Source organism: Nocardioides sp. NPDC006273 (assembly GCF_040613495.1).
Classification (GTDB): domain Bacteria; phylum Actinomycetota; class Actinomycetes; order Propionibacteriales; family Nocardioidaceae; genus Nocardioides.
The window spans coordinates 1-55004 of sequence record NZ_JBEXSD010000011.1; the positions used below are offsets into that span (position 1 = coordinate 1).

The window sequence follows — 55004 nt, forward strand, 5'->3', positions numbered from 1 at the left end:
GATCCAGAGAACGACTCCGGTGGCGGCGTGCTCGTCGGGCAGGATGACGTAGCGGGCGAGGGCTTCGCGGACCTCGTTGAGCAGCAGCTCTCCGGTTCGCGCCAGCCTCTCTAGGCTCCTTGCCATGGGTACCACAGCACTAGGGACGTACCTCCGCGCACGCCGTGCCCAGGTGACCCCCGAGCATGCCGGCCTCCCGACCTATGGCGCACGCCGGGTCCCCGGACTCCGCCGGGAGGAGGTCGCCACCTCAGCCGGGATGAGCGTCGACTACTACATCCGCCTCGAGCAGGGCCGAGAGCGCAACCCCTCAGCCCAGGTGCTCGACGCGCTGAGCCAGGTGCTCCAGCTCGACGCCGATGCCCGCGCCCACCTCTACCACCTGGCCGGCCTCACCCCGGCCACGACGCGGATCGCCGTTCCCGAGCGTGTGGACCCGCAACTCCTGCGGCTCATGGACATGTGGCCCGACAACCCAGCACTCGTGCTCGGCCGGGCCTACGACGTGCTCGCCGGGAACAGCGTCGCCCACGCACTCTTCGACGGATTCGACCTGGGACCGAACCTGATGCTGAAGATGTTCCAGGACCCCGCGGCCCGGTCCCTGTACCTGGACTGGGAATGGGTGGCCGGCCACACCGTCGCTGGATTCCGGGCCTTGCAGGGCCGCTGGCCCCAGGACCCCCGCCTCAGCGCGATCGTCGACGAGCTGACGGCTACGAGCCCGGAGTTCGTCGCGATGTGGGAGCGGCACGAGGCCCGTCCCAAGCGCCTCACGACCAAGCGTTTCCACCACCCCTCGGTCGGCGACCTGACCCTGCAGCTCCAGGCCTTCGACGTCCGATCGGCCCCCGGCCAGGAGTTGGTCGTCTACCATGCCGAGCCCGGCACGAGTGATGCACAGGCACTGGCCCTGATCGGCACCCTCGCCGCGACGCGGAAGGCGGAGCAGGCGCGGCCGTAGTCCGGGTGGGCGCGCGGTCCCCAACGATGCCGTTCCGCCTTCAGGCAGGGCCACCTTCACCGCTGTGGTCGGCGAGCTGGTCGACGTCGACCTCCTCCTGACGCGAGATCTGCTCCGTCACGAGCTCCTGCTGCTCCTCGGTGAGGGTCACCCCGGCCTCGTTCAGCGCCTTGGCGAGCTCCTCCCGGATCGTTCCGTCGGGCGCTGTCTCCTGCCATGCGGTGACGCGCTCGACCACACTTCGAAGAGCCTGTACGCGGGCATCGTCCTGGTTCGTCTCAGTCATGTGCTCGCGGTACCCGGCCCAACCTGGGTCATGCAGATTCTGTGACCGTCACCCTTCGCGGCGAGAGTCGGGCAGCCACCGCCAGCGTGGCAAGGCCCCACAGGCCCCAGCCTCCATAGACGAGGATTCCCAGTGCGGGCCCCTCCGGAGGCGAGTTGGTGAAGGTGGCGTTGACCCCACTCACCCCGAGCCCGATGAGTGCCAGGGCGCCGGCCGCGGCGGCGTGGTGCGCCCAGCGGGGCGAAGGTCGGTCCCACCACCGTAGGGCGATGACCGTCGCGGCAGAGCCCAGCAGGGCGAGGGCGACCGGGACGACGTACGCCGCGTCCACCTCGTGCCCGACTCCTCGGGGCGCCAACCAGCTGGAGCCCGCGACCCAGGACGTCTTGATGGCCGGATAGGCCAGAGCGGCGAGGACGCCGACCAGCACGACCCACCGCGGCGTATCGAGCGGGAGTCCGTCATCGCCCTGCAGCGGATGCGACAGCCGCCACGTCGCCCAGAGCGTCACCACCGCACCGACGGAGACCACGAGGGCCAACCAGTCGACCGGAAGCGGGATCGCACCCAGCGCCCGCATCACATGGAAGATGCCCGCGATCGCAGACGGCAGGAGGAACACCGTGGCCGCCACTGCGGCCACCCGTCGATGCCTGACCGTGCCCGCGCACACCAGGGCGAGGACAGCGCCGAGCACGGGAGTCCAGATCGGCGCGATGCGGTCGACGTACGCGGACTGGCCGCTCGCCAGCAGCACGAGCCCTGCCACCCCGGTCGCTGCCGCGGACCATGCGGTCAGGCCGCGCGGCCCCGTCGTCTTCAGAACTGGAGAGCTGGTGGTGGTCATGGTCGACCTTCCTTGTGGCGGCGGTGATATGACCAGGTGAGGGCACCCAGGAGCGGCCCCCACAGCGCCAAAGGCAGGTAGGTCAGTCCCACCAGCGCGTGTGCCGTGCCGGTCAGGTGTCCGTCGCCGTCGCTCCACCACCACAGCACCGCGAAGGGGACCCACAGTGCGGTGAGGGCAGCTGCGCCCGCTGCCGCCGAGATGACGACCGCGCGGGGCGGGATCCCCCGACCACCCAGCAGCGGCACCCACCGAGGCACCACCTCGCCCCACGGACGTACGAGACCGAGCGAAAGCAGGGACAGCAGCTCGAGCAGCACGGTCAGCCCGATCAGGTACGCCGATCCGGCCCCTGGAGCGTCGAAGAGCTCCCGCGCCGAGGCCTCGCTGTAGCCGACCGGTAGACCGATCGCCAGGGCGACCCGCCACAGCCCCGACGGCAGCGTGGTCAGCGAGGCGACGTGCGCCGCCCTGATCGCCCAGCGCGGGGGTGGAGCGGCACCATCTGCTCGAAGCTCCGAAGAGACCTGCGCCGGCCGCCCGACCGGGTCGAGCGCACGTGAACGTCCTGCCATGACTTCCCTCTTATTGTCCAAGTGGTCATTAGCGAGCCTAGCCACTTAATGAACGGCTGTACACTAAATTTGTGGAACCCAGGAAACGACGGCGCGATCCCGTCGCCCACCGCGCCGCGATCCTCGCTGCCGCGCGAGCGGCGTTCGCCGAACGCGGCTACGCCAAGGCCACGATCCGGGAGATCGCCCAGCGCGCCGGCGTCACCCACGGCCTGGTGATGCGGCACTTCACCAGCAAGGAAGAGCTCTTCATCGCTGCGGTGCCGGGATCGAGAGATCTCGGCGACGTGCTCTCCGGTCCGCCCGAGACCCTTGCCGACCGGATCGCCGAAGCCTTCGTGCAGCGGATGGAGCAGCCGGAGAGCGACGACCCCTTCCTCGCGGTGATCCGGAGCGCCGCCGCCGGAGAGCCGGCCGCGACGAGGCTCTACGACGCGATGCGGTCGCGCAGCCTGGAGGCCTACCGCTCCGTACTCAGCGGCCCTGACCTCGAGGAACGCGTCGACCTGCTGGGCGCGCATCTCATCGGCGTGACCTTCAGCCGCTACGTGATCAAGAGCGGCCGGCTGGCCGAGATGTCTCCCGAGCGCCTCATCCGACATCTGACCAGGACCCTGCGCGGCATCCTTCAGGAATGACGCCCCGATCACCTTGACGCCCTGGTCTCGGCGAGCTCCGCCTCGAGCTGCGTGATCTTTCCGGCGAGCTCCTCCATCGTGCGCCTCACCACGTCCAGCGGAACCAGCTCCGGGATGTGCTGGCGACAGTTCCAGTCCAGGGCCTCGACCTCGATCAGCATTGCCCGTTCCACCCTGGCCGGGTAGTCAGGAGGGGCGAGCGAGGCGACCAGCGCGGCATCGTCCTCAGGCTCGACCACACGCGCTCGCCCGAAGATCTTCATCCGAGCCCGGAGCCGGTAGTCGATGAGGAAGAGCGAGACCCGCTCGTCGTGGTCCAGGTTGCCCCGAGTGATGTACTGCCGGTTCCCACGGAAATCCGCGAACCCCAGGGTCCGTTCATCGAGCACACGAAGGAATCCGGGCGGACCACCGCGGTGCTGGATATAGGGCCAGCCGGTCTCGCTGACCGACGAGATGAAGAAGCTGTCGCGGGAGTGGATGAAGTCCGCCTCGTCGGCGCCGAGACGATCGGGGCCGTCCCCGAAGGCAGCCATCCGCGCGTAGGCTTCGGCGCTCCCGTGGGCGGCCTGATGACTGGTCACGAGGGGCGTGAACGCCACCTGCGCATAGTGCCCGGTCATGACTGGCGCACCAGGGCAGCCCGGGCCTGCTGGATCCGCGGCAGGACCAGGTAGACGACGATCGGGACGGTGAGGCCGGTCAGCACCAGCGTCCGCACCAGAGACGGGAGCGGCTCGAGCACGCCGCCCAGCACGAGGTCGAGCAGGGCCAACGTCGGGAACACGCCGAGCCAGATCATCAGTGCCTGCTGCATACGCGGGAGCGGTGTGGTCGTCGAGGTCTTCATGGCGTTCCTTTCTTCCGGGGGGACGCGCGCGGCCGTGGCCGGTGACCACGGCCGCGCGCTGAGGGACTACTACTCGGCGTGGCGTACGGCCGGGAAGTCGATCTCGGTGTGCGCGAGACGGTTGAAGATGTTGGTGAAGAAGTTGAGGGCCACGTTGGCCACCACCTCTGCGATCTCCTCGTCCGTCAGCCCGGCGGCACGGGCGGCAGCGAGCTCCGAGTCGTCGACGTCTCCGCGGTTCTTCACGATCGCGGCGGCAAGCTCCAGCGCGGCTGCTGCCGTCGGCTCAGCCGACTTGCCCGCCCTCGCGTCGCCGGCCTCGTCCGCCGACACACCCGCGACATTGGTCGCCAGGTAGGTGTGGGCCGAGAGGCAGTAGTCGCAGCCGTTCTCCTGGGCGACCAGGATCGCGATCCGCTCACGGACCGACGCGGGCAGGACACCCTCGCCAACGGCCGAGTTGAACTGGACCCAGCCCTTCAGCGCGGAGGGGCTGTTGGCCAGGGCCTTGGCCATGTTGGGCGTGACGCCCAGGGCGGCCTGTACGCCGGCCAGCAGGTCCTTGGCGGCGGGCTGTGCGGCGGTCGCGTCGATCAGGGGCAGTCGGTTCATCGTGTTCTTGCCTTTCGGTGGGGCCAGATCTTCAGGCCATGTCTAATGGTTACGCACACTCTAATCATTAGACATGGTTGGGCATTCCCGATTTGGCAAGAAACTTTCCGCCCGGTTCCGACCCCGTGCTGAACACGGGGCGTCGGCGGCTTGGTCAAGGCCCATGCTGCTTCCGGCGCAACGCGCCTCGTCTTGCTCCGGTGGCCAGACGTGACCCTCTTGGTCATCGCCGTGTTGTTCGGCGTCCGCACGGCGGCTTTCGGAGTCGCCTTGGTGTGGCGCGGAGTCCGAGATGATGCTCGGGCGCGGCGCCAGGCTCGGCGGTGGCTACCGGGTGTGCGCTTCGCCAGCGCTGTTCTGATTGCTGCCGTCGCCGTCGCCGGCCTCGTCCTCAGTGACCAGTTCCGTAGCGGCGTACCGGTCGTGGACGACTTCTACGACGCCCCGGCCGGGGTCCCGGCGGAGGCCGGCCGGTTGGTGCGCAGCGAGCCGTACGCCGGTGACCTGCCCGCGGGATTGAAGGCGTATCGGATCCTGTACACCACGACCGCGACCGACGGCTCGCCGGCGATGGCGAGCCGGGGTGCTGGCCGTGCCCGACCAGCCGTCCGGCACCTCCGCTCCCGAGCCGACCCCTCTCGTCGCGTGGGCCCACGGCACGGTCGGCGTCGCCCGAGCATGCACCCCTAGCCTGGGCCGGGACGCGACCAGCACCGTGGGGATGCCAGCGATGAGTGCCTTCGTCGAGCACGGGTGGGCGATGGTGGCGACCGACTACGACAGGATGGGCGCGGATGGCGATTTCCCCTACTCGATCGGGCGCGGCGAGGCGTACTCCGTCCTCGACTCCGTGCGGGCTGCCCGCGAGGCGCCCGGAGTCCAGCTGGCCGAGCAGACCGTCGTCTGGGGGCATTCCCAGGGCGGCCACGCAGCGTTGTGGGCGGGCCAGCTCGCCTCGTCGTACGCCCCCGACGCCGGGGTAGCGGGAACTGCCGCGCTCTCGCCGACGGCCGACCCTCTCGGCCTTGCCGAAGTGGTCACCGCGAACCCGGGGATTCCCGGGGCCAGCCTGGGCGTCGCGTTCGTGGCCGACGCCTACGCGAGGACCTACGACGTCGCCCTCGACACGCTGGTCGCGCCTTCGGCACGGACCATCGTCCGCGAGGCCGCCTCCCGGTGCACCAGCCAAGCAGGCACCCTGTTCACCATCCTCGCCGGCCTCGCGATCGCTAGTGACCAACCCAATCCTGCGCGAGCCGCCCAACAAGGGACCGCTGGCCGACCGACTCTCCGAGAACGTGCCGACCGGGCCGTGGTCAGGATCCCAGCCCCAGCAGGCGGAGCGCGTTGTCCCGGAACAACAGCGGCTTGACGTCGTCCTTGATCCCCAGCTTCTCGAGGTCGGCGAACCAGCGGTCGGGGGTGATCACCGGGAAGTCCGAGCCGAAGAGCACTTTGCTCCGCAGCGGGCCGTTGAGCTGCTTGACCAGCTGCGGCGGAAAGTACTTCGGCGACCAGCCGGACAGATCGATGTGGACGTTGGCCTTGTGGGTGGCTATCGAGATCTGCACGTCGACCCACGGGACAGCGGGGTGCGCCATCACGATCTGCAGGTCCGGGAAGTCGGCGGCGACGTCGTCGAGAAGCAGCGGGTCGGAGTAGCGCAGCCTGATCCCGCGGCCGCCCGGGAGGCCGGCACCGATCCCGGTCTGGCCGGTGTGGAAGAGCGCGACCACGCCGAGCTCCTCCAACGTCGCCCACAGCGGGCGGAACTCGGGGTCGGCCGGCGAGAAGGCCTGCAGGCCGGGATGGAACTTGAAGCCGCGCACGCCGTAGTCCTCGACGAGACGGCGGGCCTGCTTCACGGCGGCCTCGCCCTTGCGGGGGTCGACGGAGCCGAACGGGATCAGCACGTCGGCGTGCTCGGTCGCGCGCTCGGCGATCTCCTCGCTCGACAGCGGCGGATGGTCGAGGCCGGTCGAGGCGTCGACGGTGAAGATCACCGCGGCCATGTCGCGATCGCGGTAGTAGGCGGCGAGGTCGTCGACGGTCGGGGTGCGCGGGTGGTCGCCGCGGAAGTAGGCCGCCGAGGCGTCCATCAGCTCCTGGTCGAGCGAAAAGTGACCGTGATGGTCGGCCTCGACGTGGGTGTGCATGTCGAGGGCTCGGATCGAGCCGGTGTCGATATGGGGCTCGTAGCGGGTCATCGGGTGGTTCCTTCCGGGGTGCCGTACAGCTCACGGACCCGCGACTTCAGCAACTTGCCGGAGGCGTTGTGTGGGATCTCCTCGACGAGGACGACGGCCTTGGGGATCTTGTAGCGGGCCAGCCGTCCGTCGAGGTGGTCGAGCAGGTCGGACTCGGTGAGGGCGGAGCCAGGGCGGCGTACGACGACGGCGCGGCCGACCTCTCCCCAGCGCTCGTCGGGGACGCCGATGACGGCGGCCTCGGCGACGTCGGGATGGGTGTAGAGCGCCTGCTCGACCTCGGCCGGGAAGACGTTCTCGCCGCCGCTGATGAACATGTCCTTCACCCGGTCGACCACATAGAGGAAGCCGTCGTCGTCGACGACGGCGACATCACCCGTACGCAGCCAGGGGCCGTCGAAGGCAGCCCCCGTTGCCGCGTCGTTGCGCCAGTAGCCGGGAGTCACGTTGGGACCGCTGACGTGCACCTCACCGGCCTGGCCGGGAGCCGCCTCCTCGTTGCCGGGCGCCACGACGCGTACGTCGGTGAAGAAGCAGGGGGTGCCAGCCGAGCCGAGCTTGTCGAGGCCGTCGGCGGCGCGCAGCATGGTCGTCCCCGGGGAGGCCTCGGTCAGCCCGTAGCCCTGGATGATGTGCAGGCCGCGGCTCTGCCAGGTGTCCAGGAGCGTGCGCGGGATCGGCGCGCCCCCGCTCAGGGCCGAGCGGAGACTGCCGAGGTCGGCGGTCGCCCAGGTCGGCTCCTGGGCGAGGGCCTGGTACATCGAGGTGACGCCGAAAAGCAGCGTCACCCGCTCCCGCTCGATGGTGGCGATCGCGGCGGCCGGGTCGAAGCGGGCGGCGATGAGGGAGGTCCCGCCCTTGAGGAAGGTCGGCAGCAGCACCTGATTGAGCGCAGCGGTGTGGAACAGCGGGGCGGTGACCAGAGCGATCTCGTCGGAGCGGACGTCGACGTCGACGAGCAGGTTGAAGGCGTTCCAGGCGATGTTTCCGTGCGTCAACATCACGCCCTTGGGGCGGCCGCTGGTGCCGGAGGTGTACTGGATCATGAAGACGTCGTCCAGCCCGACCTCGACGTCGATCCGCCCCTCGGCGGGCGTCGCCAGACCGTCAAGCCCGCGACCGCCGGCAGCGGTGAACCGATGGCTCGGCAACCCGAGGGCCGCGACCACCTCGGAGGAGACCGCCTCGTCGAAGGCGTCGGCGTGGACCAGCAGCGCAGGCGAGGCGTCGGTGAGGATCCAGGCCAGCTCGGGCGGCGCCAGCCGGGTGTTGAGCGGCAGGAAGACCGCCCCCAGCCGGGCGGTGGCGAAGAGGGTCACCGCCAGCTCGACCGAGTTCAGGCCCAGGAAGGCGACCCGGTCCCCCGGGGCCACGCCGCGGGCCCGCAGCCCGTGGGCGACCGCGTCGACGAGGCGGTCGACCTCGGCGTACGTCACCACCGCGTCGTCCTGCACGAACGCCCGCGCGCCAGGGGTCATCCGGGCCCGGCGGGCGGGCCACGATCCGATGCCGCTGTCCAACATGTCGATCCTCGTTCGTCTCGTGGGCTCAGCCGAGCCTGAGGTCGGTCTTGATCTCCAGCAGTCGCCGCAGCGCCTGGTCGCGGCGCCCGACGAGGTCCTCGGCAGAGGTGCCGTCGAGCTCCTCGTCGACCCCGTCGACCAGCTTCTCGACCAGATCTTTGGTCAGGGCAGGGTGACCGAGGTCGTCCCACCATTCGACCATCGGCGGACCGAGATGCTCGAGCACGTGCCCGAGCCCGCCCGGGCCGCCGGAGAGGTGCTGGGTCGCGAAGGGGCCGAGCAGCGACCAGCGCAGCCCGGGGCCGTCGGCGATCGCGGTGTCGATGTCGGCGACCGAGACGATGCCCTGGTCGACGAGGTGGTAGGCCTCGCGCCACAGCGCCGCCTGGAGCCGGTTGGCCACGTGCCCGGGCACCTCGCGGCGGATGTGGATGGGACGCTTGCCCAGGTGGCGCATGGTCTCCAGAGCCGCCTCGACGGCCTCCGCCGACGTCGCCGATCCGCCGACGACCTCGACCAGCGGCACCAGGTGCGGCGGGTTGAACGGGTGCGCCACCAGCACCCGCTCCGGGTGGCGCGTGCAGGCGTCCTGGAACGTGCTCGGCATCAGACCCGAGGAGCTGCTGGTGAGCAGTACGTCGCCCGCGGCGGCCGCGTCGAGCGCGGCGAAGATCTCGCGCTTGACCTCCAGCCGCTCCGGGCCGCTCTCCAGCACCAGGTCGGCGGCCGCGCCGACCTCCTCGACGCCGTCCGCGAACCTCAACGATCCCTCCGGGACCTGCGCACGCAACCGCTCCTCGGCACCCTCGGCCGGGTCCCAGGCGACCACGTCGAGCCCCTGCTCGAGCCCGAGCACCACCCAGCTGACCCCGATCGCGCCGGTGCCGACGACCCCGAGCGTACGAACGTTTTCACCACTCCTCATGCGGTCCTCCTGCTCAGCGTGCCCGAGATCGCCAGCGCGACGAACGGTTCGAGGGACGCCGGGTCGGCGAGCGCGTCCCGGCTGGCGACGTCCTCAGGGCGTACGCCCTGCAGGATGCGCTTGGCGGGCAGCTCGAGCTTCTTGCCGGTGAGGTTGCGCGGCACCGCGGGCACCTCGATCACCTGGTCGGGGATGTGCCGCGGGGAGAGCGCCGACCGCAGCGCCCCGACCAGACGGGCCCGGAGCGGGTCGTCGAGGCGTACACCGGTATCGGTGACCACGAAGAGCAGCAGCTCGCCGTTGCCTCCGTCGGGGTCCTCGAGATGGACGACCAGCGAGTCGGCGACACCGTCCACCTCCTCGGCGACGCGATAGAACTCGGCGGTGCCGAGGCGTACGCCGCCTCGGTTGAGGGTCGCGTCGGAGCGGCCGGCGACGTGGCAGCTGCCGTTGTCGTGGAAGAGGATCCAGTCGCCGTGGCGCCACACACCGGGATAGTGGTTGAAGTAGGCCTCGCGGTAGCGGGTGCCGTCCGCGTCGCCCCAGAAGCCGACCGGCATCGAGGGCATCGGCGAGGTGATGACGAGCTCGCCGAGCACCCCTGTGACCGGGCGGCCGGACTCGTCGTAGGCGTGGGCGTCGACGCCGAGGCAGCGGCCGGAGATCTCGCCGGCGTAGACCGGGAGCAGCGGGTTGTTCTGCACGATGCCGGAGCAGACGTCGGTGCCGCCGCTGCCGACGTTGATCTGCGCCCCCGGGAGCTGGTCCCGGAGCCAGGCGTAGCCCTCGGGCGGGAGCGGCGCTCCGGCCGAGCCGAGGACACGAACCCGCAGGTCGCCGAGGGTGGTGAGGTCGACGTCAGCCTTGCGGCAGGCCATCACGAACCCCGGACTGGCGCCCATCACGGTCGCTCCGGTCGACGCCGCGAGCCGCCACTGCCAGGTGAGGTCGGGGTGCATCGGGTTGCCGTCGACCATCACGATCGAGGAGCGGACCAGGAGCGAGGAGACCAGGGCGTTCCACATCATCCAGGCGGTGGTGGAGAACCAGAGCATCCGGTCCTCAGGCCCCATGTCCCACGAGAGCGCGTGGTTCTTGAGGTGCTCGAGCAGGATGCCGCCGTGGCCGTGGACGATCGCCTTCGGCCGGCCGGTCGTACCGGAGGAGAAGAGCACGACCAGCGGGTGGTCGAAGGGCACCGGCTCGAAGGCGAGCTCGGCCCCCTCCTCCGAGGCGAGCAGGGAGGTCCAGGAGAGCGCGTCCTCGACGCGATGCTGGCCGTATTCGACATCGACCACATGGTGCACCGACGGCAACTCGGCCCGGATCTCGGCCACCTGGGCACGCCGGTCGATGTCCTTGGCGCCGTAGCGGTAACCACCGGCGACCAGCAGCACGACCGGTTCGATCTGGGCGAAGCGGTCGATCACGCTGCGCGGTCCGAACTCGCTGGCGCACGACGCCCAGGTCGCGCCGAGACTCGCGGTGGCCAGATAGGCGACCAGGGCCTCGGGGATGTTGGGGAGGTAACCGGCGACACGGTCGCCGCGGCGTACGCCCAACCTCTGCAGCGCGGCGCGCGCCCGGGCCACCTGGTCGCGCAGGTCGCCGAAGGTCAGCTCGACGTCGTCGCGGGTCTGCGAACGGCCGAGCACGGCGACCCGGTCGAGGCGATGTCCTGAGCTTGTCGAAGGGTCCTCGTCGGTGCCGAGCGCGTGCTCGGCGTAGTTGAGCAGCGCACCCGGGAACCAGCGCGCCCCGGGCATCTCCCGAGAGGCCAGCACGCCGTCGTACGCAGCGTGGCTCCGCACCCCGAAGAACTCCCACACCGCCGACCAGAACCCGTCGAGGTCGGTCACCGACCAGCGCCACAGCTCCTCGTGGGTGGTCATCGCCAGGTCGCGCTCGCGGGCGATCCAGGCCAGGAACTCACCGACCCGGGAGGTGGAGAGCACGTCGGCGGGAGGCGTCCAGACGACATCGCCCTGATCGATCTGTCGGGTCTGCCGGGTCTGCTGGGTCGTGTTCACTGGTCCGTCACCTTCCTGGCCCGTCCGTCGAGAAAGTCCTGCATCCGGCCCTTGGCGTCGTCGGTCCCCTGCGCGATGGCCGCCATCAGCGACTCCATCAGGAAGCCGTCGCGCGGGTTGGCCTCGGCGATGCGCGGCAGCGCCTGCACGACCGCGAAGTTGGTCTGGGGCGCGTTCTGGGCGATCCGACCGGCCAGCTCGAGGGCGGTCTTTCGACCGGTGCCGTCGGCCACCGCGTACTGGCTCAGACCCAGCCCCAGCCCCTCCTGCGCGTCGTAGCGCCGGCCGGTCAGCATCATGTCCGCCATCCGGGAGACCCCGATGAGCCGCGGGACACGCACCGAGGCGCCGCCGCCGACGAAGAGCCCGCGCTGTCCCTCGGGCAGCGCGTAGAAGGTGGATTCCTCGGCGACCCGGATGTGCGCAGCGGCGGCAAGCTCCAGCCCGCCCCCGACGACGGCTCCCTTCAGCGCGGCGACGACCGGCACCGGCCCGAACTCGATCTTCTCGAAGACCCGGTGCCACATCCGCGAGTGGGTGACCCCGCCAAGGGTGTCGCGCCGGGTCATCTCGGACAGGTCGAGCCCGGCGCAGAAGTGGTCGCCGTCCGCGTCGATGACGACGGCACGTACGTCCGGCTCGAGGCCGTCGAAGAACCGCTCGATCCCGAGCACCGCCTCGTCGCTGAGCGCGTTCCGCTTCGCGGGGCGGGCGAGGGTCAGCACCGCGACGTCGTCGACGCGCTCTGCCCGCAGGGCATCGGGAAGGGGGGTTCCGAGCATGATGAACTCCTCATGATTGACAGGAATCCTGATAATCGCAGAAGTAGGCGCCTCCCGCAAGCGAAGCGATGCTTGAATGACCGCATGACCGACGCACCCCTGCTGCTCTACGTCGTCAAGCAGCTCGAGCTCGCCACCCGAGCCCGCCTCGACGCCGTCCTGAAGGAATCAGGGGTCACCGCCCTGCAGTACACCGCCCTCTCGGTGCTCGAGCGCCGCCCCACGATGAGCGCCGCCGACCTGGCCCGAGCCTCGTTCGTACGCGCCCAGTCCGCCGCTGATCTCATCGGTGCACTCGAGCGCCGCGGCCTCATCGAGCGCCGCATCGACCCCGACAACCGGCGCCGCATGCTGATCAGCCTCACCACCGAGGGCCGCGAGTTCCTCGACGCCTACGACCCCCGCGTCGAAGAGCTCGAGGAGCAGATGCTGGCCGAGCTCGGGCCCGAGGACCGACAGGCGTTCCGTACGTTTCTCGACACCGCCCGCCGAGCACTCTCCTAACCACTGACAACCATCGCCCGAACCACTGTTCACATGCCCGATGGTGATGAGCCAGCGCACAACTCGGACTCTTCAGCAGAGGCTCAGCCTGTAGAAGCGACCGGCTCTAGACAGCTGGGAGACCTGAACGTATCTGGAATCGGTGGATGACGTGCGAACGTCTCCTGATCGAACACTGATCCTCTGGACTCCTCCGGCCGCGCCCGTCCGGGGCCCCGTCACGGGAAGGTGACGGTCAGAGTGAGCCCGCCGCCTTGGTTCGCGTGTGCGGTGGCTGGGGCGCGTGAGCACGGGCGATGGAAGCGACGATCGCCAGACCTAGTCCCGATCCTTCGCCTGGGGTGTTCGTCCGTTCGGCGAGGCGGCGGAAGGGTTCGAAGAGATCGGGGACGATGCGGGACAGGGGTGCGACGAAGACGCCGCGGTCGGGGCTCGAGCTCGGTCGGGGCTCGAGCTCGGTCGTGTACTCCATCGTGCTGCCGCTGGGGCCGAGGAAGTAGGTGAAGGCGTTGTTGCCCGTCTCGTAACGGCCAGGGCCCCAGATCTTCTTGATCCCGGCACGCATGACGCGTCCGGTGCCACGCATGTAATCGTCGAGGCCGCGCATCTAGAAGGAGACGTCGCTCAGCAACCGCTCAGATCCGTTGGAGCGCTGCGCGGCACTCATTCAGACTCTTGCGCAGTGCCTCGCGCTGCCGGGCCGTGAGGGCACCAGTCATCATTCGGTCCAGTTCTTCGACGTCTTTCCTTACGACGTCAAGGAGTTCCAGTCCACCGGGAGTCAGGCTGATCAGCAAGCGTTTGCGGTCTGCGGGGTCACGATCACGCCTGACGAGTCGCTTGTCGGTGAGCGTGCGGATCATGTCTGCCATCGACTGCGCGGTGACAAAGGAATGGCGGGCGAGCTGGGCCGCCGATGCCTCTCCGCCGTGCTCGAGGACGCTGAGCGCCGTGTACTGCATGGCCGTGACCCCATATGGCTTGAGCAGGTCGTCCAGATGCGCCCGGACGGCCAGCTCGACCTGTTTGACGGCATAGGTCAACAGCGGAGGCGTCGAGGCGCGTTCGGCGTCACCGTCAGTCATGGCCACCTTTCAAGGTTCTGGTCGTCTGCCCCAAGGTTAACAAGAAACCTGATAAACGCCATTGCCAGGATCCCTGTCAAAGACCTACGCTGACGCCTACCGAAGATGCGACGAACATCACACTCGCAGCGATGACATGGAGGAACCATGGCGCACTCGCCAAAGTGGCTCGCGAGCCTCGCCCTCGTGGCGGCGGTAGGGCTGACCGCATGCACTGGAGGCAGCGACGCATCGAAGAGTCCAGCTGCTTCCAGCAAGGTCGTGGAGACCACCCCTGCAGGCACGCAGAAGGTCGACTCCGTCGTGTGGGGGCTGCCCACCGGGGAGCCGACAACCATCGATCCGATGATCGCAGGTGGTGCCTCTGAGTCGACGGTGTCGGCGAACCTGTGCGAGAGCCTGCTGACCGTCCAGCCCGACTTCACCATCGAGCCGGGGCTGGCCACATCCGCGGAGTGGGCCACCCCGACCACCCTCGAGCTCGATCTACGCGAGGACGTCACCTTCTGGGACGGCACGCCGATGACAACCGAGGACGTGCTCTACAGCCTCAAGCGGACCGCCGACCCCAAAGGGCCGAGCTTCTACAGCGGTGCCTTCCGAGGCGTGAAGTCGATCGAGAAGACCGGGCCGAGCCAGGTGACCATCACCTTCTCGGCTCACGACGCGCAGTTCCGTAACGCGCTCGCCGGGCCAGTGGGTGCCATCGTCCAGGCCGCCTTCACACAGAAGGCGGGCCGGAGCTTCGGTACGTCCGGAGGTGACGTGATGTGCACCGGTCCCTATGAGTTCGTCAGCTGGAAGAGCGGCGACAGCATCAAGATCGCAGCCAACCCGGACTACTGGAACGGCGAGCCGAACGTCGACGCGATCGAGTTCCGGTTCGTCGGGGACACCGCGACCCTCACCACCGCCCTGCGCTCGGGGGAGATCGACGGGGCGTACGACCTCCCGATCTCCGCCGCCGTCGCCTTGAACAAAGCTGGGTCGGGCACGCTATACCGCGGCACCAGCACACAGTCGCTCAGCTTTGGGCCGACCAGCGAGCACGGGCCAGCGGCCGATCCCCGGGTGCGTGAGGCGCTCAGCTTGGCTATCGACCGCGAGGCGCTCATCTCCTCGGTCCTTCGTGGCATGGGAACCGTCCAGCGCACCTTCACGGCCCCGCTCGCCTGGCAGGGCGACGCCGCGGCGGCGATCTACCAGGAGGGATACGACGCGCTACCCGCCGGCAAGCCGGATCTGACGAAGGCGAAGGCGCTCGTCGAGGAGGCCGGCGCGGGCTCGAGAAAGCTCGTGATGGCGATCCCCGCCGGTGGCGGCACCGAGTCCCAGGCGGCGGTGGTCGTCCAGGCGGCGGCCAAGGAGGTCGGCCTCCAGATCGAGCTGAAGACGCTCCAGCCGACCGAGTTCTCCGAGCTCTTCTACAACCCGGCCAAGCGAGCCGAGATCGACTTCGTCTGCACGACGGGCTACCAGGAGGTGCCGGGTTCGCTCTACTACGCCCCGGAGTTCACCCAGCCGACGGGCCTCTTCAACTGGTCGCGCTACTCCGACCCCGAGGTATCGAAGCTCATCGACGACGCGCGGGCGTCGAGCGACCCCGAGGTCATCGCCACGAAGTTCACCGAGGCACAGGCCATCTTCGCGCCCGACAACCTGCAGGTCACCCTCGCCGGCATGGACTCGCTCCTCTACCTGGGTGACGGCTTGAGCGGTGCACCTGCCTCGATCGCCCATCTCAGCTCACCGTGGGCCCTCACCCTGGGCGGGACGAAGTAGCCGTGGCCGGTTGGTCGTTCTTCCTCCTGCGAAAGGCCGGGGTTCTTGTCAGCACCATGCTGGTCTCGAGCGTGGCGATCTTCCTGGCGCTCCACCTCGCCCCCGGCGACCCGGCGACGACCATCGCGGGCGGCACCAAGCCGAACGCGGAGAACCTCACCCGGATCCGGGCCGAGTACCACCTCGACGACCCCCTGTGGAGCCAGTACCTGCAGTGGCTCCACGGTGTCCTCACCGGCGACATGGGGACGTCGATGGTCTACCACACCGACGTCGGGACGCTGCTGACCGAGCGACTGCTCAGCACCGTCCTGCTCGTCGGGTACGGCGGCACGCTGATTCTGGTGTTCGGGATCGGTCTCGGCGTCCTGGCCGGCCTGCGGGGTGGTGTCACCCGCACGGTCGTCAGCATGCTCACCACCGTCGCGATGGGCGCGCCCACGTTCGTCGTGGCGATAGTCCTGATCGCAGTGTTCGCCACGACCGTCGGCTGGTTCCCGATCTACGGCACCGGCTCGGGTCTTCTCGACCGACTGCACCACCTCACGCTGCCCGCGATCGCCCTGAGCATGTCGTATGTCGCCTATGTCGCGACCGTGACGCGTGGGGCCGTCGACGAGGAGAAGTTCTCCGAGCACGTCGAGACGGCCGAGAGCCGCGGGATCCCGCCGGCGCTGGTCAACCGACGCCACGTCCTCCGCAACGCGATCGCGCCGATCCTGACTGTCTCGGGCCTGAGCATCGCCGGTCTCTTCGCCGGCACCGCGGTGGCCGAGCAGGCGTTCGGCGTCAACGGCATCGGATCTTTGCTCGTCGACGCGGCCGCACGCAAGGACCTGGCCGTGGTGCAGGTCATCTCCCTCTTCATGGTCGCCTCGTTCGTCGTCGTGAACACCGTGATCGATTCGGTCAACGCCCTCCTCGACCCGCGGATCGCCCTGGAAGGAGGCTCCGCATGACCATCGACCTCGCTCTCGGCCGACGCCGGATCATGTTTCGTCGACTGGCACGAACGAGTCCGGTCGTCCTGGTTGCGGCTGTCGTGATCGGGTTGGTGGTGCTGGCCGCCGTTCTCGCTCCGGTGCTCGCACCCCACGACCCCCACGCCGTCGACCTCCTCAACCCCTATGCCGGTCCTGGTGCCGACCACCTGCTCGGCACCGATGCGAGCGGTCGCGACCTGCTGAGCCGACTGCTGTACGGCGCCCGGCTCAGCCTCGCCGGTCCCACCGTCGTGATCATGCTGTCAATGACTGTCGGCACGGTCATCGCCTTGGTCGCCGCATGGTGTGGAGGGATGGTCGACGCCGTCATCTCCCGCTGCATCGAGATCCTCTTCGCCTTTCCCGGCCTGGTCCTCGCCGTGGTTTCGGTGGCGGTCTTCGGCGCCGGCTTCTGGGCCCCGGTGATGGCGCTGTCGATCGGCTACGTACCCCTGGTGGCTCGCGTCCTGCGCTCGGTCGCGCTGCGCGAGCGGAACCTGCCCTATGTCGCGGCACTACAGATCCAAGGCGTCACCCCGATCCGGATCGCGCTGCGCCATCTGCTGCCCAACCTGATGCCGATGATCATCGTCCAGGCAGGCATTGGCTTCGCCTACGCGATGCTCGACCTGGCCGCTGTGTCCTACCTCGGGCTCGGGCTCCAGCCGCCGACCTCCGACTGGGGCGTCATGGTCTCCGAGGGCCAGGCTTCGATCATCGAGGGCTTCCCACAACAGTCGCTCTTCGCCGCCCTCGTGGTGCTGGTGACGGTGGTTTCGATGAACGTGCTCTGCGGATGGTTCGCCGAGCGCTACGACGTGACGGGAGCACAGCTATGACCGAGACGGGGGCCATGACGGCACCAGAGATCCCGGAGGCACCCGAGACACCCACGCTGGAGGTCGACGCACTGCACGTGTCGGTCCCGACCGCGCGCGGCGTCCGGGAGATCATCGCGGACGTGAGCCTGACCGTCGGCGCCGGAGAGGCGCTCGGCCTGGTCGGTGAGAGCGGATCGGGGAAGTCGACCACGTTGCGCGCGGTTGTCGGTCTGTTGCCCCGACTGGCAACGCGCAGTGGCCTGGTCAAGGTGCTCGGCACCGACATCGGCGGCCTCGCGCCCGCGGAGCTGCGACGCTTCCGAGGCACTCGGATGGCCGTCGTGTTTCAGGATCCGCGAGCCCACATCAACCCGCTACGTACGGTGGGGGACTTTCTCGTCGAGAACCTCGTCGACGTGCAGCAGCGCACCCGCTCCGAGGCCGAGCGGACGGTGGCGGGGGTCCTGCGCGAGGTGGGGATCGGGGACGCCGAGCGGCGGATGCGCCAGAAGCCGTACGAGCTCTCTGGCGGCCTCCTCCAGCGGGTGATGATCGCGGCGGCGATCGCCACCGAGCCCTCGCTATTGCTGGCCGACGAGCCGACCACGGCTCTCGATGTCACCACTCAGCAAGAAGTGATGGCGATCCTCGACGAGCAGCGCAGAGCCCGTGGCCTCGCGATGCTCTTCATCAGTCACGACCTAGACCTGGCCGATGCCGTCTGTGACCGGATAGCGGTGATGAAGGACGGCCGCATCGTCGAGGTGCTCGGTGCCGACGGCCTGCGCCAGCGGGCGCAACACGACTACACGCGTACCCTCGTCGAGGCCCGCCCACGGCTGCAAACAGCCGTTTCGGCGCGTGCTTCGACTCCAGCTTCGGCGACGTCGGGCGATGGCGACGCCGATGTGCCGGTCCTGTCCGTCCGTGATCTGCGCAAAGTCTACCGGGTGCGTGCAGCCGACGGACGCGGCCATGAGGACCTGGTCGCGGTCGACGACGTGAGCTTCGACCTGCGACCCGGCGGTTCCCTGGCCATCGTCGGCGAGTCCGGCTCCGGTAAGTCCACCACCGCCCGGATGATCGTCGGACTGGCCCAACCCACAGCCGGCGAGATGGCGGTCGCGGGGCAACCCTGGCCGACCGGCCGACTGAGCTCGGCCGAACGTCGCCGTCGCGGTCGGCTGGTGCAGATGGTCTTCCAGGATCCGTACGCCTCCCTGGACCGTCGACAGACCGCCCGGGACTGCCTGCGCGAGGCCCTCGACGTCCAGGGCGTGCTGCCCAAGGCCGATCGCGACCGTCGTGTCGATGAGTTGCTCGCCCACGTCGGACTGACCGCCGAGCAGGGCAGGTCCCGACCGCGGGCCCTGTCCGGAGGCCAGCGGCAGCGAGTCGCGATCGCCCGCGCGCTCGCGGCTGACCCGGCCGTGCTGATCCTGGACGAGGCGGTGGCGGCGTTGGATGTGTCGGTGCAGGCGCAGGTGCTCGAGGTTCTCAACCGGATCCGGCGCGAGCTGAGCGTGGCGCTGCTCTTCATCTCGCACGACCTCCCGGTCGTGCAGCAGATCAGCGACGACGTCCTGGTCATGCACGGCGGTCGAGTCATCGAGAGCGGGTCGGTCGCCACCACTCTCGCGTCGCCGCAGATGGACTACACCCGCGAGCTCATCAGTGCGGTGCCACGCGAGGGCTGGGTCCCGCGGCGCCGGGGCAACCGGACCGACCCAGCTGCTCTCTCATCCGTGGAGGCCCCATGACAACCCATTCTCCTTCCTTCAAGACGCCCGAGCTCGACTTCGCGTTCGAGGCCCGTGTTGACATCGCCCCGTCCGAGCACGTCGGCCATGCCGGCGGCCCGGTGCTCGGCTTCACCCCGATCACCGGTGGCACCGTCCGCGGTCCGCGCCTCAACGGCGAGGTCGTGGACGGGGGCGGCGACTGGGCTGTCGATCGGCCCGGCGTCGCCGTCGATCTCGATGCCCGCTACCTGATCCGGGCCGACGACGGCGCGCTGATCGATGTCGTCAACCGCGGCTTCTGGGTAGCCTCGCCCGAGGTCGACGCCGCTGCCGAATCCGGAGAGCGGGTGGACCCGGCGCGCTACTACTTCCGCACCCAGCCCGTCTTCCGCACCGACGCACCCGAGCACACCTGGCTGACCCACACGGTCTTCGTCGGGATGGCCTACGACGACGCTGACCTCCGGCAGATCCGTATCGAGTTCTTCGAGGTGAGGTGACCATGTCCACGGCCTACGAACGCATCGGCCCTGCCCCGGTCGACGAGAGTGCGCTGCACCACCTGGTCCGTATGCGCGACGGAGCGCGACTGGCGACCGATGTCTACCTTTCAGGGAAGGAGCCCGCGGCCACTGTTCTGGTCCGGCTGCCGTACGACAAGGCCGGCGAGTACGCGTTCTTGCCGCTCGTCGCTCACTACTTCGTCCGGCACGGCTACCACGTCGTGACCCAGGACGTCCGCGGAAAGTTCCGCTCGGAGGGCGAGACCTTGCTCTTCGTCAACGAGGCCGCCGATGGCGCCGACACACTCGACTGGGTCATCGAGCAGCCGTGGTCCAACGGCATCGTCGGGATGTGGGGCGACTCCTACTACGGCTACACACAATGGGCCGCAGCGTCGACCAGCCATCCAGCTCTGCGAGCGCTCTGCCCCCGGGTGACCGGCACCCGACTCGGCGAGCTCCCCCACGACAGCGACGTCATGCCGGGCACGTGGACCCGTGAGGTCGAGATGGGCGTACACCGGCTCTATCCGTGCACCTTCTTCCACTCCAACGACGTCTACCTCTGGGAGCCCGACTGGACGCGGCGACCGCTGGTTGCCGAGGTCGAGGACTTCTTCACGACCGTCGGATCCCGTTCGATCTCGTTCGACCAGTGGTTCCCCGAGCAGGTGCGCCTGCGCCGGTTTCCCTTCGGGCACCCGTTCGAGGCTCGCCCACTGCCCGTTCTGCAGACCATCGGCTGGTGGGACAACTGTGCCCCCTGGCAGTGGAGCGACCACTGGAGACTTGCCGAACACCAGGCGTGGGCCCACAACGAGTACCTGCTGATCGACGCCATCGACCATGAGAACAACCACCTGCTTGATCCACGCGGAGGGCGGTCTGCCGATCAGGTCAGAGCTGGCCTCTCGGCGTACCTCGACCCGGCCATCGAGTTCTTCGACGTTTTCCTGCGTGACCTGCGTCCGGCGACGTCGATCCCGAAGGTCCGCTGGAACCTCGCCCATACCGAGGGCTTCCGTACGACGACGGAGTGGCCACCGGAGGGGGTGACGCCGGTGGCACTGCACCTGAGAGCGGACTTGTCGCTGGATCCTGAGGCGCCAGAGGCTGAACAGACGTTGGCCTGGATCCACGATCCTGACAACCTTGTCCCGTCCCCGGTCGAGGACGCGTTCGGCTTCCTGGCGGAGTATCCCGATGAACGCGCGGGGACCGAGCGCGAGGATGTCCTCGCCTTCGACGGCACGGCCGTCAACGCCGACACCGACCTCGTCGGTGGTGTCGGCTTGGTCGCCACGGTCGGTAGCGACGGGCCCCGAATGGACGTCTTCGTCCGCCTGCTCGACGTCGCTCCGGACGGTGCTGCCCACCTCGTGACGCGCGGGCAGGTACACGTGGTCGACTGCGCTGAGCCTCGCCGGGTCACGATCGACCTCGGCCAGGTCGGCTACCGGCTCCGGAGTGGGCACCGGTTGCGGGTCCAGGTGAGCAGCAGTGACTACCCCGAGTACATCCCGCAGCCAGGTACCGGCGAGCACCCGTGGCTCGCGGAGAAGGTCGTTCCCAATCACCAGACCCTGACCGTCGGCGGCACGGAGCCGGCCGTGCTCACCATTCACGTGCTCCCGGAACAGACCTCATGCCCGGCCGGATAGATGAACTTGTGATGACCCGACCGTCCCCATCACCGATCGCGTAGAGAGGCAACACCCATGATCGACGGCTCCAACCCTTCCCCCGAACCGACCCCGTGGTGGGCCCGTTCAGCCACCGAGCTGGCCGCGGCGATCAGCGCCGGCGAGGTGACCAGCCGTGCGGTGGTGGAGTCATTCCTCGGCCGAGTCGAGCGGATCAACCCGGTCGTCAACGCGGCGACGGTCGTGTTCCCCGAGCAAGCCCTGGACGAGGCTGACAAGGCCGACAAGATGCTCGCATCAGGTGGCGACGTCGGGCCGCTCCATGGCGTGCCCTTCTCCGTGAAGGAGAACATCGACCTGACCTGGTCACCCTCCACCTCGGGGGTCGCCGCCTTCCAGGGTCCTCCTCCCCCAGAGGACGACGTTCTGGTCACCCGGATGCGGGCCGTCGGGGCGATCCCGATCATCCGCACCAACATGCCCGACCTCGGCATGCGTTGGCACACCGACAACGCCCTGTTCGGCGAGACGTTGAACCCGTGGGACCCCTCCCGCTCCTGCGGCGGCTCGTCTGGAGGAGAGGCCGTGGCCATCGCGACTGGTATGAGTCCCGTCGGACTCGGCAACGACTACGGCGGCTCGCTGCGTCTTCCAGCCTTCGCCGCCGGGATCTGCGCTCTGCGCCCGACCTTGGGACGCGTCCCCCTCTATCGGCCCGGTCCGACACCACCGATTCCGCTCACCGGTCAGCTCTTTGCCGTCCAGGGCCCGATGGGACGTACGGTCGATGATGTCGCCACAGCGTTCGGCGTCATCCAGGGCCCGGACCTCGATGACCCGTGGACCTCGCCTGTGCCATGGAGCGACGCGTACGCAGGGCCTCGGCGCGTCGCTGTAGTGACCAATCCTGCCGACGGCGGCATCGATCCTGACATCGCTGCTGTCGTGCGCCGCGCCGCGGGCGTACTGGCTACAGCCGGCTGGGACGTCGAAGAAGTCGAGCCTCCCCGGATCGCCGATGCGGCGTTGTTCTGGCGACAGATGTCGACCTCGGAGCTCGAGTCGGACCTGTTCAACCCCGACGGGCCGATCTTCGGTCTGCTGTCCGAAGGTGCGCGCCGGTACATGTCCGACAACATCGCGGCCACCGAGACCGTCGACCTTCTTGGGTTCAACCACGCGATCGCGCAGCGGCTGGCGATCGGCGCAGCCTGGCGCCGGTTCCAGGCACGCTACCCGGTGGTGCTCGGCCCCGTGTCGACACAGCAGATGTTCGGCAAGGAGTTCGACCTCACCGGACCGGAGGCAACCACCGAGCAATGGCACGCGCACCGACTTCTGGTCACCGTGAACCTGCTCGGCCTACCGTCCCTCGCGATACCACTGGGCGTCTCAGCAGCGGGCCTACCCGAAGGCGTACAGCTCATCGGACCTGCTTTCGGTGAGGCTGCTTGTCTGGCAGCGGGCCGCGATATCGAGGCTGCGGTTGGCAGGGGCTCGCTAGCTGAGCCGGCGGGCGCATGAGCAGCCCGGTGATGGAGCACGCCCCTGATCTCCGCGCCGCCTTCGCCGCTGAGGTTCAAGTGCGGCTGCCGTACGTCGTGGGCGACACCGGCGCCGGCGTCCGCCGGGTCTTCCCCATCGTGGGCGGACGTGTCTTCGGCCCACGCCTCACCGGCACCGTGCTGCCCGTCGGGGCCGACTGGAGCCTGGTCAGGCCCGACGGGATCACCGAGGTTCAGGCACGCTACGCCTTCCTCACCGATGACGGACACGTCGTGGACATCCTCAACGTCGGCCTGATGCACGGTCTGTCCCCTCGAGACCCCGAGCCGGGCGACCCCGAGCCGGACCTGTGGTGCCGTACGTCTCCGAAGTTCGAGGCGCCGGCGCCATTGCGTTGGCTCAACGACGAGGTCTTCGTCGGCACCTACGCTCCAGGCACGGATCCGGCTCAGCAGGGCGATTTCACCGTGCGCCTGGAATTCTTCACGGTCGACTGACGGTTCACCCCCGGGACGCTTCCCGATGCAGGATTGGCGCGCGCGCACTTGGTGCTCGTCGTCTGCGATCTACCCTTCGGCCGAATCGCTCAGATGCGATCGCAGGGCCGCTCCGCTCGGCGGTCTGGCCGAGCGAGGCAAGGTCGTATCACGACTGTTCAGCCGACGGCGGGAATCGAGATGATCGCGCTCGAAGGGACCTATTATCCGGCCTACCAGGCGTTTCTCGGACTGGCCACCCAGGAGTTCATCCACTCCTTCCGTGCCGACCTGCTCTTCATGTCCACCACGGCGATCACATAAGGACGCTGCTACCACCAGGCAGAGGACACGATCATGGTCGAGCGCGCCATGATGGCCACCTCGACGCGGCGGATCCTGCTCGCGGACCACATCAAGTTCTCCACCCATGGCTTCTACTCGTTGGCGCCGATCACCGACTTCGACATCGTCTTCGTCGACGCGGGGGTCCCGCCACGGAGCTACGGCGACTGCGCGACCTGGGCGTCACCGTCAGGGTCGTTCGTCCCTGACGCGGACCACCCGCGGTTCCGACCCATCCCTAACCCCAGAATCGGGCGAACTCCGGGAGAGACGGCCTTGGATCGAAATGGACGAGAGCCGCTGACCCTGGTGTTTGCCTGGTCAGCGGCTCTTTCACTGGCTCCCCGAGTTGGACTCGAACCAACAACCCTCCGGTTAACAGCCGAATGCTCTGCCAATTGAGCTATCGGGGAATGCTCCTTGCGGCGCGGGTGAAACCTTAGCAACCCCGCGGCGGCGATCGGAAATCGGCAGGCCGTCACTCGGCGACGAGGTTGCGGAGGCCGCGGCGGTGCTGCTCGAGGGCGGCGAGCTGGGCGAAAAGACGGTTGTAGGCCTCGGGATCGGCGGCGCCGTCGGAGCGCTGCAGGCGGCTCTTCACCTCTGCGATGCGGCGCTGGTCGAGGAGCTCGAGGAGGCGTACGACATACTGCAGGACGTACGCCGCGTCCGGCTCCTTCGCGGACGGGATCGGTTCGACGGCGAGCTCGGCGAGGATGCGGCTGACCAGCGGGTCCGAGGCAGCGGCGCCGAGCTTCTGGGCCCAGTTCGCGTCGCCGGTGCCGGCGCCGGGGCCGCCCAGGCCGGCGATGATCTCCCACAGCGCCCGGTAGATGGGGTGGGTGAAGGCCTCGGGGGTGATCTCGCCGGTGGTGCGGCCCAGGGCGACCGGGTGCTGCACGAAGAGCTTCAGGGTCTCGCGCTCGACGGTGAACCGCGGCTCGCGCGGATGCGGCATGGGTGGGCGTCGCGGCGCGGCGGGAGCCTCGGCAGAGCCTGCCTGGGCGGTCTGCGCGGCCTCGCGCCGAGACGGAGCGGCCTGGGGCGCGGGCCGGCCGGCGGCCCGGCGTACCTCTCTGGCCGCCTCGTCTGGGTCCACACCGAGGAAGCGAGCGAGGTCTCGGGTGAAGCCCATCTTCTTGGACTCGTCACGCACGGAGGCCACCAAGGGTGCAGCCTCACGAAGCGCGTCGACCCGCCCGTCGGCACGGTCGAGGTCGTACTTCGAGGCGATGTTGCGCAGCACGAACTCGTAGAGCGGCACCCGGTTGGCGAGCAGCTCCCGGACTGCCTCGTCGCCCTTCTTGATCCGCAGGTCGTTGGGATCGAGGCCGTCGGGCTCGACGGCGACGTAGGTCTGCGAGGTGAAGTTGCCGTCGCCCTTGAACGCCTTCAGCGCCGCAGTCTGGCCGGCGGCGTCGCCGTCGAAGGTGAAGACGACCGCGCCGCGCAGCTGCTGGTCGTCGGAGATGAACCGGCGCAGGACCTTGGCGTGATCGTCGCCGAAGGCGGTGCCGCAGGTGGCGACCGCGGTGGTGATGCCGGCCAGGTGGCAGGCCATCACGTCGGTGTAGCCCTCCACGATCACCGCCTCGCGGGTGCGGGCCATCTCCTTGCGGGCCAGGTCGATGCCGTAGAGGACGTGGCTCTTCTTGTAGAGCGGAGTCTCGGAGGTGTTGAGGTATTTCGCCTCGATCCGGTCGTCGTCGAAGAGGCGGCGCGCGCCGAAGCCGATGACGTCGCCGCCCGACTCCCGGATCGGCCACATCAGCCGCCCGCGGAACCGGTCGTAGTGCGACCGTCCGTGCGCCACCAGCCCGCCGGTGACGACCTCCTCGTCCGAGAACCCGCGCGCTCGCAGGTGGCGGTAGAGGTCCTCTCCCCCGCGCGGCGAGAAGCCGACCCCGAAGTGCAGCGCCGCGTCGCGGTCGAAGCCCTTCTCGGCGAGGAACTGCCGCGCGACCACCGCGTCCGGGGTCAGCAGCTGCTCGGCGTAGAACTCCGCGGCGACCTTGTGGGCCTCGACCAGCTTGCCGCGACTCGGGCCCCGCTTCACCGGCGCCTCGTCGCCCTCCTCGCGCTGGATCTGGACCCCGATCTTGTCGCCGAGCCGCTCGACCGCCTCGAAGAAGCTCAGCCCCTCGAGCTTCATCACGAAGTCGATGACGTCGCCGCCCTCGCCGCAGCCGAAGCACTTGTAGAACCCCCGCGAGGGGTTCACGTTGAACGACGGCGTCTTCTCGTCGTGGAACGGGCACAGGCCCTTGTAGGTCCCCGGTCCCGCACGGCGCAGCGTGACCTGCTGGGAGATGATGTCGTCCAGGCGTGCCTTCTCACGCACCTCTTGGATGCTCGTCTCCTTGATCCGGCCCGCCACAACGTCTGATCCTACGTGGCAGCGGATCCGGCTGAGATGCTTGACCTGATGTCCGCCACCACACTGACCCGACCGAAGGCCCGATCGCCGGCCCGGCGGGTGATCTTCTGGCTCGGCCTGGTGATGGTTCTGGCCGGTGCGGGCATCCTCGGGTACGTCGCCTGGGAGCTCCACGGCACCACGATCCTGAGCAAGCAGCGCCAGCAGGAAGCGACCTCGAAGATCGAGAGCGCCTGGGACTCGGGGCAGACCGAGGTGACCACCGACTTCGGGTCGGCCGAGGCCCTCATCGAGATCCCGCGCTTCGGCAAGGACTACCGGGTCCCCGTGATGAAAGGGATCTCGGACCGGGCCCTGGGCTCCGGGTTCGGCCACTTCTCCGGCACCGCCAAGCCGGGCGAGGTCGGCAACTTCGCGCTCGCCGGCCACCGGATCACCCACGGCGAGCCGCTCCGCGACCTCCCGAGGCTCCGCGAAGGCGACGAGATCCGAGTCCTGACCATGGCGAAGACCTACGTCTACGAGCTCACCACCGACGGCGACGACCTGGTCGTCCCCTTCACCTCGATCTGGGTCACCGACCCGCTGCCCGACAATCCGGAGAAGGGCGGAGTCGAGCCCGAGCAGGTCGAGGGCCAGCGTCTGATCACCCTGACGACCTGCTCCGAGCTCTTCCACACCGACAACCGGATGATCGCCTTCGGAAAACTGGTCTCCGAGGAGCCGACGCCCTGAGGCTCGGTCAGAGGCGCAACGTACGCCGCGGGCCGAGGTCCGCTCGGTGGTCGGCCCACATCCGCTGCTCGTCGCGGACCCTGGCGACCTCGGCCGGGTCGATGGTGGCGACGACCATGCCCGGGGTGGCGTCGTCGAGCCGCTCCACCGGCCGGCCGAGCGGGTCGTAGACCGCTGAGCCGCCGATCAGGCCGAGCGGTCCGCCGACGAGGCCGGCGAACGCGACGTACATCGAGTTGTCCAGCGCCCGGGCGGCGTAGTGCAGATCCCGGCGGTGGCCACCGCCGGGGAAGTAGGCGCCGCTGTTGACGTAGAGGGTCGCGCCGTCGGCGGCCGCCGCGGCGGCGTGCTCGGGGAAGTTGGCGTCGTAGCAGACCGACAGCGCCACCCGGACGCCGTCGATCTCGATCGTAATGCCGTGGTCACCGGGCTCGAAACGCTCCCGCTCGGGCGGGTAGAGATGCTGTTTGTCGTACGCCGCGACCGGCTCCTCCCCCGGCGCGATGACCAGACTGGTGATCGCACGTCGTCCAGCATCGACGAGGGGCGAGTTGAGCACGAGCACCGCTCCGGTCTCGTCCGCCGCGGCCTGCACCGGGGCGAGCCAGACGGTGTCGGCCAGCGTCGGCAGCGGGCCGTCGAAGGCGTCGAGGTCCCACGAGGTCGTGAACGTCTCCGGCAGCACGACCAGCCGGGCGCCCCTCGCCGCGGCCTCGCGGACGCGACTCGCCGCCGTAGCGACATTGATCCCCACCTCGCCGGGCACCGCAGACTCCTGAACCACCGCTATCCGAAGCACGCACGTGACCGTATCGTCCGTTCACGGATCCGCCACGCACGTTTCCGCTAATTCGCTTCCCGGGATCTCTCAGGGTCGCCACAGTGAGAGCGTGCGCCCCCTCGCCCCCACGCTCGCCCTCAGCCTTGCCCTCCTCATCACCGCCGGTCCGTCGGCCGCCGACGTACCCGCACCGCCACCGACCGCGGTGACGCTCGCCCCTGGCGGGATCCCACCGAGCCAGCAGGAGTCGAACGGCTACGACTTCGCCGCAGGAGGTGAGGCGCTCTCGACCGTCGCGACGCAGAAGGTCGCGCCAGGCCTGAAGCTGACCAACTTCCAACGGCTCGAGGGCACTGGCTGGAACCGCGGCAACGTCCTCACCGCTGATCTGTCCGAGCCGACGCTGTCGATGGACGTACGCAACACCGGCAAGGTCGCCGGGATCGGCACCCTGTCGAGCCAGATGGCCGGGACCGGGGCGGTGGCCGGAGTCAATGCCGGCTTCTACGACATGAACGCCTCCGGCGCGCCGGTCGGTCTGGCCAAGAGCCGCGACGGACTGCAGAACGCACGGTTCGGGTCCGACCCGGCCCTGTCGATGGCCGGCGCGCAGGCGGCGATCGGCGAGCTGACCTCGGGCGGGACCGTCACGGTCGACGGCGCTAAGCACGACCTGGCCGGGTTCAACACCCCGTCGTTGCCCACCGGCGGCATCGGTGTCTACACCCAGGCGTGGGGCGACTACACCCTTGACCGGCCGGTCGGCGGTCCCGGCAGCATCTCCCCCGAGGTCGCCCGCGCGAACCTCGTCGACGGCGTCGTCACCGCGGTCGACGACGCGGCCGGCGCCCCTGCCGTCCCCGACGGCGGGCAGGTCCTGCTGGGCCGGGAGGCAGGAGCCCGGGTCGTACGCGGCCTGGAGGTCGGCGACCGAGTCGATGTCGCCGTCGGGCTGGCCGAGGAGGCCGACTGGGCGGTCAGCGGCAACGTCCAGCTCGTGGTCGACGGCAAGGTCGGCCCCGGCATCGGCGACGACGGCGTCCACTCGCGTACGGCCGTCGGGATCAACCGCGACGGCACGAAGCTGATCGCGCTCGCCCTCGACGGCCAGACCGGCGCGAGCCGCGGGATGACGCGTGCGGAGCTCGCCAGGTTCATGCTCAGCCTCGGTGCCTACCAGGCGCTGAACCTGGACGGCGGCGGCTCGACCACGATGGCCGCACGGGTCGCGGGCGACGTGAGCCCGAGGATCGTCGACACCCCGTCCGACGGCAGCGAGCGCGAGGTGTCCAACTCGCTGCTGTTCTTCTCCTCCGCCGAGCCGACCGGTGTGGCGACCGGGGCGCAGGTCCGCCCGGCCACCAACCGGGCCGGTGCCTACCGGGTGCTTCAGGGGCAGCGGCGTACGGTGTTCGGCTCGGGGCTCGACGCGGCCTACGCGGCCGTCGAGCAGCCCGGCCGGTTCCGCACCCAGGATCCCGACGTACGGATCGTCGACGCCGGAGAGGACAGGGCGTCGGCCCTCGGGCGGCGTACGGGCTCGGCCGATGTCGTCTACACCACCGGCCGCCACCGCGCCACGATGCCGCTGACCGTCCTCGGCCCGCTCGACCGGCTCGCGGTCGACAAGTCACAGCTGGCCATCGAGCAGGCCGGCGAGACCGCGTCGATCCAGATCACCGGCTACGACCCGGACGGCCGTCCCGCTCCGATCGAGCCCACCGAGGTCATCGTGGACGCCGACCCCTGCGTCGAGGTGACCCGCGACGGCGCCAACGGCTTCCTCGTACGACCCACGATGGAGGCCGGCGCGGCGGTGATCGACTTCGCCGTCGGCGGCCACCACGTGACCTCGACGGTGCTGGTCGGCAGCGAGCAGCACACCCTGGCCGACTTCGCCGACGGCGCCACCTGGAAGGTCGAGACCGCGCGGGCGACGGCGACCATCGAGCCCGTCAGCGGTGGCGGACAGGACGGCGGCGACGCGCTGCGGCTGCGCCACGACTTCACCACCAGCACCGGGACCCGTGGCGTCTACGCCGTGCCGCCTGCCGGCCTCGCCGTGCCGGGCCGGCCGTTGAGCCTGTCGCTGTGGGTCGAGGGCGACGCCAGCGGGATCTGGCCACGGATCCAGATCCGCTCGGGCGACGGCACCGTCAGCAACCTCGACGGCGACCTGGTCACCTGGGAGGGATGGCAGCAGGTGACGTATCCGATCCCGCCGGGCACCGCGATGCCGATCCGGGTGGACAAGATCCGGTTCCTGGAGACCCGGCCGGACGTCTCCTACCGCGGCGACCTGACGATCAGCGACCTGGTCGCCAACGTCGCACCGGACGCTCCGCCGACACAGACCGAGCCGGTCCACGACCCGGTGATCCTCACCGAGGGCACCGTCGACGAGCGACCCCAGCGGATCGCGGTGATGTCCGACGGTCAGTTCGTGGCCCGCAACCCCGACAGCGACCTGGTGCGCCACGTCCGCGGGACGCTCCGCGAGATCGTCGCCGCCCGCCCCGACCACCTGATCATCGACGGTGACCTGGTCGACGAGGCCTCCCCGGCCGACATCGCGCTGGCCAAACGGATCCTGGACGAGGAGGTCGGCGACCAGGTCCCCTACACCTACGTCCCCGGCAACCACGAGGTCATGGGTGGTCCGATCTCGAACTTCAAGGACGTCTTCGGTCCCACGCACACCGCGTTCCGGATCGGGGCGACGCAGCTCATCACCCTCAACAGCTCCTCCGGCACACTGCACGGCAACGACGACGGCAAGACCCAGCTGACCGAGCTGGAGGCACAGCTCACCGCGGCGGCCGCCGACCCGGCCGTGACCGGCGTCGTGGTCGCCATGCACCACCCCATCGACGACCCGCTGCCCGACAAGGCCAGCCAGCTGATCGACCGGATCGAGGCCAGGCAGCTCGAGGACCGGCTGGGCAGGTTCCGTACGTCGTCGGGCAAGTCGGTCGCCGTCATCAACGGTCACGTCGGCGTCTTCCACGGCTCCTCGGCGCAGGGCATCTCGATGCTCGTCAACGGCAACTCCGGGAAGAACCCGGCCGGCAACACGGCCGGCGGTGGCTTCCGAGGCTGGACGATGGTCGGCATCGACCCCTCGGCCGGCGTCGTCGGCAGCGACCCGCGCCCCGGGGCGAGGCTGAGCTGGCTGCGCGCCGAGACGCGCCCGGCGGTCGACACCGTCTCGATCGGCGCCCCGGAGACCCTGGCCGCCGGGTCGTCGGTGGCGCTGGAGTCCACCTTCGGCCAGGGTGTCGCGACCGTCCCGGTCGCCTGGCCGGTCACCGCCGACTGGGGTGGGGACGGGGTCGCCATCGGCGAGCAGGGCCGCGGCGTCGTACGCCTCGACCCGGTCACCCGAAGGCTCACCGCGCTCCGGCCGGGGACGGCCACCCTCACGCTCGTCGTCAACGGCGTGAAGGCCGAGTCGACGATCAGCGTCACCCGGTAGCGGTCAGTAGTCACCCGACATCACGTTCGCCAGCGGCTCGCCGGCGGCGAAGCGCTCGAGCTGCTCGCGGACGACCCGGTAGGCGCGCGGCCACATCGCGCTCGACGCGCCGCCGACGTGCGGGGTGATGAGCAGGTTGGGTGAGCTCCACAGCGGGCTCTGCGCCGGGAGCGGCTCGCTCTCGGCGACGTCGATGGCCGCGTGGATCCGCTCGGTGGCCAGCTCGGCGACCAGGTCGGAGGTGACGACCACCCCGCCGCGGGCGACGTTGACCAGCAGTGCGCCGTCCTTCATCCGGCCGAGGAACTCGCGGTCGACCAGACCACGGGTCTCGTCGGTCAGCGGCGTGACCAGCACGATCACGTCGGCCTCGGGCACCAGCGCGGCGAGCTCGTCGAAGCCGTGGACGTCCTCCCGAGCGGTCCGGGCCACCTTGACCACCTCGGTCTCGAACGGAAGCAGCCGAGCCTCGATGGCCTGGCCGATCGCGCCGTAGCCCACGATCAGGACGCGCTTGTCGGCCAGCGACGGAAACCAGCCCGGTCGCCACGCATGCTCGTCCTGATGACGTACGTGGCCAGGGATGCCCCGCAGCGACGACAGGATCAGCGTGAGGGCGAGCTCGGCGGTCGAGGTGTCGTGGATGCCGCGGCCGTTGCACAGCGTCACCCCCTCGGGGATGTGCCCGCGGGCGGCGTCGACGCCCGCGGTGAGCAGCTGCACGACCTGGAGCGAGGTCATCTGGTCGACGACGTCGAAGATGCGCGAGCCGAGCATGTAGGGCGGCAGGTAGAAGGCCACCTCGCCGACCGAGTCCGGCACCTCCACCTCAGCATTCGCGAAGCGGGTGTGGTCGAAGAGCTCGAAGCGGAGGCCCGCGGGCACCTCGCCCAGCTCGGACGGGTCGAAGGGCAGCCAGACGAGGGGATCGCTCACACGCGGAGAACATACCCGCCCAGGGGTGCCATCGGTCACATCCGCCGATTAAGGTATCCGTTATGGAACCGCTGACACCCGCATACCCCACATGGGTGATGCTTCTGATCGCCGCAGCCGCGGTCGCCGTCCTTCTCGTCCTGATCGCCAAGGTCAAGCTGCACGCCTTCATCGCTCTGGTGCTGGTCAGCGCGGTGACCGCGGTCGTGGCCGGCATCCCGGTCGCCGACGTGCCGACCGCGATGCTGACCGGATTCAGCTCGACACTCGGCTCCGTGGCACTCCTGGTGGCGTTCGGCGTGATGCTGGGGCGCCTGCTGGAGGTGACCGGTGGGGCGCAAGTGCTGGCCGACACGCTCATCGGCGCGTTCGGCGAGAAACGTGCACCGCTGGCGCTCGGCGTGGCCGCGCTGATCTTCGGGTTCCCGATCTTCTTCGACGCCGGCCTGGTCGTCTTCCTGCCGATCATCTTCGCTGTCGCGCGCCGCTTCGGCGGCTCGATCCTCATCTACGCTCTGCCCACGGCCGCCAGCTTCGCGGTGATGCACGCAGTTGTCCCGCCTCACCCGGGCCCGGTCGCCGCGGCCACCGAGCTCGGCGGCGACATCGGCCTGACCCTCCTGGTCGGCGTACCCGTCGCCATCCTGGCCTGGATCCCTGGCGGCTACCTCGCCGGCACCCGGCTGGGTGCCCGGTTCAGCCCGTCACCCCTCAACGTCTTCGCGATGAAGGACTCCGAGGAGACCCCGGCAGAGGAGACCACTCCCCCGCCGTTCGCGACCGTCATCCTTCTCCTCGCGCTGCCCATGATCCTGATCGGCCTCAACACGGTCATCACCACGCTGAGGGCAGCCGGGACGGTCAGCGAGGACGCCACCTGGGCCAGCGCGCTGGTGCTCATCGGCCAGACCCCGATCGCGCTGCTGATCACCGTTCTCCTCGCCCTCCTCGTGCTCTCCCCCGGACGGTTCCCCATGGGCCGGGCGACCGAGATCGTCGACCAGGCGCTCGGCCCGATCTGCGCGATCATCCTGATCACCGGCGCCGGCGGGATGTTCGGCGGCGTGCTGCGCACCAGCGGCATCGGCGAGGCGCTGTCCACCTCGCTCTCCGACCTCGGGATGTCGCTCATCGTGCAGGCCTTCCTGATCGCGACCCTGCTGCGGGTCGCCCAGGGCTCCGCGACGGTCGCACTGACCACCACCGCCGGCCTGATCTCCGCCCAGGTCGCAGCGGCCGGCCTGAGCAGCTTCGACATCTCCCTGCTCGTCTTCGCCATCGCGGCGGGCGCGACGGTCCTCTCCCACGTCAACGACTCCGGGTTCTGGCTGGTCAGCCGCTTCTTCGGGATGGACGTGATCACGACCCTCAAGACCTGGACGGTCCTGGAGACCACCCTCGGTCTCTCGGTCTTCGCGATCGCCGGGGCTCTCTGGGTGGTCGTCCCTTAGCTCGTACGCCGCACCCGGCTCTCGAGGGTCACCAGCCCCGGGCCCTCGAGCTCGGGCAGCGCGTCGGCGCGTCCTGAGATCGCCATCAGCAGCGCCTCTCCCGGGCCGGTGACCTCGGCACCGTTCCCGTGGGACCAGCCGACGTCGGCGACCACGTCGCCCGAAGTCTGCGCACCGAGCTGCTCGAGCCGACGAGCGTTCAGCTCACCGAACCGGAACCCGGCTCGCAGGAAGGAGCCGGCGAACTCGCGGAGCCCGACCTCCTCGTAGCTCAGCATGTGCGCGACCACGTCGCGCACCGTCCACCCACGACACAGCGAGGGTCGGTCCCACTGCTCCGGCGTCAGCGTCTCGAGGAAGTCGGCGAGGTCGCGGCGCTCGGCCGTGGCGAGCGCGGTGCGGCTCGCCGCCATCACGCCTCGGCAAGCTCCCGGAAGCGCTCCAGGTAGAGGCCCCAGGCGCGGTCGCCGGCGGCGCTGTCACGCCACCCCTGCCATCCGGCACCGTGCCGGTCGAGGTGGCGGTGCTCCAGGCGTACGCGGGTCTGTTCGTCTCCAACCGCGGTGAAGGTGACCTCGACCTCGCTGCACCGGGCCGGGTCGGGCTCGAGGCGGAAGTCGGGGGTGATGTCCCAGGAGATCACCAGCCGGTAGGGCGGGTCGACGGCTAGGACGCGCGCCCACTGACAGGTGCTGCCGTCGACTCCGCGGTCGTAGACGCGGCCGCCGACCCGAGGCTCCAGGACCGTCTCGGCGACCTTCACGGGAAGCAGGTTGTGCTCACGCGGCTTGATCCGGTCGAAGTCTTCGGTGAACACCTTGAAGGCGTGCTCGACCGGGACCTCGACGATGATCTCGAGGTCTACGGACGTGGGTTCGCGGGTGATGCTCATGGCTGCTCCCTCTCCTCCAGGTAGCTGGCCTCAGCCACCTGCTTGAACGAATGCAACGCCTGGGTCCAGTAGGTGTCCAGCTCGGCGCGCAGCTCAGCCAGGCCCTCGAGCCTGGCCTGATAGATCCGTCGGCGGCCGGCGGGGGTCATCGACACCAGGCCGGCCTCGCGGAGGATCTTGAGGTGCTGGGACACCGCGGCCATGCTCACCGGCAGTGCATCGGCGATCTCGCCCACCGAGCACGCTCCGGCGGCGACCCGGGCCAGGACCTGGCGACGGGTGGAGTCGGAGACGGCATACCAGACATCGGTCACGTCATTTAAGGTAGCACTTAAATGTCGTGCCGCAATGGCCGAGAAGTCAGCTAGGTCGGCCGAAGCGTCAGGTACGTCGGTGGGGGATCAGTCGGCGCAGAGCCGCTCGTGCCAGGCCAGCGCGGTGATGTCGGTGAGCGAGGCGACTTGGTCGATCACGACGCGGAGCCGGGCGGCGTCGTCGGCCGCGGCGTGCCAGTCGTCGGCGAACTGCCGGTCGAGATCGTCCGGCCCGGTGGAGACCAGGTGCTCGAGGAGCTCGCCGAGCACGTTGCGCTGGCGGTCCATCTTCACGGCCCGCTCGTCGGTGCGCATCACATAGTGCGCCGCGATCCCCTTCAGCAGCGCGATCTCCAGGCGGGTCTGCTCCGGCACCACCAGGTCGGCGCCGTAGCGGACGTAGGGACCGCTGCCGGCTGCGTACGTCGCCTCCCGCACCGCCCCACAGAACCGGCCGATGACGTCGGAGGTCAGGTTCTTGAGCATCGCTCGGGACCGGCGAGATGCGTCGTACACGGCACCCTCGGGGATCCAACAGCCGGCGGCATCCAGATCGGCGATGGTCGAGACCGCGACAGCGCGGTCGAAGCCCGGGACGTACCAGTCGGCGACGGTCGCGGCGACGCCGTCGAGGTCAAGGCGGGCGAGGTCGACCTTGCCGGCGACGATGCCGTCCTCGACGTCGTGGACGGAATACGCGACGTCGTCGGAGAGGTCCATGATCTGCGCCTCGACGCACTGCCGCTGTCCGGCATCTGCGGCGCGCAGCCAGGTGAAGACCGGCAGGTCGTCCTCGTAGACCCCGAACTTCGAACCCCTCCGCTCACCGAAGCCCCACGGGTACTTCGTGCAGGCGTCCAGCGTCGCCCGGGTCAGGTTGAGCCCGACCGAGCGGCCGGCGGCGTCGAAGGTCTTCGCCTCCAGCCGGGTCAGGATCCGTAGCGTCTGCGCGTTGCCCTCGAACCCGCCGATCCCCAACGCCTGCTCGGCGAGCACGTTCTCGCCGTTGTGCCCGAACGGCGGGTGTCCCAGATCGTGCGCGAGGGCCGCGGTCTCGGCGATGTCGGGCTGCGGCGAGTCCGGCCCGTTCAGAGCCCGCGACAGGTCCCGGGCGACCTGCGCGACCTCGAGCGAGTGGGTCAGCCGGTTGCGTACGAAGTCGTCGGCCTGCGGCCCCACGACCTGGGTCTTCGCGGCGAGCCGCCGGGTCGACGCGGCGTGCACCAGGCGCGCGCGGTCGCGCTCGAACTGGGTGCGCTCCGGTGCCGCCACCCGCTTGGGCGGCTCGGCGACGATTCGCTCGCGGTCCGCGGCTCCGTATAGCTCCACAGTCCGAGAGGCTATCCCTGACTCAGCAGAGGAACTGCGTGTGGGCGGCAGGATCGAAGCCGGAGTCGTCGAGTACGTCGTTGAGCGTGATGCCCTCGAGCTCGGCCAGGACGGCCTTGGCGACGCGGCGGTCGAGGTCGACCAGTGCCCCTTGGACGCCGGCACCGACCGGACAGGCGGGATTGGGTCCGTGGATGCCGAGGACCGGGTCGTCGCCCTGCAGCACCTGCCACACCTGCGCGAGGTTCACCGTCTTGGGGTCGGCCGCCAGCTCCCATCCCCCGTGGGCACCCGGGCGGGATCGAACCAGACCGGCCGTACGCAGCGGCCCGAGCACCTTGCGCACATGGACGGGGTTCACGGCCGTGCTCCCCGCCAGCTCGTCGGAGCTGACCGGTCTCGTCCGTCCGACGGCCGCGCAGGAGGCGAGGTAGGTCAGGACGTGGACGGCCACCGCGAAACGGGTGTTCGTCGGAGTGGCCATACCCCCCATCTTGCCTTATTGCCATCGCTATGGCTACATTTGAAGAACTGTCATCACTGTGACTACAAAATCCGCTCATCGATAGGAACACCTCCATGACCATCGCCATCACCGGTGCCTCCGGCCAGCTCGGCCGCCTCGTCGCCGACCAGCTCCTCGACACCGTCGACTCCGCCGAGGTCGTGCTCCTCACCCGCGACCCGGCCAAGCTCGCCGACTACGCCGAGCGCGGTGCCGACGTCCGCGCGGCCGACTTCGACAAGTCCAACGAGCTGGTCGACGCCTTCGCCGGCGTCGAGCGCGTGCTGCTGATCTCGACCGACGTCGTCGGCACCCGCGTCGAGGGCCACATCGCCGCGATCGAGGCGGCCGTCAAGGCGGGCGTGCGCCACATGGCCTACACCTCTGTCTCCGAGCCGACCGCGGACAACCCTGCCGGCGTCGTCGCCGACCACGCGGCCACCGAGGAAGCGCTGCGCGAGAGCGGGCTGGCCTGGACCATGCTGCGCAACAACCTCTACGCCGACATGCAGGTCGACTCCGTCGCCCAGGCCGCCTCGAGCGGGCAGCTGGTCACCAATGTCGGCGACGGCGGCGCTGCCTACGTCACCCGCGCCGACTGCGCCGCGGTCGCCGTCGGGGTGCTGACCGGCGAGGGACACGAGGGCAAGTCGTACGACGTGACCGGACCGCGGGCCTACACCGCGGCCGACCTGGCCGAGCTCGCCGGGCAGCAGTCCGGCAAGCCGGTCGAGGTCGTCCAGGTCGACGACGAGGCCTACACCGCCGGCCTGCTCTCCGCCGGGGTCCCGGACTTCCTGGCCCCGCTGCTCACCTCGTTCGGCACCGCGACCCGGCTCGGGAAGCTCGCCACGGTCACCGACGTCGTCGAGCGGGTCGGCGGCCGCACCCCGACGGCTCTGAAGGCGCTGGTCTGACGGCGAGGCTTGCTGTTTCGCAGTAGATTTGGGGTGACTGACCGGAGACGAGGCCTCCAACCGGACGCCGCTCGAGCCGGTCGAGAGCGGACATCATGCCGACGTCACACAGCCCCACTCTCCTGTCCGAGTTCTCGTCACGAGAGGTCGGCCTGTGACCAGGGCCGGCATCGTCCTTCGCGTCCGACTCGTCAGCGGCGACCGCATGGACGTCACCTACGACGACCCAGAGGCCGCGAGCGAGGCCGAGGCGATCGACCGCGCCACCCTCATCCTGGCGAGCGACTCGGGCGTCCTCCGCTGCCAACACGGCGACCGGCTGCTGCTGTTGTACGCACGCGGGGTCGCTGCGGTGGAGGTGGCGCCACGAGGCGCGGTCCTCTGAGCTGCCAATCCTGCCGACTCGGCCCGGGCTCTTTCGAGGCCGGGCCGAACGCTGTCGAGACCGACGAATCAGTTCGTGGAGACGTGGACGTGGTCGTAGTGGTTGGCGGTGGCGGACCCGCGATCCTCCATGTAGCGCCAGCCCTCCGAGGCACGCACCGGTGTCCAGATCCGCTGATACCAGATGATGTCGTAGAGGTTGAGCGCCGCGGCGTGCTTCTGCAGATAGGCGGCGATCGCGTCGCCGAGCGCCTTGTCACCGGTCATGAAGTCGAGCGCCCTGCCCGAGGTGTGCTCACCGTGGGCGTCCCAGCCGCCTACGGTCATCGAGGCGACCTCCGGGAAGGCGTTGCAGACCGCGCGGTAGACCGTGACGGCGTCGGAGACCAGGCCGCTCTCGACCGAGGAGTCGCCGCACGCAGCGGCACTGACGCCAGCGGCAACGCCGGTGGTCTCGGGCTTCTCGTCGCTGAGGTTGCCGGTGGTCACCCAGGCGACCTCACCGTCGTAGATGATCTCGTCGCGGCCGGACTCGGTGCGGCCGGTGGCGTAGACCACCTCACCGGCCTCGATCTCGCCCTTCTGGGCGGCGTGCTTGCCGTAGGCCGACCAGAGGTTGAGCGTCTCCTCGGTCCAGCGCTTGAGCGCCTTGACCGTGCCGGTCTCGACCTGCTCGGGACCCTTGGTCAGCGCCTCGACTGAGGAGACGGACTCGCGGTTGCCTCCGTCACGGCTGACGACGGTCTCCCGCCGGTCCCCGGCGACGCGCGCGTCGTCACGGGTGCTCGGGACGTTGGCCTTGGGCGAGGCCAAGGATGCGCCTGCGCTCTTGGCGACCAAGGACGAGGTCGGCTCCGCGAACGCGGCTCCGGCACCGACTGCGGCGCCGGTCGCGAGAACTGCGACCCCTGCGCTGACAACTATCGACTTGGTCTTACGGACGGCCCGAGTGTCGCCTCTATGGCTGCCGGCCACACGTAGATCCTTTGCTCGACTACAGGGTCTGCGTCCGAGCACCTCCCACGGTTTCAGCGGGTGAAACTCGTCGGACTGTGCTGCCTTCGGGCCCGGGCGCGGCAATGAGTACAGCACACACGTCGAGGGGTATTCCAATTCCCTTACCGAGTTTTTGCGTTGTTTTGTATCTGTCGATCGACTGACTCCAACGCCGCCGGACGACCTTTCCGGCCGCCCCGAACGGGCCTGCGCCTCAGCCGCCGGAGGTCTCCGAGACGTTCTCCGCGAACCCACAACCACGGCCGTCGGCGTCGTCCAGCCACCCCTCCGGAAGGACGACCTTGTCGCGCGGCGCACCCTGGCGCCCGCGGGGCGCACCCAGCTGCGACGAGGGGAAAGGCTCGCTGCGGTCGAGCCTGGCGAGCATCTCGTCGAGGTCGGCGAGGCTGTTCACCAGACCGAGGGTGCGGCGCAGCTCGCCACCGGCACCGAAGCCCTTGAGATACCACGCGATGTGCTTGCGGATCTCCTTGCAGCCGCGCTCCTCGCCCATGTGCTCGCAGAGCAGCTCGGCATGGCGCCGCATGATGTCGCTCACCTCGCCCAGATTCGGCAGCACGTTGACCTTCTCACCGGCGAATGCGGCCACCAGGTCGCGGAAGAGCCAGGGGCGTCCGAGGCAGCCGCGGCCGATGACGACGCCGTCCACGCCGGTCTCCTCGACCATCCGGATCGCGTCGGCAGCCTCCCAGATGTCCCCGTTGCCGAGCACCGGGATGTCGACCGAGGCGGCGAGCTCGGCGATGGCGTCCCAGTCGGCGGTGCCGGAGTAGGCCTGGGCCACCGTGCGTCCGTGCAGCGCGATCGCGGCCGCACCGCTCTCCTGGGCGATCCGGCCGGCGTCCATGTAAGTCAGGTGAGCGTCGTCGATGCCCTTGCGGGTCTTCATCGTCACCGGTACGTCGTAGGGCGCTGCCGCGCGTACGGCGTGCTCCAGGATCTCACCGAGCAGACCGCGCTTGTAGGGCAGCGCTCCCCCGCCGCCCTTGCGCGTCACCTTCGGCACCGGGCAACCGAAGTTGAGGTCGACGTGCGCCACCCCGTAGTCGCCGCAGAGGATCTCGGTCGCCTTGCCGACGTAGACCGGGTCGGTGCCGTAGAGCTGCACGCTGCGTACGGTCTCGGCCTCGTCGAAGACGAGCATGTCCTTGGTGTGCTGGTCGCCCTCCACCAGGCCGCGGGAGGTGATCATCTCGCAGACGTAGAGACCCGCGCCCTGCTCGGCGCACAGGCGCCGGAAGGCGGCGTTGGTGACGCCGGCCATCGGCGCGAGCACCACAGGGGTGTCGACGGTCAGGCTGCCGAGCTTCAGGGGGCCGGGGAGGGACATGCCTTCCATTGTCCGGTTCGCGGCATGTCGTACGAAATCTCAAGCGACCTCGTCACCGTGAGGAACGAGCGGGGGCGAGACGGAGACGAGATCGAGCGAGCGCACGGGCGAGCTTGCGAGGCCGTGACCGTGTGTCGAGATCAGGGAGTCGCGGAACGGGATGGCGAGCCAGAGGGCTTGGGCGCCGCGTACGGCGTCAGGTCGCCCTGCCAGGTGATCGGGTCGAACTCCTCGTAGGGCCGGAAGCTCACGCCGATGAGTTTGCCCTGGTCTGGGACGAGCATGACCAGACAGGCGTCGACGCTGGCGCCGGGCGCGAACGGCTTGGGGAGCGTCTTGACGGCGCAGGGCTTGAACGGCTCCTTGAACGCGGCGGCCTCGACCAGGTTGCCCTCGTCGTCGAGACCCCACAGTGGAGCGTCGTAGCCACCGAGGTCGGTGTCGCCGTCGTTCTCGATGGTCGCGCGTACGAAGTAGGGGGCACGCGCGAGCGTCGCCTCATCGAGCTTCCAGCCCGAGAAGGTCTGCTTGTAGGAGGTCGACTCGAGCTTGTCGACGGTGATCGAGATCTTGCCGTCGACGCCCTCCTTGGGCGTCCACTCCACCGTCGCGGTCTCGCCGAGCCTGCGGTCGGCGCCGGGCTCGGTGAGCGCGCCGGCGGTGGGCTCGGCCGAGGCCGACGGCGAGGCAGAATCCGACGCCGAGGCGCTCTCGGACGCCTTGGGCGCGTTCGTCCTCGGCGCGGTGCCGCTGCACCCCATCAGTGACATGGCCATGACCACACCCGCGACGGATGCGACACGTAGAGACCCCGCTCGTTGCATGGGGACATCCTGCCGTACATCTGTTTCAGATCGTGCGACAGGATGTCCCATGGGAGCCTACGACGCGGTAACGGTGGCTGGCCCGCGCTGGCCCTCGGGGTGGGTCAGGCCGCGATCAGGCCCCGATCAGGCGCTCGGCGAAGTAGCGGCTGACGCCCTCGAGCGGGATGCGCTCCTGCTTCATGGTGTCGCGCTCGCGGATGGTGACCGCGTTGTCCTCGAGAGTGTCGAAGTCGACGGTGACGCAGTACGGCGTACCGATCTCGTCCTGGCGGCGGTAGCGCTTGCCGATCGACTGGGAGTCGTCGAAGTCGACGGCCCAGTTGGCGCGCAGCTCGGCGGAGAGGGCCTTCGCCTTCGGCGAGAGCGCCTCGTTGCGGCTGAGCGGGAGCACGGCGATCTTGACCGGCGCGATCCGGTGGTCGAGACGGAGCACGACCCGCTTGTCGACACCGCCCTTGGCGTTGGGGGCCTCCTCCTCGGCGTACGCATCGACGAGGAAGGTCATCAGCGCACGGGTCAGACCGGCCGCGGGCTCGATGACGTACGGCAGGTAGCGCTCGTTGTTGGCCTGGTCGAAGTACTGCAGGTCCTGGCCGGAGTGCTTCATGTGGGTGCCGAGGTCGAAGTCGGTGCGGTTGGCGACACCCTCGAGCTCGCCCCACTCGCTACCGGTGAAGCCGAAGCGGTACTCGATGTCGACGGTGCGCTTGGAGTAGTGGCTCAGCTTCTCCTGGGCGTGCTCGTAGAGGCGCAGGTTGTCGGGGTTGATGCCGAGGTCGGTGTACCACCGCATGCGCTCGTCGATCCAGTACTGGTGCCACTCCTCGTCCTCGCCCGGCTTGACGAAGAACTCCATCTCCATCTGCTCGAACTCACGGGTGCGGAAGATGAAGTTGCCCGGCGTGATCTCGTTGCGGAAGCTCTTGCCGGTCTGGGCGATGCCGAAGGGAGGCTTCTGGCGGGTGCTGGTGACCACGTTGGCGAAGTTGACGAAGATGCCCTGCGCGGTCTCCGGACGCAGGTAGTGGAGGCCGCTCTCGTCCTCGAGGACGCCGAGGTGGGTCTTCAGCATGCCGGAGAACTCGCGCGGCTCGGTCCAGGCGCCGCGGGTGCCACAGTTGGGGCAGGCGACGACCTCGTTGATGTCGACGGAGTCAGGGTCGTCGATGCCCTTCTTCTCCGCGTACTCCTCCTGGAGGTGGTCGAAGCGGTAGCGCTTGTGGCAGGACTGGCACTCGACCAGCGGGTCGTTGAAGGTCTCGACGTGGCCGGAGGCGACCCAGGTCTGGCGCGGCAGGATGATGCTCGAGTCGAGGCCGACGACGTCGTCGCGCTGCTGGACCATCGCCTTCCACCACTGACGCTTGATGTTCTCCTTGAGCTCGACACCGAGGGGGCCGTAGTCCCAGGCACTCCGGGTGCCGCCGTAGATCTCGCCGCTGGGGAAGACGAATCCGCGCCGCTTGGCGAGGGAGACGACGAGGTCAAGGGTCGATGCTGGCGGCTTTGCCACGATGAATGCTCTCTGCTCGTTGCGAGCCCCGGCCGGCTGCCGGGCCTCGGTGCTAGGGGATCTGCGGAAATCCTATCCGCGGTGTCATCTTGATATGTACGCCGCCCGCTGGGCCAATTCGCCGGGCCGAAATCGCTCCGCGGATCGGGCGAGTGCCGATAGCGTCACTCGGCATGGAGCCGAACGCGCGTCGTCTGTGGAAACTGCTCGAGCCGATCCATGCGGTGGGGTACTTCTCGCCCGAACCGGTCACGCTGCTCAAGGAGGCCGGCTACCGCGGCTACTGGATGGGCTACTTCGCTGCTCGCTCCGCGCCGCTGGGGGCCGTTCCGGCCGAGGTCGTGCACGCCGTGTTCTACAACTTCGCGTTCTCCCACGTCTCTCGGGCGCTGCCCGACGCGTGGGGCTTCGCGCCGCCCGAGGTCGCGCATGCCGCCCGGCAGACCGGAGCCGTCGCGGCCCTGCGCCGTCAGCTCGGCCCGCTCGCCGACTCCGACGAGGTCGCCCGGGCTGCCGGCCTCGCCTCCCGGGCGGCTCTCGCCGCTCCGCTGGAGGGACGCGCCCTCTACGCCGCGCTCCGCTCGCTGCCGGTCGCCGAGGACCCGCTGACCGCTCTCTGGGACGCGGCCACCCTGCTTCGCGAGCACCGCGGCGACGGCCACGTGGCCGCGCTGCTCACCGCCGGCATCGGTGGCCGTGAGTCGCACGTGTTCCATGCGCTCGCCATCGGCGCCTCCCCGTCGGTCTACGCCACCTCCCGCAACATCCACGAGAGCGAATGGACCTCCCTCGTGGACTCGTTGCGCTCCCGCGGGCTCGTCACCGGCGACGGCCGCTCGCTCACCGATGCCGGGCTGGAGACCAAGTCACAGATCGAGTCGAGGACTGACGCGCTTGCTGCGTCCGCGTACGCGACCCTGGCGCCGGCCGAGGTCGATGAGCTCATCTCCCTGCTACTGCCGCTGGCCAAGGCCGTCGTCGCCTCCGAGGAGATCCCTCAGCAGTCACCGATGGGCTTGAAGCTCGATGATCTCGACGGGTGACCGTCGACGGGCCGAAACGGGGTTGCGGGCGCGATCTCCGCCGATCAGTCTCGACCTCTGAGCGCGTCCGACCTCGACCCTCGTCTCCGTCCCGTCCTCGGGCCTGGCCAAGGATGGCTGCGCACGCGCTGAGGCCGTGACCTCTGCATCCGTCGCTACCAGTGCAGGTCGTGGAGCGTGCTGATGCGGCGTACGGCTGCTCCGGGGTGGGCACCATGCCGATCGAGAAGGACGGCGGCGAGGCCGGCCTCGAGCGGACCGAGTACGTCGTGGGCGAGGCTGTTGCCGACCATCAGCGCCTCGCCTGGCGCGATGCCGACACGCTCGCAGGTGAGCCGGTAGACCCGCGGGTCGGGTTTGCTCGCGGGGAGTGTCGATGTGGAGACCAGCAGATCGACTTCGGCAGCGAGGCCGGTCAGGTCGATCTTCAGGCGCTGGTGGTCATCGTCTCCGTTGGTGAGAACGATCGTTCGAAGACCAGCGGCGCGCACCCTGCGCAGCGTCGGGACGGCGTCATCGAAGGCGGCCCACTGTGTCTCGTACCTCGTCAGATATCCGGCGAACAACGCATCCGCCTCCGCATCGGTCGCGTCGACCCCGAGGAACTCCGTCGCCCGTGCCCGCCGTTGCTCCTGGAAGCCGATCGCCCGGCTCTGGTAGCGGCGGTAGTGCCTGTCCGAGACCGCATCCCACCGGTCCGCGACATCAGCCCCGGTGATCCCGTGCTCCGCCGCCCACCCGACCACCGCTCTCCGTGCTGCTCCTGCCTGGTCCACCAAGGTGTCATCGAGGTCGAAGACGATCGCGCGCAGCACGACCGACAACCTATTGCTGCGCGGCGGTCACAACGCCACCGGGCCAAGTCCCTTGGCTGCACGGGCCTGCTTGACGATCCCAGCGAACCGATCGGGCCAGCGCGGGTCACGTCGCCACATGCCCGGTGAGTACCTGCCCTACGCCCGACGCCTCGGGCGGGCGTTCTGCCAGATGCTCGAGGCCCTCGACCCTGCCCGGCTGCCGATCCACGGCGGGGATGCGACCACGGTGATCGTGACCATCGACCTCGACCAGCTCGACCGACCCAGAGACGCGCACATGTGGAGTTCTGACGTCCCGGCAGCGGATCCAGCGCACCACTTTCGTGGATCTGCACGGTTGTGCCCAGAAGGCCCGCGGGACGGAAGGAGCACGGCGCCGGGGACCCACCTCCGCGAGTCCACCAGCGCCGTGCATCTTGTTCTGAGACGCCTCGGCCGATCAGGGCTGGGGCCGTCAGGACTCGATGTTCAGCGGTTCCCGTTGTCCATGCCTGCGCTTGGTTGGTCTCACAGCAGTGGACGGAGAAGTCGATCTCGGGGGCGGCTGATGTCCTCCATGCCTTTGGCAGCGGTCGTCAGTAGTCGCAGGACTTCATCTCGACACCGAGATCACCGCCGTCATCGAACTCGCCGACAAAGGTGACGTCTTGGCCGGGCTCCAGGGTCTCGAGGTACTTGTTCGCGACACCTCGGCAGTGGATGCCCAGGATCTCGAAGTCCCCGCCGCCGTCCATGGAGACGTCGTACTTCTTGTCGTTGAAGATCTGCGCGTCGATCGAGCGGACCACGGCGCCGGTGATCTTGATGGTCTTGCCCTTGTACTTCTTGTCGGCGGTGAACTCGCTGGCCTCGAACTCCTTGATCAGATCGGAGGCGCTGACCACCAGCGGCTTCGGCTTCGCCTTCGGCTCGGTCTTCTTCTCGTCCTTGGCGGGCGCTGCGGCTTTCTCGCTCGGGGCTGCGGCCGAGTCACCGCTGTCAGTGGCAGTGGTGTCGTCACCGCCAGGCAGCGTGGCACCAAGGATGGCGAGAACGACGAAGAGTCCGGCCACCCCGGCGAGGTAGGGCGTACGGGACTTCGGGCCCTGCTGGGTGACATGGCCGTTCGCGTCCATCGACAGCGTCATCATCTGCTTGGCGCCGAGGATGGCGACGATGGCCCAGCCCCATAGCCATCCGCCACAGGTGAGGAGGGAGATGATGCCGTGCATCACGTGGCGGACCTTGCCGCCCTTGTTGAGGACGGCGTTGTGGGAGTCGCGGTTGACCACCGTCCAACCATCGGTGGCGGCCTTGTGGACCGCCTCATCGAGGGGCGTGACGCCCGGAGCGGCCGGAGGAGGCGGGTAGGAGTTACTCATGGGTTGGTACTACTTTCAATGCGTCGTGGTCCGTGCCTGTGATGGCAAACAGAGCTGAGGTGACCCGAGACCGGGCGGGCAAACAGGGACGGCCGTCGCGGTTGGACTGAGCCGGTCTCGGGTGGATCGTGGGGATCTCTGGAAGGCCGAGGATCAGTGCGGCGGATTGAGCCGCCTCGACGAGGTCCATGTGGAGGATCTCCCGACGCCCTCGTGGCGGGCTACGGAACCGCTGGTGGCGTCCCCGATATTGGGGTCGACTCGAGCGCCTTCCTGGTCGTTACCCCTGGCCGGGGCTGCAACCACTCCTCGATGGCCTACACGACCAAGTCAGGGCGACGGCCTTGGCGGACCCGCGGGCAGACTTGGCTGTTTCGCGCTCGGCGCGCTCGTGGTCGCGGCGCTGCTCACCCTCGGAGAAGGTCTTGGTCTCCTGCCCGGAACGGGCCGTGGTCGACCAACTTCTGTGTCGGATGCCGATCGCCCCATGTCATCAGATAGCGACCGTGCCAGAACCAGGCATATGCGGAGTTCTGACGTCCCGGAAACGGATCTGGCGCGCCACTTCGATGCACATGCACAGTTGTTGCACCGGACTCGCGCACGCGGATCAGGCGTTGAGATTGCTCGTTCGTTGCCTCGCGTAGAACCTGAGCGCTTCGGCGAAGTCGGCCTCGGTGAAGTCGGGCCAGAGCTTCTCGCTGACGACGATCTCGGCCTTTGCGGTCTGCCAGGGGAAGAAGCCGGAGAGGCGCTGCTCGCCGCTGGTGCGGATGACGAGGTCGATCTCCTTGATCGGCCCGCCGGGCAGCGCCGCGGTGATGGCCTCCTCGTCGAGCTCGATGACACCTGCGGCGATGGCGCGGCGGATGCCTTCGACGATGTCGCCGTGCGGGTCGTAGCCGATCGCCATCGTGAGGTGCGCCGGGCGGTCGGCGGTCTCCCGCTCGGCCTCGCGCAACGCCTCGGCGGCGTCATCGGGCAGCAGCGAGAGATCGCCGGAGACGTGGAGCGCCCAGCGATTGCTGCGTACGACTGTCTGCGGGAGCTTCTCGGCCAGGATGCCGAAGAGGTGGTCGACCTGCGACTTCGGTCGTTTCCGGATGTTGTCGGCGGAGAGAACGTAGGAGGTGAGGTGGTCAATCCCCCAGTGCGTGCACCATCCCAGGAGATCCGCGACGTGGTCGGCGCCGACGTCGTGACCGAGGCCCGGGTTCGAGAAGCCTGCCTTCTTAGCCCAGCGGCGGTTGCCGTCCATCACCATGCCGACATGCTTGGGCAGCAGGTGGGACTCGATCGTCTCTGCGGTCACGGGCCCGAGCCTAGGGCGCCACGCCGCTCAGCGGGTGGGGTCGTTGAGGGAGAGGATCTGGCGGCGCTCGTCGGCAGTCAGGTCAGAGGCGGCGAGGACCTTCTGGAGGACGTCGGACTTGCGGGCGATGTAGGTGTCCATGTCCATGCCGGGGTCGGCCGCCAGCTCCAGCTTCACCGCGGCGTACTCGTCTCTGAGGTCGTGGCGCTCGCGCAGGACGTCGCGGACGGCGAGGTGGTTGCGTACGTTGATCGTGTCCGCGGCGCAGACGTAGACGTGACGTCTCGGATCGTCATCGGGCGCGTGGAAGGCCTCGCGGCCGGCCACACCAAGGTCACCGCGGTGGCGGTAGCCGATGCGCTCGAGTGCCGCGACCGCGGCCGGCACGTCCTGCGGCGCGACGATCACATCGATATCGAGGATGGGCTTCGCGGCCAGCCCAGGGACCGAGGTCGAGCCGACATGCTCGACGCTCGCAGCCGGGCCATCAGCCAGCGCGCCGCTCAGCACCGCGGCAACCTTGTTGAACAAGACTTGCCACGACGGGTCGTACGCCACTACCTCGATGCTCACAGTAACCAGACTCTCGCAGGTCGACTCAGGGTTCGACAGCAACCGGCCGTGGCCGACGGCGCAGACGGGCCACCGACCCGGCGACGGCGTCGGAGAGCGCAAGGAGGAGCGGCGCCGGGGTAGCGGCGGCCACCAGGACCGCCGCGGCGATCGCAGGGTTCCCGGACAGGTCGAAGAGGAGCCATGCCAGCCAGGTGGCTCCTGCAGTGAGGAACACCAGCACCGCTGCGCCGGCCAGGACTCCCTTGCGTCCACCGATGGCCCGCGCTGCGAGCGCGGCGGGCGCGGCGATGGCCACGCAGAGTGCCCCGGCGACGGCGCCGAGCAGGACGAGGAACGGGCCCGCGAACGGCCCGCCCATTCGCTGGCCGCTGGCCGCGGAGGCGATCAGGAGGCCGACGTAGACGAGAGCGGCGAGCACCGGGTAGGCGAGCCAGACGAGCACCGCGGTGAGGACGAAGGAAGCTGCACGGACGGCGATCGCGGGAAGAGCCACGCGCCTATCATGCCCGGGCTGCAGCAAGCGGGGACCGGGACCGTTCCAGTCCGACCAGCACCCGGAACGGTTCGAGGCCTTCGACCTCGAGCGGATGGGCAAAGCGGACCAAGTCCTCCGGCGCGAGCTGGAGACCCTGGACGACGGCGAGCTCGCCGGGTCGGCGCTCGACACGACGGAGGCCATTCTCCCGGTAGCCCACCTTCCGGCTCACGCCGAGCGAGGCGGGGTTGTCGGTGAAGGCGCCGGAGGTGATCTGGGTGGCGTCGAGGTGGTCGAACGCAAAGGCGCAGAAGACCTGCCGCATGGCGGTGCCGATGCCCTTGCCCTGATGGCTGCGCCCGAGCCAGGAACCGGTCTCGCCGGTGCGGGTCACCAGGTAGTCCTTGGTCGACATCCCCTGCACGCCGACGAGCTCGCCTTCCCAGAAGACCGCGAGGTCGAGCGACCAGCCAGCAGGGCTGAAGGCGGCGCGCTGGCTCCAGTGATACTGGGCGAACTGCCGCGGCAGCACCTCTGCCGGGGCGATCGACCACGGGACGAAGAACGGCATCGAGCCGCTGTCATGGATGCCGGCCACGGCGATGTCGGCCAGCGGCCCCAACAGCTCGTCGGTGATCCCGCGCAGCTCGAGCGGACCGGCGTTGACCCGTAGACCGAGCAGAGGCAGAGCGCTGGCGATGGTCGTCATGGGCCCACCATCGCGCGCCGGCACCGTCGATCGCCAACGGTTATCGGCCGTCTAGAGACGCCCTCGGACCATGCCGATGAGCCGGTCCAGGACCTCCTCGGGTGCCACCTGGACGCCGTTGTGGAGGTGAGCGTTGGTGATCCACGGGCGCAGCGTGGGGACCAGCTCGGCCGTGGCGAGGGAGTGCTCGCGGAGCACATAGGGGTCGTCGTAGTAGACGGCGGCGGCGCACGGGACATCGACCGAGGCCAGCGCCGACGGGTCGTAGAGGCTCGGCCACTCGCGCTCCGCGAGCAGGTCCGCCGCCTCGGCGAAGGGCGCGAGGAGCGGGTCCTCGCTCACATGCCACGGGAAGAGGTGCTCGGCGGTGAAGAGGGTCGGGTCCGTTTCGTACGCCGCGGGCTGGACGCGCGCGGAGGCCCAGCGGGTGGCCTGGGCATCGGCGTAGCAGGCCTCGTGGACGAGTACGTAGAGGGGCGAGTGGCCGCTGAAGGGCAGCAGCGACGCGACCTCGTGACCGAAGCCGAGGCCCGCCGGGTCGCGCTCGAGGAGGTAGTGGATCTGCTCGGAGCCGCCCGTCATCCCGAGGCGGCTGCCGATGGACCGCAGCTGGCGCGAAGAGAGCAGGCCGCCGTGCGGAAGCCGGATCTCGCCGGCGTCACAGCGCTCGACCAAGGCCCGCATCCGGTCGCGGTCGCCGGGGAAGCGGGCGTAGTGGCGCTCGGTGAGCTCGATCGTGCGGGCGAAGGTCGCGGCGTAGACCTCGTCGACGGGCAGGCCGACCGGCGGCACTCCCCCGGTGAACATCACCTCACGCAACGACTCGGGATGAGTCGAGAGGTAGCGCAGCGAGCAGAAGCCGCCGAACGACTGGCCCAGGAGCGACCACCGCTCGATTCCCAGGGACACGCGGAGGAGCTCGGCGTCCTCGACGATCGAGTCGGCACGGAAGTGGGCCAGGTGGTCGGCCTGCTCCTGCGGACTCATCCCGGCCATCGCGGTGAGCGGCGTCGACCGGCCGGTCCCGCGCTGGTCGAGGAGGATCACCCGATAGTCCTGGAGGGCTCGGTCCAGCCAGCCCGGCACCGTCGGCAGGTCGATCGGGCGCGGGCTCTCCCCACCCGGGCCGCCCTGCAGGAAGAGCAGCGCGTCGCGGTCGTCGCCATCACCCGGCCGGCGCACCTCGCGGGCGAAGACGGTCAGCGTCTCGGACCCATCCCCGAGATGGTCCAGCGGCACCTCGAGCTCGTGCTCGATCAGGACCAGTCCGGGGATCGTCTCGATGCGCACGGAGTCGATCCTAGGTGACCGTCGTCCGGCAGGGGTCTCGACAAGCACGGCCGACGAGGTAACCTGAACACCGTTCACCTGAACGTCGTTCAGTTCTGTTATCCCCGAGGAGACGCCCCGCATGACGACATCCTTCGACCAGCTAGCCGACCGGATCCTCTCCGGCGGGGCCGCCACCGTGGACGACGCACTGGCGGCGCTGCGTACGCCTGACGAGCAGCTGATGAGCGTGGTCGCCGCGGCGGGACGGCTCCGGCGTGAGCACTTCGGCAACACCGTGAAGGTGAACTACCTGGTCAACCTCAAGTCGGGGCTGTGTCCGGAGAACTGCAACTACTGCAGCCAGGCGCTCGGGTCGCAGGCCCCAGTCCTGAAGTACTCCTGGCTGACCAAGGACGAGACCCTCGAGCAGGCCGGCGCCGGGCTGCGCGGCGGCGCCACCCGGGTCTGCATGGTCTCCTCCGGCCGCGGGCCCTCCGAGCGCGACATCGACAAGGTCGTCGAGATGACCTCCGCACTGAAGGAAGAGCACGAGGGTGTCGAGGTCTGCGCCTGTCTCGGCCTGCTCAAGGACGGCCAGGCCGACCGGCTCAAGGCGGCCGGGGTGGATGCGTACAACCACAACATCAACACCGCCGAGTCCAACCACGACAACATCGTCCAGACCCACACCTACGACGACCGCATCGACACGATCGGCAAGGCCAAGGAGGCCGGTCTCTCGCCGTGCTCGGGCCTGATCGCGGGGCTGGGCGAGAGCGACGAGCAGCTCGTCGAGGCGCTCTTCGCGCTCAAGGAGCTCGACGCCGACTCGATCCCGGTGAACTTCCTGATGCCGTTCGACGGCACTCCGTACGAGAACACCTGGGAGCTCTCCCCCACCCGGTGCGTGAAGATCCTGACGATGGCGCGGTTCGTCTGCCCCGACAAGGAGATCCGGATCGCGGCCGGGCGCGAGATGCACCTGCGCTCGCTGCAGGCCACCGCCCTCCAGGTCGCCAACTCGATCTTCCTCGGCGACTACCTGACCTCCGAGGGGCAGGACGCACTGGCCGATCTGGAGATGCTGCGCGACAACGGCTTCATCATCCTCGGGATGGACGCGAGCGCGTTCGACGAGCTGATCGAGGAGCATCGCGCCAGGGCCGCCGGCCGCGTGGCGAGCGGCTGCGGCAGCAGCTGTGGCGACGGCTGCGGCGACGCCTGTGGCGACCACCGCGACCAGGACGAGCAGGACGGTCCGGTGATCCGGCGCCGTGGAGCGGGGACCGATGTCGCTGCCAACGCCTGATCCGGATCCAGCCCGGGACGCGGCTCTCCTCGCCTTCGACCGCGAGCACCTCTGGCACCCCTACACCTCGATGACCGACCCGGCGCCGGTGCGTCTCGTCACCGGCGCCGAGGGCGTACGCCTCCACCTCGACGATCGGGTCTCGACAGGCTCGACCACCGGGACGTCGGTCGTCGACGCGATGTCTTCGTGGTGGTCGGCGATCCACGGCTACCGGGTGCCCGAGCTGGACGCGGCCCTCGCCGACCAGGCCGGACGGATGGCGCACGTGATGTTCGGCGGACTGACCCACGCCCCCGCGGTCGACCTGGCCGAGCGGCTCGTCTCGATCACTCCCGACCCCCTGCAGCATGTCTTCCTGGCCGACTCGGGGTCGGTGAGCGTCGAGGTCGCGATCAAGATGGCGCTGCAGACCCAGCGGGGCCGGGGCAGGCCGGAGCGTACGCGGCTGCTGACCCTGCGTGGCGGCTACCACGGCGACACGTTCGGGTGCATGAGCGTGTGCGACCCGGTCGGCGGGATGCACTCGATGTTCGCCGAGGTCCTCGCCCCGCAGGTCTTCGCCGAGCGCCCGCCGGCGCCGGGTGGCGACGTGGAGGGCTGGGCCGAAGGTGTACGCCGCCTGGCGGCCGAGCGCACCGACGAGCTGGCCGGGATCATCGTCGAGCCGCGGCTCCAGGGCGCGGGCGGGATGTGGGTCTACGACGACCGCTGCCTGGTCGTGCTGCGCGAGATCGCCGACGAGCACGGGCTGGTGCTGATCTTCGACGAGATCGCCACGGGACTCGGCCGCACCGGCGACCTCTTCGTGTCCTCGGTGGTCACCCCCGACATCCTCTGCCTCGGCAAGGCGCTCACCGGCGGCTACCTGACCCTGGCCGCCGTGCTGACCACCACCGAGGTGGCGCACGCGATCTCCCGGAGCGAGTCGGGCGTACTCATGCACGGGCCGACCTTCATGGGCAACCCGCTGGCCTGCGCGGTGGCACTGGCCTCGCTCGACCTGCTGGCCGCACGCGGCTGGGAGCAGGACGTACGCCGGGTCTCCTCCGCCCTGACCGCCGGCCTCTCCCCTCTCGCCGGCGCGCCCGGTGTCGCCGCCGTCCGTGTCCTCGGCGCCGTCGGCGTCGTCCAGCTCGACCATCCGGTCGACGGCGCGAAGGCCACCGACGCCGCGCTGCGCGAAGGCGTCTGGATCCGGCCGTTCCGCGACCTGATCTACACGATGCCGCCCTACGTCACCGGCGAGGAAGACCTCGCCCGCATCTGCCGCGCCGTCGGCGCAGCCACGGAGGTGGCCTGATGACCCCGACCCACCCGCCGGTCGAGCCGCCGGAGCCGCTGGGCGGAGGCCTGTCGAGACCAACAGGGTTCGTGTCGCTCGAGGGGACTGTGTTGGTCTCGACACGGATTCGCTCGTTCCTCACGAATCCGGCTCGACCAGCGCACGGGCAAGGTGAACTCTGATGTGGGATGACTGGATCGCCGAGGCGGCTACGGCACGGGAAGAAGCCGGGCTGACCCGGCGGTTGCGGCCGCGCGGACCCGACGACCGTGTCATCGACCTGGCCGGGAACGACTACCTCGGCCTGTCAGGACACCCGGACGTACGCCGCGCCGCGGCGGAGGCGGCAATGCTCTGGGGCGGCGGTGCTGGTGCGTCCCGGCTGGTCACGGGCACTCTGACGCTCCACGGCGACCTGGAGGACGAGCTCGCCGACTGGCTCGGCCAGCCGGGGGCGCTGACGTTCTCGACCGGCTACCACGCCAACCTCTCGATCGTCGGCGCGCTGGCGGACCGGACCGCCCACGTCGTCTCCGACGCACACATCCACGCCTCGCTGATCGACGCTGTGCGGCTCTCCCGGGCCCAGCTGACGGTCGTGCCTCACAACGACGTGGACGCGGTCCGGGCCGCGCTCGTGGCACGGCCCGGCGTACGCACGCTCGTGCTGGCCGAGTCGGTCTACTCCGTCCTGGGCGACGAGGCGCCGCTGACGGAGCTGGCCGAGGTGTGTGCGGAGCACGGCGCGCTGCTCGTCGTCGACGAGGCCCACGGTGTCGGCGTGCACGGGCCGGGGCTCGTGCACCGACGCGGCCTCGCCGGGCGGCCCGACGTGCTGGTCACCGCCACCCTCTCCAAGAGCCTGGGCAGCCAGGGCGGGGCGGTGCTCGGACCGCGGGCCGTCCTCGACCATCTGGTCAACACCGCTCGCCCGTTCATCTTCGACACCGGGCTGGCACCGGCCGCCGCCGCCGCCGCGCTGGCAGCGGCGCGGATCGCGCGATCGCGCCTGGACCTCTCCGCCACCATCCGCGCTCGCGTCACCGGGCTGGCCCAGACCCTGGGCGTCCCGGCCCCCGCCGGCGCGGTGCTGTCGGTGCCGATGCCGTCCCCCGAGGCGGCGGTCGCGGCCCAGGCGAGCCTGCTCGCCGAGGGCGTACGTGTCGGCTGTTTCCGCCCACCGTCGGTCCCCGACGGGATCTCCCGGCTGCGGGTCACCGCCGGCGCTGGCGTCACCGACGAGGACTGGGAGCGGGCGACCAAGGCCATCGACGTGACCGTGGGCGAGGTCCGGTGAGCGGGCCGCTGAATGTTCACCGAGGTAACTCGGTCAGCGCGCACTTCCTTCGCGGAACTCCACGAAAGAAGTGCACCGCCACCGAGGTAACTCGGTCTGCATCCCGAGGCGCGGCATGAGCGGCCGGGTGGTGATCGTCACCGGCACCAGCACCGGAGTGGGCAAGACCGTCGCGACGGCGACCCTGGCCTCGCGGGCGCGCACCAACGGCGAGAGGGTGGCGGTCGTGAAGCCGGTCCAGACCGGCACCGCCGACGGTGACTGCGACGCCGCCGAGATCGAGCGACTGACCGGAGTCGAGGTGCACGAGCTGACCCGACTCGAGGAGCCGCTCGCGCCGGACACCGCGGCCCGGCGGGCGGGGGTGGAGATCCCGCCGGTGGCTGCGTACGCACCGCTGATCTCGGCCCTCACCGGCGACAACGATCTCGTCTTGGTCGAGGGCGCAGGAGGCCTGCTGGTGCGTCTGGACACCGATGGCGGAACGCTCCTCGACCTGGCCGACGCGCTCCTCGCCGACGGCACGACCACCTCGTTCGTCGTGGTCACCGCGGCCGGCCTGGGAACCCTCAACCACACCGAGCTGACCGTGGCCGCGCTGCGCGCCCGCGGGTACGAGCCCGACGGGCTGATCATCGGCTCCTGGCCGGGCGATCCGGGACTCGCCGAGCGGTGCAACCGCGTCGATCTGCCCCGGGTGACCGGCGTACCCCTGCTGTTCGGCATCCCGAAAGGAATTGACAACCATTCTCAACTTAACTGAGAATGGTTCTCATGGCCCCCACTATCCGCTCTGCCGGCGCCCTCGCTGCCGGCGCGCTCCTGCTCACCTCCGGCTGCGCCGCCCTCTCCGACGACTCCGGGTCCTCCGCCTCCGGATCCGACTCGGAGAAGGTCCAGATCGCAGCCGCGTTCTACCCGCTGGAGTTCGTCGCGGAGCGGGTCGCAGGCGACCTCGCCGAGGTCACCGGCCTCACCAAGCCGGGCGTCGAGCCGCACGACCTCGAGCTCAGCATCAACCAGACCGCGGCGCTGCAGAGTGCCGACGTGATCCTCACCGAGCACGGCTTCCAGCCCGCCGTCGATGCCGCGGTCGAGCAGGACGTCAAGGCTGATGTCGTCGATGTCGAGAAGG

The 55004-nt window shown here is 69.5% G+C and carries 57 protein-coding genes, 1 tRNA gene and 1 pseudogene (1 of these 59 running past the window's edge); 26 read left to right on the forward strand and 33 right to left on the reverse strand.

The genetic code is table 11. The features are described 5' to 3' along the window. Positions 1-124 precede the first annotated feature (124 nt). On the forward strand, positions 125-964 hold the full coding sequence (locus ABZZ22_RS06905) for a helix-turn-helix transcriptional regulator (protein ID WP_354928357.1): 840 nt from the start codon (positions 125-127) through the stop codon (positions 962-964). A 40-nt stretch (positions 965-1004) separates the two neighbouring features. Here the strand turns inward: ABZZ22_RS06905 and ABZZ22_RS06910 are convergent, their stop codons facing one another. From ABZZ22_RS06910 to ABZZ22_RS06920, 3 genes are read right to left on the reverse strand one after another with little or no spacing between them, the layout of a single operon-like run. Continuing rightward, positions 1005-1250 carry a hypothetical protein gene (locus tag ABZZ22_RS06910; RefSeq protein ID WP_354928360.1) on the reverse strand — a complete coding sequence of 82 codons (246 nt, stop codon included), beginning with the start codon at positions 1248-1250 and terminating at the stop codon, positions 1005-1007. A gap of 28 nt (positions 1251-1278) precedes the next feature. Next, positions 1279-2097 carry a hypothetical protein gene (locus ABZZ22_RS06915; protein ID WP_354928363.1) on the reverse strand — a complete coding sequence of 273 codons (819 nt, stop codon included), beginning with the start codon at positions 2095-2097 and terminating at the stop codon, positions 1279-1281. Then, a complete protein-coding gene (locus ABZZ22_RS06920) occupies positions 2094-2672 on the reverse strand; it encodes a hypothetical protein (RefSeq protein ID WP_354928366.1) in 579 nt (192 codons plus the stop codon). The genes ABZZ22_RS06915 and ABZZ22_RS06920 overlap by 4 nt, the downstream gene beginning before the upstream one ends. Positions 2673-2743: 71 nt before the next feature. On the opposite strand from ABZZ22_RS06920, the gene ABZZ22_RS06925 reads away from it, so the two are divergent. Next, the gene (locus ABZZ22_RS06925; protein ID WP_354928369.1) at positions 2744-3310 is read left to right on the forward strand and encodes a TetR family transcriptional regulator; all 567 of its coding nucleotides are present in this window, start codon (positions 2744-2746) and stop codon (positions 3308-3310) included. An 8-nt stretch (positions 3311-3318) separates the two neighbouring features. Here ABZZ22_RS06925 and ABZZ22_RS06930 read toward each other — a convergent pair whose 3' ends face one another. From ABZZ22_RS06930 to ABZZ22_RS06940, 3 genes are all read right to left on the reverse strand, one after another. After that, positions 3319-3933, reverse strand: coding sequence for a pyridoxamine 5'-phosphate oxidase family protein (locus ABZZ22_RS06930; RefSeq protein ID WP_354928372.1), 615 nt, complete (start codon positions 3931-3933; stop codon positions 3319-3321). After that, a complete protein-coding gene (locus ABZZ22_RS06935; RefSeq protein ID WP_354928375.1) occupies positions 3930-4160 on the reverse strand; it encodes a hypothetical protein in 231 nt (76 codons plus the stop codon). Before ABZZ22_RS06935 ends, ABZZ22_RS06930 begins: the two co-directional genes overlap by 4 nt. A 69-nt stretch (positions 4161-4229) precedes the next feature. Further along, entirely contained in the window at positions 4230-4772 is a 543-nt protein-coding gene (locus ABZZ22_RS06940) for a carboxymuconolactone decarboxylase family protein (protein WP_354928378.1), read from the reverse strand. Positions 4773-5108: 336 nt separating this feature from the next. Between ABZZ22_RS06940 and ABZZ22_RS06945 the strand changes: the two genes are divergently transcribed. Next, positions 5109-5462 carry a hypothetical protein gene (locus ABZZ22_RS06945; protein WP_354928381.1) on the forward strand — a complete coding sequence of 118 codons (354 nt, stop codon included), beginning with the start codon at positions 5109-5111 and terminating at the stop codon, positions 5460-5462. Positions 5463-5502: 40 nt separating this feature from the next. Continuing rightward, on the forward strand, positions 5503-6144 hold the full coding sequence (locus tag ABZZ22_RS06950) for a lipase family protein (protein WP_354928384.1): 642 nt from the start codon (positions 5503-5505) through the stop codon (positions 6142-6144). On the opposite strand, the gene couO is transcribed toward ABZZ22_RS06950, so the two are convergent. The 5 genes from couO to ABZZ22_RS06975 are packed head-to-tail and all read right to left on the reverse strand — an operon-like array spanning position 6089 to position 12239. After that, positions 6089-6979 (reverse strand): 4-hydroxyphenyl-beta-ketoacyl-CoA hydrolase, encoded by an 891-nt coding sequence (gene couO / locus ABZZ22_RS06955; RefSeq protein ID WP_354928387.1) that lies wholly within the window; start codon positions 6977-6979, stop codon positions 6089-6091. The two genes, ABZZ22_RS06950 and couO, sit on opposite strands and share 56 nt — an antisense overlap. Beyond that, the gene (locus ABZZ22_RS06960; RefSeq protein WP_354928390.1) at positions 6976-8502 is read right to left on the reverse strand and encodes a long-chain fatty acid--CoA ligase; all 1527 of its coding nucleotides are present in this window, start codon (positions 8500-8502) and stop codon (positions 6976-6978) included. Before ABZZ22_RS06960 ends, couO begins: the two co-directional genes overlap by 4 nt. A gap of 25 nt (positions 8503-8527) precedes the next feature. Further along, positions 8528-9427, reverse strand: coding sequence for a 3-hydroxyacyl-CoA dehydrogenase NAD-binding domain-containing protein (locus tag ABZZ22_RS06965; RefSeq protein ID WP_354928393.1), 900 nt, complete (start codon positions 9425-9427; stop codon positions 8528-8530). Beyond that, positions 9424-11457, reverse strand: a complete 2034-nt coding sequence (locus tag ABZZ22_RS06970) for an acetoacetate--CoA ligase (RefSeq protein WP_354928396.1) — start codon at positions 11455-11457, stop codon at positions 9424-9426. The genes ABZZ22_RS06965 and ABZZ22_RS06970 overlap by 4 nt, the downstream gene beginning before the upstream one ends. After that, positions 11454-12239 (reverse strand): crotonase/enoyl-CoA hydratase family protein, encoded by a 786-nt coding sequence (locus ABZZ22_RS06975; protein ID WP_354928399.1) that lies wholly within the window; start codon positions 12237-12239, stop codon positions 11454-11456. Before ABZZ22_RS06975 ends, ABZZ22_RS06970 begins: the two co-directional genes overlap by 4 nt. Positions 12240-12323: 84 nt before the next feature. On the opposite strand from ABZZ22_RS06975, the gene ABZZ22_RS06980 reads away from it, so the two are divergent. Continuing rightward, positions 12324-12743 carry a MarR family transcriptional regulator gene (locus tag ABZZ22_RS06980; RefSeq protein WP_354928402.1) on the forward strand — a complete coding sequence of 140 codons (420 nt, stop codon included), beginning with the start codon at positions 12324-12326 and terminating at the stop codon, positions 12741-12743. 235 nt (positions 12744-12978) lie between these two features. On the opposite strand, the gene ABZZ22_RS06985 is transcribed toward ABZZ22_RS06980, so the two are convergent. Next, on the reverse strand, positions 12979-13329 hold the full coding sequence (locus ABZZ22_RS06985; RefSeq protein WP_354928406.1) for a hypothetical protein: 351 nt from the start codon (positions 13327-13329) through the stop codon (positions 12979-12981). A gap of 49 nt (positions 13330-13378) precedes the next feature. Beyond that, on the reverse strand, positions 13379-13828 hold the full coding sequence (locus ABZZ22_RS06990) for a MarR family transcriptional regulator (RefSeq protein ID WP_354928669.1): 450 nt from the start codon (positions 13826-13828) through the stop codon (positions 13379-13381). A gap of 147 nt (positions 13829-13975) precedes the next feature. Here ABZZ22_RS06990 and ABZZ22_RS06995 point away from each other — a divergent pair, with 147 nt between their 5' ends. The 10 genes and pseudogenes from ABZZ22_RS06995 to ABZZ22_RS07040 form a co-directional block, all read left to right on the forward strand. Next, on the forward strand, positions 13976-15610 hold the full coding sequence (locus tag ABZZ22_RS06995; protein ID WP_354928409.1) for an ABC transporter substrate-binding protein: 1635 nt from the start codon (positions 13976-13978) through the stop codon (positions 15608-15610). Positions 15611-15612: 2 nt separating this feature from the next. Then, complete coding sequence (locus ABZZ22_RS07000) at positions 15613-16569, forward strand: ABC transporter permease (RefSeq protein ID WP_354928412.1); 957 nt, start codon at positions 15613-15615, stop codon at positions 16567-16569. Next, a complete protein-coding gene (locus tag ABZZ22_RS07005) occupies positions 16566-17432 on the forward strand; it encodes an ABC transporter permease (protein WP_354928415.1) in 867 nt (288 codons plus the stop codon). Before ABZZ22_RS07000 ends, ABZZ22_RS07005 begins: the two co-directional genes overlap by 4 nt. A 14-nt stretch (positions 17433-17446) precedes the next feature. Next, on the forward strand, positions 17447-19174 hold the full coding sequence (locus ABZZ22_RS07010; protein WP_354928418.1) for an ABC transporter ATP-binding protein: 1728 nt from the start codon (positions 17447-17449) through the stop codon (positions 19172-19174). After that, a complete protein-coding gene (locus ABZZ22_RS07015; RefSeq protein WP_354928421.1) occupies positions 19171-19656 on the forward strand; it encodes a DUF3237 family protein in 486 nt (161 codons plus the stop codon). Before ABZZ22_RS07010 ends, ABZZ22_RS07015 begins: the two co-directional genes overlap by 4 nt. Before the next feature lie 2 nt (positions 19657-19658). After that, complete coding sequence (locus tag ABZZ22_RS07020; RefSeq protein ID WP_354928424.1) at positions 19659-21320, forward strand: CocE/NonD family hydrolase; 1662 nt, start codon at positions 19659-19661, stop codon at positions 21318-21320. Positions 21321-21377: 57 nt separating this feature from the next. Next, on the forward strand, positions 21378-22826 hold the full coding sequence (locus ABZZ22_RS07025; RefSeq protein WP_354928427.1) for an amidase: 1449 nt from the start codon (positions 21378-21380) through the stop codon (positions 22824-22826). Next, complete coding sequence (locus tag ABZZ22_RS07030) at positions 22823-23305, forward strand: DUF3237 family protein (protein WP_354928430.1); 483 nt, start codon at positions 22823-22825, stop codon at positions 23303-23305. Before ABZZ22_RS07025 ends, ABZZ22_RS07030 begins: the two co-directional genes overlap by 4 nt. Before the next feature lie 180 nt (positions 23306-23485). Next, positions 23486-23608: a hypothetical protein gene (locus ABZZ22_RS07035; protein WP_354928433.1), complete on the forward strand. Its 123-nt coding sequence runs from the start codon at positions 23486-23488 to the stop codon at positions 23606-23608. An 18-nt stretch (positions 23609-23626) separates the two neighbouring features. Next, positions 23627-23755 (forward strand): annotated as a pseudogene (locus ABZZ22_RS07040) (DeoR/GlpR transcriptional regulator); the annotation flags it as partial. Positions 23756-23966: 211 nt separating this feature from the next. Here the strand turns inward: ABZZ22_RS07040 and ABZZ22_RS07045 are convergent. Together ABZZ22_RS07045 and dnaG are read right to left on the reverse strand one after the other, a co-directional pair. Next, positions 23967-24042: transfer RNA gene (locus tag ABZZ22_RS07045), tRNA-Asn, on the reverse strand. A 65-nt stretch (positions 24043-24107) separates the two neighbouring features. After that, complete coding sequence (gene dnaG / locus ABZZ22_RS07050; protein ID WP_354928436.1) at positions 24108-26006, reverse strand: DNA primase; 1899 nt, start codon at positions 26004-26006, stop codon at positions 24108-24110. Positions 26007-26054: 48 nt separating this feature from the next. Here dnaG and ABZZ22_RS07055 point away from each other — a divergent pair, with 48 nt between their 5' ends. Further along, the gene (locus tag ABZZ22_RS07055) at positions 26055-26741 is read left to right on the forward strand and encodes a class E sortase (RefSeq protein WP_354928439.1); all 687 of its coding nucleotides are present in this window, start codon (positions 26055-26057) and stop codon (positions 26739-26741) included. A 7-nt stretch (positions 26742-26748) separates the two neighbouring features. Here ABZZ22_RS07055 and ABZZ22_RS07060 read toward each other — a convergent pair whose 3' ends face one another. Continuing rightward, entirely contained in the window at positions 26749-27540 is a 792-nt protein-coding gene (locus ABZZ22_RS07060) for a carbon-nitrogen hydrolase family protein (protein WP_354928442.1), read from the reverse strand. A gap of 91 nt (positions 27541-27631) precedes the next feature. Here ABZZ22_RS07060 and ABZZ22_RS07065 point away from each other — a divergent pair, with 91 nt between their 5' ends. After that, positions 27632-30997 carry a phosphodiester glycosidase family protein gene (locus ABZZ22_RS07065; RefSeq protein ID WP_354928445.1) on the forward strand — a complete coding sequence of 1122 codons (3366 nt, stop codon included), beginning with the start codon at positions 27632-27634 and terminating at the stop codon, positions 30995-30997. A gap of 3 nt (positions 30998-31000) precedes the next feature. Here the strand turns inward: ABZZ22_RS07065 and ABZZ22_RS07070 are convergent, their stop codons facing one another. Next, positions 31001-31933 carry a 2-hydroxyacid dehydrogenase gene (locus ABZZ22_RS07070; RefSeq protein ID WP_354928448.1) on the reverse strand — a complete coding sequence of 311 codons (933 nt, stop codon included), beginning with the start codon at positions 31931-31933 and terminating at the stop codon, positions 31001-31003. A gap of 98 nt (positions 31934-32031) precedes the next feature. Between ABZZ22_RS07070 and ABZZ22_RS07075 the strand changes: the two genes are divergently transcribed. Further along, on the forward strand, positions 32032-33384 hold the full coding sequence (locus ABZZ22_RS07075; RefSeq protein WP_354928672.1) for a GntP family permease: 1353 nt from the start codon (positions 32032-32034) through the stop codon (positions 33382-33384). Here ABZZ22_RS07075 and ABZZ22_RS07080 read toward each other — a convergent pair. The 5 genes from ABZZ22_RS07080 to ABZZ22_RS07100 form a co-directional block, all read right to left on the reverse strand. After that, positions 33381-33797: a maleylpyruvate isomerase family mycothiol-dependent enzyme gene (locus ABZZ22_RS07080; RefSeq protein WP_354928451.1), complete on the reverse strand. Its 417-nt coding sequence runs from the start codon at positions 33795-33797 to the stop codon at positions 33381-33383. The two genes, ABZZ22_RS07075 and ABZZ22_RS07080, sit on opposite strands and share 4 nt — an antisense overlap. Beyond that, a complete protein-coding gene (locus ABZZ22_RS07085) occupies positions 33797-34276 on the reverse strand; it encodes an SRPBCC family protein (RefSeq protein WP_354928454.1) in 480 nt (159 codons plus the stop codon). The genes ABZZ22_RS07080 and ABZZ22_RS07085 overlap by 1 nt, the downstream gene beginning before the upstream one ends. Continuing rightward, complete coding sequence (locus tag ABZZ22_RS07090) at positions 34273-34590, reverse strand: metalloregulator ArsR/SmtB family transcription factor (protein WP_354928457.1); 318 nt, start codon at positions 34588-34590, stop codon at positions 34273-34275. Before ABZZ22_RS07090 ends, ABZZ22_RS07085 begins: the two co-directional genes overlap by 4 nt. Positions 34591-34677: 87 nt before the next feature. Then, complete coding sequence (locus ABZZ22_RS07095; protein WP_354928460.1) at positions 34678-35919, reverse strand: deoxyguanosinetriphosphate triphosphohydrolase; 1242 nt, start codon at positions 35917-35919, stop codon at positions 34678-34680. Between the two features lie 22 nt (positions 35920-35941). Further along, positions 35942-36403, reverse strand: coding sequence for an Rrf2 family transcriptional regulator (locus tag ABZZ22_RS07100; RefSeq protein WP_354928463.1), 462 nt, complete (start codon positions 36401-36403; stop codon positions 35942-35944). A 95-nt stretch (positions 36404-36498) separates the two neighbouring features. On the opposite strand from ABZZ22_RS07100, the gene ABZZ22_RS07105 reads away from it, so the two are divergent. Together ABZZ22_RS07105 and ABZZ22_RS07110 are read left to right on the forward strand one after the other, a co-directional pair. After that, on the forward strand, positions 36499-37341 hold the full coding sequence (locus ABZZ22_RS07105) for an SDR family oxidoreductase (protein WP_354928466.1): 843 nt from the start codon (positions 36499-36501) through the stop codon (positions 37339-37341). Positions 37342-37495: 154 nt separating this feature from the next. Continuing rightward, positions 37496-37726, forward strand: coding sequence for a hypothetical protein (locus ABZZ22_RS07110; protein WP_354928469.1), 231 nt, complete (start codon positions 37496-37498; stop codon positions 37724-37726). Positions 37727-37794: 68 nt separating this feature from the next. On the opposite strand, the gene ABZZ22_RS07115 is transcribed toward ABZZ22_RS07110, so the two are convergent. The 4 genes from ABZZ22_RS07115 to ABZZ22_RS07130 all read right to left on the reverse strand — a co-directional run bounded on the left by ABZZ22_RS07115 (position 37795) and on the right by ABZZ22_RS07130 (position 42412). Beyond that, positions 37795-38700, reverse strand: a complete 906-nt coding sequence (locus tag ABZZ22_RS07115; protein WP_354928472.1) for a mucin-2 protein — start codon at positions 38698-38700, stop codon at positions 37795-37797. A gap of 235 nt (positions 38701-38935) precedes the next feature. After that, complete coding sequence (dusB, locus tag ABZZ22_RS07120) at positions 38936-40072, reverse strand: tRNA dihydrouridine synthase DusB (protein ID WP_354928475.1); 1137 nt, start codon at positions 40070-40072, stop codon at positions 38936-38938. Between the two features lie 140 nt (positions 40073-40212). Next, positions 40213-40848, reverse strand: coding sequence for a hypothetical protein (locus ABZZ22_RS07125; protein WP_354928478.1), 636 nt, complete (start codon positions 40846-40848; stop codon positions 40213-40215). A gap of 163 nt (positions 40849-41011) precedes the next feature. Continuing rightward, positions 41012-42412: a glycine--tRNA ligase gene (locus ABZZ22_RS07130; protein ID WP_354928481.1), complete on the reverse strand. Its 1401-nt coding sequence runs from the start codon at positions 42410-42412 to the stop codon at positions 41012-41014. 173 nt (positions 42413-42585) lie between these two features. Between ABZZ22_RS07130 and ABZZ22_RS07135 the strand changes: the two genes are divergently transcribed. Next, positions 42586-43455: a hypothetical protein gene (locus tag ABZZ22_RS07135; RefSeq protein WP_354928484.1), complete on the forward strand. Its 870-nt coding sequence runs from the start codon at positions 42586-42588 to the stop codon at positions 43453-43455. A gap of 155 nt (positions 43456-43610) precedes the next feature. On the opposite strand, the gene ABZZ22_RS07140 is transcribed toward ABZZ22_RS07135, so the two are convergent. The 7 genes from ABZZ22_RS07140 to ABZZ22_RS07170 all read right to left on the reverse strand — a co-directional run bounded on the left by ABZZ22_RS07140 (position 43611) and on the right by ABZZ22_RS07170 (position 49996). Beyond that, positions 43611-44270, reverse strand: coding sequence for an HAD family hydrolase (locus ABZZ22_RS07140; protein ID WP_354928487.1), 660 nt, complete (start codon positions 44268-44270; stop codon positions 43611-43613). Between the two features lie 578 nt (positions 44271-44848). Beyond that, a complete protein-coding gene (locus tag ABZZ22_RS07145) occupies positions 44849-45634 on the reverse strand; it encodes a hypothetical protein (protein ID WP_354928489.1) in 786 nt (261 codons plus the stop codon). Between the two features lie 610 nt (positions 45635-46244). After that, positions 46245-46946, reverse strand: a complete 702-nt coding sequence (gene uppS / locus ABZZ22_RS07150) for a polyprenyl diphosphate synthase (protein ID WP_354928492.1) — start codon at positions 46944-46946, stop codon at positions 46245-46247. A 27-nt stretch (positions 46947-46973) separates the two neighbouring features. After that, entirely contained in the window at positions 46974-47519 is a 546-nt protein-coding gene (locus tag ABZZ22_RS07155) for a GrpB family protein (protein ID WP_354928495.1), read from the reverse strand. Between the two features lie 25 nt (positions 47520-47544). After that, entirely contained in the window at positions 47545-48015 is a 471-nt protein-coding gene (locus ABZZ22_RS07160; RefSeq protein ID WP_354928498.1) for a hypothetical protein, read from the reverse strand. Between the two features lie 7 nt (positions 48016-48022). After that, a complete protein-coding gene (locus ABZZ22_RS07165) occupies positions 48023-48706 on the reverse strand; it encodes a GNAT family protein (protein ID WP_354928501.1) in 684 nt (227 codons plus the stop codon). A gap of 51 nt (positions 48707-48757) precedes the next feature. Then, positions 48758-49996, reverse strand: a complete 1239-nt coding sequence (locus ABZZ22_RS07170) for an alpha/beta fold hydrolase (RefSeq protein ID WP_354928504.1) — start codon at positions 49994-49996, stop codon at positions 48758-48760. A gap of 121 nt (positions 49997-50117) precedes the next feature. Between ABZZ22_RS07170 and bioB the strand changes: the two genes are divergently transcribed. The 5 genes from bioB to ABZZ22_RS07195 all read left to right on the forward strand — a co-directional run. Beyond that, the gene (gene bioB, locus ABZZ22_RS07175) at positions 50118-51287 is read left to right on the forward strand and encodes a biotin synthase BioB (RefSeq protein ID WP_354928507.1); all 1170 of its coding nucleotides are present in this window, start codon (positions 50118-50120) and stop codon (positions 51285-51287) included. Next, positions 51268-52590, forward strand: coding sequence for an adenosylmethionine--8-amino-7-oxononanoate transaminase (locus ABZZ22_RS07180; protein ID WP_354928510.1), 1323 nt, complete (start codon positions 51268-51270; stop codon positions 52588-52590). Before bioB ends, ABZZ22_RS07180 begins: the two co-directional genes overlap by 20 nt. Positions 52591-52753: 163 nt before the next feature. Continuing rightward, complete coding sequence (locus ABZZ22_RS07185) at positions 52754-53869, forward strand: 8-amino-7-oxononanoate synthase (protein WP_354928513.1); 1116 nt, start codon at positions 52754-52756, stop codon at positions 53867-53869. A 115-nt stretch (positions 53870-53984) separates the two neighbouring features. Beyond that, entirely contained in the window at positions 53985-54632 is a 648-nt protein-coding gene (gene bioD / locus ABZZ22_RS07190; protein WP_354928516.1) for a dethiobiotin synthase, read from the forward strand. An 11-nt stretch (positions 54633-54643) separates the two neighbouring features. Continuing rightward, positions 54644-55004 carry the 5' portion of a metal ABC transporter substrate-binding protein gene (locus tag ABZZ22_RS07195; protein ID WP_354928519.1) on the forward strand. 647 nt of this gene lie beyond the right edge of the window, so 361 of the gene's 1008 nt are visible here — the first part of the coding sequence; the start codon lies at positions 54644-54646; its stop codon lies off the right edge, out of view.

Excerpts from the sequence above, each read along its gene's own strand:
- ABZZ22_RS06905 (WP_354928357.1), top strand. The coding sequence starts at position 125 with ATGGGTACCACAGCACTAGGGACGTACCTCCGCGCACGCCGTGCCCAG.
- ABZZ22_RS06910 (WP_354928360.1), bottom strand. The coding sequence starts at position 1,250 with ATGACTGAGACGAACCAGGACGATGCCCGCGTACAGGCTCTTCGAAGT.
- ABZZ22_RS06915 (WP_354928363.1), bottom strand. The coding sequence starts at position 2,097 with ATGACCACCACCAGCTCTCCAGTTCTGAAGACGACGGGGCCGCGCGGC.
- ABZZ22_RS06920 (WP_354928366.1), bottom strand. The coding sequence starts at position 2,672 with ATGGCAGGACGTTCACGTGCGCTCGACCCGGTCGGGCGGCCGGCGCAG.
- ABZZ22_RS06930 (WP_354928372.1), bottom strand. The coding sequence starts at position 3,933 with ATGACCGGGCACTATGCGCAGGTGGCGTTCACGCCCCTCGTGACCAGT.
- ABZZ22_RS06935 (WP_354928375.1), bottom strand. The coding sequence starts at position 4,160 with ATGAAGACCTCGACGACCACACCGCTCCCGCGTATGCAGCAGGCACTG.
- ABZZ22_RS06940 (WP_354928378.1), bottom strand. The coding sequence starts at position 4,772 with ATGAACCGACTGCCCCTGATCGACGCGACCGCCGCACAGCCCGCCGCC.
- ABZZ22_RS06950 (WP_354928384.1), top strand. The coding sequence starts at position 5,503 with ATGAGTGCCTTCGTCGAGCACGGGTGGGCGATGGTGGCGACCGACTAC.
- couO (WP_354928387.1), bottom strand. The coding sequence starts at position 6,979 with ATGACCCGCTACGAGCCCCATATCGACACCGGCTCGATCCGAGCCCTC.
- ABZZ22_RS06960 (WP_354928390.1), bottom strand. The coding sequence starts at position 8,502 with ATGTTGGACAGCGGCATCGGATCGTGGCCCGCCCGCCGGGCCCGGATG.
- ABZZ22_RS06965 (WP_354928393.1), bottom strand. The coding sequence starts at position 9,427 with ATGAGGAGTGGTGAAAACGTTCGTACGCTCGGGGTCGTCGGCACCGGC.
- ABZZ22_RS06975 (WP_354928399.1), bottom strand. The coding sequence starts at position 12,239 with ATGCTCGGAACCCCCCTTCCCGATGCCCTGCGGGCAGAGCGCGTCGAC.
- ABZZ22_RS06980 (WP_354928402.1), top strand. The coding sequence starts at position 12,324 with ATGACCGACGCACCCCTGCTGCTCTACGTCGTCAAGCAGCTCGAGCTC.
- ABZZ22_RS06985 (WP_354928406.1), bottom strand. The coding sequence starts at position 13,329 with ATGCGTGGCACCGGACGCGTCATGCGTGCCGGGATCAAGAAGATCTGG.
- ABZZ22_RS06990 (WP_354928669.1), bottom strand. The coding sequence starts at position 13,828 with ATGACTGACGGTGACGCCGAACGCGCCTCGACGCCTCCGCTGTTGACC.
- ABZZ22_RS06995 (WP_354928409.1), top strand. The coding sequence starts at position 13,976 with ATGGCGCACTCGCCAAAGTGGCTCGCGAGCCTCGCCCTCGTGGCGGCG.
- ABZZ22_RS07005 (WP_354928415.1), top strand. The coding sequence starts at position 16,566 with ATGACCATCGACCTCGCTCTCGGCCGACGCCGGATCATGTTTCGTCGA.
- ABZZ22_RS07010 (WP_354928418.1), top strand. The coding sequence starts at position 17,447 with ATGACGGCACCAGAGATCCCGGAGGCACCCGAGACACCCACGCTGGAG.
- ABZZ22_RS07015 (WP_354928421.1), top strand. The coding sequence starts at position 19,171 with ATGACAACCCATTCTCCTTCCTTCAAGACGCCCGAGCTCGACTTCGCG.
- ABZZ22_RS07020 (WP_354928424.1), top strand. The coding sequence starts at position 19,659 with ATGTCCACGGCCTACGAACGCATCGGCCCTGCCCCGGTCGACGAGAGT.
- ABZZ22_RS07025 (WP_354928427.1), top strand. The coding sequence starts at position 21,378 with ATGATCGACGGCTCCAACCCTTCCCCCGAACCGACCCCGTGGTGGGCC.
- ABZZ22_RS07030 (WP_354928430.1), top strand. The coding sequence starts at position 22,823 with ATGAGCAGCCCGGTGATGGAGCACGCCCCTGATCTCCGCGCCGCCTTC.
- ABZZ22_RS07035 (WP_354928433.1), top strand. The coding sequence starts at position 23,486 with ATGATCGCGCTCGAAGGGACCTATTATCCGGCCTACCAGGCGTTTCTC.
- ABZZ22_RS07055 (WP_354928439.1), top strand. The coding sequence starts at position 26,055 with ATGTCCGCCACCACACTGACCCGACCGAAGGCCCGATCGCCGGCCCGG.
- ABZZ22_RS07075 (WP_354928672.1), top strand. The coding sequence starts at position 32,032 with ATGCTTCTGATCGCCGCAGCCGCGGTCGCCGTCCTTCTCGTCCTGATC.
- ABZZ22_RS07080 (WP_354928451.1), bottom strand. The coding sequence starts at position 33,797 with ATGGCGGCGAGCCGCACCGCGCTCGCCACGGCCGAGCGCCGCGACCTC.
- ABZZ22_RS07085 (WP_354928454.1), bottom strand. The coding sequence starts at position 34,276 with ATGAGCATCACCCGCGAACCCACGTCCGTAGACCTCGAGATCATCGTC.
- ABZZ22_RS07100 (WP_354928463.1), bottom strand. The coding sequence starts at position 36,403 with ATGGCCACTCCGACGAACACCCGTTTCGCGGTGGCCGTCCACGTCCTG.
- ABZZ22_RS07105 (WP_354928466.1), top strand. The coding sequence starts at position 36,499 with ATGACCATCGCCATCACCGGTGCCTCCGGCCAGCTCGGCCGCCTCGTC.
- dusB (WP_354928475.1), bottom strand. The coding sequence starts at position 40,072 with ATGTCCCTCCCCGGCCCCCTGAAGCTCGGCAGCCTGACCGTCGACACC.
- ABZZ22_RS07125 (WP_354928478.1), bottom strand. The coding sequence starts at position 40,848 with ATGGCCATGTCACTGATGGGGTGCAGCGGCACCGCGCCGAGGACGAAC.
- ABZZ22_RS07135 (WP_354928484.1), top strand. The coding sequence starts at position 42,586 with ATGGAGCCGAACGCGCGTCGTCTGTGGAAACTGCTCGAGCCGATCCAT.
- ABZZ22_RS07145 (WP_354928489.1), bottom strand. The coding sequence starts at position 45,634 with ATGAGTAACTCCTACCCGCCTCCTCCGGCCGCTCCGGGCGTCACGCCC.
- ABZZ22_RS07165 (WP_354928501.1), bottom strand. The coding sequence starts at position 48,706 with ATGACGACCATCGCCAGCGCTCTGCCTCTGCTCGGTCTACGGGTCAAC.
- bioB (WP_354928507.1), top strand. The coding sequence starts at position 50,118 with ATGACGACATCCTTCGACCAGCTAGCCGACCGGATCCTCTCCGGCGGG.
- ABZZ22_RS07180 (WP_354928510.1), top strand. The coding sequence starts at position 51,268 with ATGTCGCTGCCAACGCCTGATCCGGATCCAGCCCGGGACGCGGCTCTC.
- ABZZ22_RS07185 (WP_354928513.1), top strand. The coding sequence starts at position 52,754 with ATGTGGGATGACTGGATCGCCGAGGCGGCTACGGCACGGGAAGAAGCC.
- bioD (WP_354928516.1), top strand. The coding sequence starts at position 53,985 with ATGAGCGGCCGGGTGGTGATCGTCACCGGCACCAGCACCGGAGTGGGC.